58 protein-coding genes (1 of these 58 cut by a window edge) are annotated in these 55,228 nt (G+C 60.2%); 20 read left to right on the forward strand and 38 right to left on the reverse strand.

Going from position 1 to position 55,228, the window contains the following annotated elements:
• Positions 1-68 precede the first annotated feature (68 nt).
• Positions 69-1,916, reverse strand: a complete 1,848-nt coding sequence (locus tag V7660_RS14205; RefSeq protein WP_335603715.1) for a hypothetical protein — start codon at positions 1,914-1,916, stop codon at positions 69-71.
• A gap of 172 nt (positions 1,917-2,088) precedes the next feature.
• On the opposite strand from V7660_RS14205, the gene uvrB reads away from it, so the two are divergent.
• The gene (uvrB, locus tag V7660_RS14210; protein ID WP_442910051.1) at positions 2,089-4,284 is read left to right on the forward strand and encodes an excinuclease ABC subunit UvrB; all 2,196 of its coding nucleotides are present in this window, start codon (positions 2,089-2,091) and stop codon (positions 4,282-4,284) included.
• Between the two features lie 29 nt (positions 4,285-4,313).
• Here the strand turns inward: uvrB and V7660_RS14215 are convergent, their stop codons facing one another.
• The 3 genes from V7660_RS14215 to V7660_RS14225 form a co-directional block, all read right to left on the reverse strand.
• Positions 4,314-6,107: an NACHT domain-containing protein gene (locus tag V7660_RS14215; protein ID WP_335603716.1), complete on the reverse strand. Its 1,794-nt coding sequence runs from the start codon at positions 6,105-6,107 to the stop codon at positions 4,314-4,316.
• Positions 6,108-6,247: 140 nt separating this feature from the next.
• Positions 6,248-7,141 (reverse strand): hypothetical protein, encoded by an 894-nt coding sequence (locus tag V7660_RS14220; RefSeq protein ID WP_335603717.1) that lies wholly within the window; start codon positions 7,139-7,141, stop codon positions 6,248-6,250.
• 210 nt (positions 7,142-7,351) lie between these two features.
• Positions 7,352-8,683: a Na+/H+ antiporter NhaC family protein gene (locus tag V7660_RS14225; protein ID WP_335603718.1), complete on the reverse strand. Its 1,332-nt coding sequence runs from the start codon at positions 8,681-8,683 to the stop codon at positions 7,352-7,354.
• Between the two features lie 854 nt (positions 8,684-9,537).
• Between V7660_RS14225 and V7660_RS14230 the strand changes: the two genes are divergently transcribed.
• Entirely contained in the window at positions 9,538-10,530 is a 993-nt protein-coding gene (locus V7660_RS14230) for an endonuclease/exonuclease/phosphatase family protein (RefSeq protein WP_335603719.1), read from the forward strand.
• A 59-nt stretch (positions 10,531-10,589) separates the two neighbouring features.
• Complete coding sequence (locus tag V7660_RS14235; RefSeq protein WP_335603720.1) at positions 10,590-12,746, forward strand: caspase family protein; 2,157 nt, start codon at positions 10,590-10,592, stop codon at positions 12,744-12,746.
• Between the two features lie 74 nt (positions 12,747-12,820).
• Here V7660_RS14235 and V7660_RS14240 read toward each other — a convergent pair whose 3' ends face one another.
• On the reverse strand, positions 12,821-13,435 hold the full coding sequence (locus V7660_RS14240) for a hypothetical protein (RefSeq protein WP_335603721.1): 615 nt from the start codon (positions 13,433-13,435) through the stop codon (positions 12,821-12,823).
• A 90-nt stretch (positions 13,436-13,525) separates the two neighbouring features.
• Positions 13,526-14,362 carry an ABC transporter permease gene (locus V7660_RS14245; protein WP_335603722.1) on the reverse strand — a complete coding sequence of 279 codons (837 nt, stop codon included), beginning with the start codon at positions 14,360-14,362 and terminating at the stop codon, positions 13,526-13,528.
• 275 nt (positions 14,363-14,637) lie between these two features.
• Between V7660_RS14245 and V7660_RS14250 the strand changes: the two genes are divergently transcribed.
• Together V7660_RS14250 and V7660_RS14255 are read left to right on the forward strand one after the other, a co-directional pair.
• Positions 14,638-15,162: a GcrA family cell cycle regulator gene (locus V7660_RS14250; RefSeq protein ID WP_335603723.1), complete on the forward strand. Its 525-nt coding sequence runs from the start codon at positions 14,638-14,640 to the stop codon at positions 15,160-15,162.
• 116 nt (positions 15,163-15,278) lie between these two features.
• A complete protein-coding gene (locus tag V7660_RS14255) occupies positions 15,279-16,619 on the forward strand; it encodes an ATP-dependent DNA helicase (protein ID WP_335603724.1) in 1,341 nt (446 codons plus the stop codon).
• A gap of 15 nt (positions 16,620-16,634) precedes the next feature.
• On the opposite strand, the gene V7660_RS14260 is transcribed toward V7660_RS14255, so the two are convergent.
• Entirely contained in the window at positions 16,635-17,294 is a 660-nt protein-coding gene (locus V7660_RS14260; protein WP_335603725.1) for an RDD family protein, read from the reverse strand.
• A gap of 184 nt (positions 17,295-17,478) precedes the next feature.
• Between V7660_RS14260 and V7660_RS14265 the strand changes: the two genes are divergently transcribed.
• Positions 17,479-17,616 carry a hypothetical protein gene (locus tag V7660_RS14265; RefSeq protein ID WP_335603726.1) on the forward strand — a complete coding sequence of 46 codons (138 nt, stop codon included), beginning with the start codon at positions 17,479-17,481 and terminating at the stop codon, positions 17,614-17,616.
• Here the strand turns inward: V7660_RS14265 and V7660_RS14270 are convergent.
• The 5 genes from V7660_RS14270 to V7660_RS14290 all read right to left on the reverse strand — a co-directional run bounded on the left by V7660_RS14270 (position 17,613) and on the right by V7660_RS14290 (position 21,194).
• Complete coding sequence (locus V7660_RS14270) at positions 17,613-17,843, reverse strand: hypothetical protein (RefSeq protein ID WP_034817122.1); 231 nt, start codon at positions 17,841-17,843, stop codon at positions 17,613-17,615. The two genes, V7660_RS14265 and V7660_RS14270, sit on opposite strands and share 4 nt — an antisense overlap.
• An 86-nt stretch (positions 17,844-17,929) precedes the next feature.
• Positions 17,930-18,121, reverse strand: coding sequence for a hypothetical protein (locus V7660_RS14275; RefSeq protein ID WP_335603727.1), 192 nt, complete (start codon positions 18,119-18,121; stop codon positions 17,930-17,932).
• Positions 18,122-18,283: 162 nt separating this feature from the next.
• Complete coding sequence (gene dut / locus V7660_RS14280; protein ID WP_335603728.1) at positions 18,284-18,739, reverse strand: dUTP diphosphatase; 456 nt, start codon at positions 18,737-18,739, stop codon at positions 18,284-18,286.
• Positions 18,740-18,795: 56 nt separating this feature from the next.
• Positions 18,796-20,247 carry a hypothetical protein gene (locus V7660_RS14285; protein ID WP_335603729.1) on the reverse strand — a complete coding sequence of 484 codons (1,452 nt, stop codon included), beginning with the start codon at positions 20,245-20,247 and terminating at the stop codon, positions 18,796-18,798.
• Between the two features lie 68 nt (positions 20,248-20,315).
• Positions 20,316-21,194, reverse strand: a complete 879-nt coding sequence (locus V7660_RS14290; RefSeq protein WP_335603730.1) for a branched-chain amino acid aminotransferase — start codon at positions 21,192-21,194, stop codon at positions 20,316-20,318.
• Between the two features lie 163 nt (positions 21,195-21,357).
• Here V7660_RS14290 and V7660_RS14295 point away from each other — a divergent pair, with 163 nt between their 5' ends.
• From V7660_RS14295 to V7660_RS14310, 4 genes are read left to right on the forward strand one after another with little or no spacing between them, the layout of a single operon-like run.
• On the forward strand, positions 21,358-21,717 hold the full coding sequence (locus V7660_RS14295) for a MarR family winged helix-turn-helix transcriptional regulator (RefSeq protein ID WP_335603731.1): 360 nt from the start codon (positions 21,358-21,360) through the stop codon (positions 21,715-21,717).
• Entirely contained in the window at positions 21,714-22,397 is a 684-nt protein-coding gene (locus tag V7660_RS14300; RefSeq protein ID WP_335603732.1) for a response regulator transcription factor, read from the forward strand. Before V7660_RS14295 ends, V7660_RS14300 begins: the two co-directional genes overlap by 4 nt.
• Before the next feature lie 4 nt (positions 22,398-22,401).
• Positions 22,402-23,697, forward strand: a complete 1,296-nt coding sequence (locus V7660_RS14305) for an ATP-binding protein (RefSeq protein ID WP_335603733.1) — start codon at positions 22,402-22,404, stop codon at positions 23,695-23,697.
• A gap of 30 nt (positions 23,698-23,727) precedes the next feature.
• Entirely contained in the window at positions 23,728-25,275 is a 1,548-nt protein-coding gene (locus V7660_RS14310; protein ID WP_335603734.1) for a GNAT family N-acetyltransferase, read from the forward strand.
• Here V7660_RS14310 and V7660_RS14315 read toward each other — a convergent pair.
• Positions 25,272-25,961 carry an SOS response-associated peptidase gene (locus V7660_RS14315; protein ID WP_335603735.1) on the reverse strand — a complete coding sequence of 230 codons (690 nt, stop codon included), beginning with the start codon at positions 25,959-25,961 and terminating at the stop codon, positions 25,272-25,274. The genes V7660_RS14310 and V7660_RS14315 overlap by 4 nt on opposite strands.
• A 43-nt stretch (positions 25,962-26,004) precedes the next feature.
• Positions 26,005-26,907 carry a GNAT family N-acetyltransferase gene (locus V7660_RS14320; protein WP_335603736.1) on the reverse strand — a complete coding sequence of 301 codons (903 nt, stop codon included), beginning with the start codon at positions 26,905-26,907 and terminating at the stop codon, positions 26,005-26,007.
• 241 nt (positions 26,908-27,148) lie between these two features.
• Between V7660_RS14320 and V7660_RS14325 the strand changes: the two genes are divergently transcribed.
• The 3 genes from V7660_RS14325 to zapE all read left to right on the forward strand — a co-directional run bounded on the left by V7660_RS14325 (position 27,149) and on the right by zapE (position 29,425).
• Positions 27,149-27,583, forward strand: a complete 435-nt coding sequence (locus V7660_RS14325; protein ID WP_335603737.1) for a response regulator — start codon at positions 27,149-27,151, stop codon at positions 27,581-27,583.
• 103 nt (positions 27,584-27,686) lie between these two features.
• Entirely contained in the window at positions 27,687-28,292 is a 606-nt protein-coding gene (locus V7660_RS14330) for a rhomboid family intramembrane serine protease (RefSeq protein ID WP_335603738.1), read from the forward strand.
• Between the two features lie 5 nt (positions 28,293-28,297).
• Positions 28,298-29,425, forward strand: a complete 1,128-nt coding sequence (gene zapE, locus V7660_RS14335; protein WP_335603739.1) for a cell division protein ZapE — start codon at positions 28,298-28,300, stop codon at positions 29,423-29,425.
• A gap of 114 nt (positions 29,426-29,539) precedes the next feature.
• Here the strand turns inward: zapE and V7660_RS14340 are convergent, their stop codons facing one another.
• The 5 genes from V7660_RS14340 to gntA form a co-directional block, all read right to left on the reverse strand.
• The gene (locus V7660_RS14340; protein ID WP_335603740.1) at positions 29,540-29,920 is read right to left on the reverse strand and encodes a hypothetical protein; all 381 of its coding nucleotides are present in this window, start codon (positions 29,918-29,920) and stop codon (positions 29,540-29,542) included.
• 124 nt (positions 29,921-30,044) lie between these two features.
• Positions 30,045-31,766, reverse strand: coding sequence for an EAL domain-containing protein (locus V7660_RS14345; protein WP_335603741.1), 1,722 nt, complete (start codon positions 31,764-31,766; stop codon positions 30,045-30,047).
• Positions 31,767-31,934: 168 nt separating this feature from the next.
• Positions 31,935-32,477, reverse strand: a complete 543-nt coding sequence (locus V7660_RS14350; protein WP_335603742.1) for a DUF421 domain-containing protein — start codon at positions 32,475-32,477, stop codon at positions 31,935-31,937.
• The gene (locus V7660_RS14355; protein WP_335603743.1) at positions 32,477-33,070 is read right to left on the reverse strand and encodes an urea carboxylase-associated family protein; all 594 of its coding nucleotides are present in this window, start codon (positions 33,068-33,070) and stop codon (positions 32,477-32,479) included. The genes V7660_RS14350 and V7660_RS14355 overlap by 1 nt, the downstream gene beginning before the upstream one ends.
• A complete protein-coding gene (gntA, locus tag V7660_RS14360) occupies positions 33,067-33,741 on the reverse strand; it encodes a guanitoxin biosynthesis heme-dependent pre-guanitoxin N-hydroxylase GntA (RefSeq protein WP_335603744.1) in 675 nt (224 codons plus the stop codon). The genes V7660_RS14355 and gntA overlap by 4 nt, the downstream gene beginning before the upstream one ends.
• 319 nt (positions 33,742-34,060) lie before the next feature.
• Here gntA and rpoH point away from each other — a divergent pair, with 319 nt between their 5' ends.
• Positions 34,061-34,969 (forward strand): RNA polymerase sigma factor RpoH, encoded by a 909-nt coding sequence (rpoH, locus tag V7660_RS14365; RefSeq protein ID WP_335603745.1) that lies wholly within the window; start codon positions 34,061-34,063, stop codon positions 34,967-34,969.
• Positions 34,970-34,993: 24 nt separating this feature from the next.
• Here rpoH and V7660_RS14370 read toward each other — a convergent pair whose 3' ends face one another.
• Positions 34,994-35,572, reverse strand: a complete 579-nt coding sequence (locus V7660_RS14370) for a hypothetical protein (RefSeq protein ID WP_335603746.1) — start codon at positions 35,570-35,572, stop codon at positions 34,994-34,996.
• A 266-nt stretch (positions 35,573-35,838) separates the two neighbouring features.
• Here V7660_RS14370 and V7660_RS14375 point away from each other — a divergent pair, with 266 nt between their 5' ends.
• The gene (locus tag V7660_RS14375) at positions 35,839-36,648 is read left to right on the forward strand and encodes a TrmH family RNA methyltransferase (RefSeq protein WP_335603747.1); all 810 of its coding nucleotides are present in this window, start codon (positions 35,839-35,841) and stop codon (positions 36,646-36,648) included.
• Here the strand turns inward: V7660_RS14375 and V7660_RS14380 are convergent.
• Genes V7660_RS14380 through cysG form a run of 6 tightly spaced genes read right to left on the reverse strand, consistent with a single transcriptional unit; the run spans position 36,645 to position 41,864 of the window.
• Positions 36,645-37,388 (reverse strand): phosphoadenylyl-sulfate reductase, encoded by a 744-nt coding sequence (locus tag V7660_RS14380; RefSeq protein WP_335603748.1) that lies wholly within the window; start codon positions 37,386-37,388, stop codon positions 36,645-36,647. The genes V7660_RS14375 and V7660_RS14380 overlap by 4 nt on opposite strands.
• 5 nt (positions 37,389-37,393) lie before the next feature.
• Positions 37,394-37,882: a DUF934 domain-containing protein gene (locus tag V7660_RS14385; RefSeq protein ID WP_335603749.1), complete on the reverse strand. Its 489-nt coding sequence runs from the start codon at positions 37,880-37,882 to the stop codon at positions 37,394-37,396.
• On the reverse strand, positions 37,869-39,527 hold the full coding sequence (locus V7660_RS14390; RefSeq protein WP_335603750.1) for a nitrite/sulfite reductase: 1,659 nt from the start codon (positions 39,525-39,527) through the stop codon (positions 37,869-37,871). Before V7660_RS14390 ends, V7660_RS14385 begins: the two co-directional genes overlap by 14 nt.
• Positions 39,527-40,156, reverse strand: a complete 630-nt coding sequence (locus V7660_RS14395; RefSeq protein WP_335603751.1) for a glutathione S-transferase family protein — start codon at positions 40,154-40,156, stop codon at positions 39,527-39,529. Before V7660_RS14395 ends, V7660_RS14390 begins: the two co-directional genes overlap by 1 nt.
• Complete coding sequence (locus V7660_RS14400) at positions 40,156-40,461, reverse strand: DUF2849 domain-containing protein (protein WP_335603752.1); 306 nt, start codon at positions 40,459-40,461, stop codon at positions 40,156-40,158. The genes V7660_RS14395 and V7660_RS14400 overlap by 1 nt, the downstream gene beginning before the upstream one ends.
• A complete protein-coding gene (cysG, locus tag V7660_RS14405) occupies positions 40,458-41,864 on the reverse strand; it encodes a siroheme synthase CysG (RefSeq protein ID WP_335603753.1) in 1,407 nt (468 codons plus the stop codon). Before cysG ends, V7660_RS14400 begins: the two co-directional genes overlap by 4 nt.
• 108 nt (positions 41,865-41,972) lie before the next feature.
• On the opposite strand from cysG, the gene gcvA reads away from it, so the two are divergent.
• Entirely contained in the window at positions 41,973-42,905 is a 933-nt protein-coding gene (gene gcvA, locus V7660_RS14410) for a transcriptional regulator GcvA (protein ID WP_335603754.1), read from the forward strand.
• 23 nt (positions 42,906-42,928) lie between these two features.
• Here the strand turns inward: gcvA and V7660_RS14415 are convergent, their stop codons facing one another.
• The 4 genes from V7660_RS14415 to V7660_RS14430 form a co-directional block, all read right to left on the reverse strand.
• Positions 42,929-43,396 carry a YcgN family cysteine cluster protein gene (locus tag V7660_RS14415; protein ID WP_335603755.1) on the reverse strand — a complete coding sequence of 156 codons (468 nt, stop codon included), beginning with the start codon at positions 43,394-43,396 and terminating at the stop codon, positions 42,929-42,931.
• The gene (locus tag V7660_RS14420; protein ID WP_335603756.1) at positions 43,375-43,656 is read right to left on the reverse strand and encodes a GNAT family N-acetyltransferase; all 282 of its coding nucleotides are present in this window, start codon (positions 43,654-43,656) and stop codon (positions 43,375-43,377) included. Before V7660_RS14420 ends, V7660_RS14415 begins: the two co-directional genes overlap by 22 nt.
• A complete protein-coding gene (locus V7660_RS14425) occupies positions 43,653-43,940 on the reverse strand; it encodes a GNAT family N-acetyltransferase (RefSeq protein ID WP_335603757.1) in 288 nt (95 codons plus the stop codon). Before V7660_RS14425 ends, V7660_RS14420 begins: the two co-directional genes overlap by 4 nt.
• 105 nt (positions 43,941-44,045) lie before the next feature.
• Positions 44,046-44,216: a CsbD family protein gene (locus V7660_RS14430; protein ID WP_335603758.1), complete on the reverse strand. Its 171-nt coding sequence runs from the start codon at positions 44,214-44,216 to the stop codon at positions 44,046-44,048.
• Between the two features lie 154 nt (positions 44,217-44,370).
• Between V7660_RS14430 and mnmC the strand changes: the two genes are divergently transcribed.
• On the forward strand, positions 44,371-46,221 hold the full coding sequence (gene mnmC, locus V7660_RS14435) for an FAD-dependent 5-carboxymethylaminomethyl-2-thiouridine(34) oxidoreductase MnmC (protein ID WP_335603759.1): 1,851 nt from the start codon (positions 44,371-44,373) through the stop codon (positions 46,219-46,221).
• Here the strand turns inward: mnmC and V7660_RS14440 are convergent.
• The 5 genes from V7660_RS14440 to V7660_RS14460 all read right to left on the reverse strand — a co-directional run bounded on the left by V7660_RS14440 (position 46,201) and on the right by V7660_RS14460 (position 48,137).
• Positions 46,201-46,410 carry a hypothetical protein gene (locus tag V7660_RS14440; RefSeq protein ID WP_290926705.1) on the reverse strand — a complete coding sequence of 70 codons (210 nt, stop codon included), beginning with the start codon at positions 46,408-46,410 and terminating at the stop codon, positions 46,201-46,203. The genes mnmC and V7660_RS14440 overlap by 21 nt on opposite strands.
• Positions 46,411-46,455: 45 nt before the next feature.
• Positions 46,456-46,902: an envelope stress response membrane protein PspC gene (pspC, locus tag V7660_RS14445; protein ID WP_335603760.1), complete on the reverse strand. Its 447-nt coding sequence runs from the start codon at positions 46,900-46,902 to the stop codon at positions 46,456-46,458.
• Positions 46,903-46,914: 12 nt separating this feature from the next.
• Positions 46,915-47,169, reverse strand: coding sequence for an envelope stress response membrane protein PspB (gene pspB / locus V7660_RS14450; RefSeq protein ID WP_290926699.1), 255 nt, complete (start codon positions 47,167-47,169; stop codon positions 46,915-46,917).
• 113 nt (positions 47,170-47,282) lie between these two features.
• A complete protein-coding gene (pspA, locus tag V7660_RS14455; RefSeq protein ID WP_335603761.1) occupies positions 47,283-47,975 on the reverse strand; it encodes a phage shock protein PspA in 693 nt (230 codons plus the stop codon).
• A 30-nt stretch (positions 47,976-48,005) separates the two neighbouring features.
• Positions 48,006-48,137, reverse strand: coding sequence for a hypothetical protein (locus tag V7660_RS14460; protein ID WP_255342029.1), 132 nt, complete (start codon positions 48,135-48,137; stop codon positions 48,006-48,008).
• A 211-nt stretch (positions 48,138-48,348) separates the two neighbouring features.
• Here V7660_RS14460 and pspF point away from each other — a divergent pair, with 211 nt between their 5' ends.
• A complete protein-coding gene (gene pspF / locus V7660_RS14465; protein ID WP_335603762.1) occupies positions 48,349-49,437 on the forward strand; it encodes a phage shock protein operon transcriptional activator in 1,089 nt (362 codons plus the stop codon).
• Positions 49,438-49,446: 9 nt separating this feature from the next.
• Here the strand turns inward: pspF and V7660_RS14470 are convergent, their stop codons facing one another.
• Together V7660_RS14470 and V7660_RS14475 are read right to left on the reverse strand one after the other, a co-directional pair.
• Entirely contained in the window at positions 49,447-49,797 is a 351-nt protein-coding gene (locus V7660_RS14470) for a response regulator (protein ID WP_335603763.1), read from the reverse strand.
• 7 nt (positions 49,798-49,804) lie between these two features.
• Complete coding sequence (locus V7660_RS14475; RefSeq protein WP_335603764.1) at positions 49,805-51,589, reverse strand: PAS domain-containing sensor histidine kinase; 1,785 nt, start codon at positions 51,587-51,589, stop codon at positions 49,805-49,807.
• Between the two features lie 317 nt (positions 51,590-51,906).
• Here V7660_RS14475 and hpf point away from each other — a divergent pair, with 317 nt between their 5' ends.
• Positions 51,907-52,500, forward strand: coding sequence for a ribosome hibernation-promoting factor, HPF/YfiA family (gene hpf / locus V7660_RS14480; protein ID WP_335603765.1), 594 nt, complete (start codon positions 51,907-51,909; stop codon positions 52,498-52,500).
• 23 nt (positions 52,501-52,523) lie between these two features.
• Positions 52,524-52,994, forward strand: coding sequence for a PTS sugar transporter subunit IIA (locus V7660_RS14485; protein WP_335603766.1), 471 nt, complete (start codon positions 52,524-52,526; stop codon positions 52,992-52,994).
• Positions 52,995-53,074: 80 nt separating this feature from the next.
• On the opposite strand, the gene V7660_RS14490 is transcribed toward V7660_RS14485, so the two are convergent.
• A protein-coding gene (locus V7660_RS14490) for a M3 family metallopeptidase (protein ID WP_335603767.1) crosses the window boundary here: on the reverse strand, positions 53,075-55,228 show its 3' portion. The gene runs 45 nt beyond the window's last position; only the last 2,154 of its 2,199 coding nucleotides appear in the window; its start codon lies beyond the right edge, outside the window — the gene reads right to left on this strand; it ends in the stop codon at positions 53,075-53,077.

Below are 55,228 nucleotides of genomic sequence, written 5' to 3' on the forward strand. Positions count from 1 at the left end.
TGTGGCTCTCCGTAGCTTCGCAACCACAGAGAATCACAAGCCGCTGAAATCACACAACTCTTTTTGGATCAGGCTCTTAGTTTACGCGCTCTCATTTGCGCTGCGACAGTATTTCGAACGACCTTGGCGCGATCATAATGGAAAGCGTGAGAAAGCGGCGTTAAGTTTTGTGGATTTGCTTGAGCATTTCTCGCTAGAGACTGCACTACGAGGACGCGAATATTCGCGAGACTATCGGCGTCTTTTCCAACCAACACTTCAGAAAGCTCTCTCTCGCGCTGAGGGCTAACGTCAACTTTTGAGACGATCATCTGAACTAATCTCTTTCTCTCAGCCTCCACACCGCTTTTCCAATTCAGTTGGCGTCGCGCAATTGCGAGATAGTCTAGATCGTACTGTCTCAACTCATCTATTTCATCCAAAATCGCACGAATTTCGGCTGGGTCGATCCTTTTCGACGCAGTTACTTGAGGAAGCAACTCGGCGGGCGGTGTTATATCGAGCCCTGAACGCCTTATAATCTCAGCAACAGCGACTTGAAGTCGGGACCCTTTTTTCGTTTTCACCTTAAGGCGAATAAGGCGACTCGGACTGTAGTGGGTGTACTGCTTTATTTCTTCTCTAAAGCGCCATTCACCATTTTTCCTAAAAGACAGCCGAGCGAGTTCACGAGCCTCAATTCTTGGGTCGAGTGCATCCACACCTGCCCGTCTTTTCAAGAAATCCCGGCGATTCTTGGAAAGCGACACCGAGATTGCCAACGCCTGCAGGATCGCACCAATGAATACGAGATCAATAATTGCGCGCGCCACCAGCAGCACGTGCATTGATAGCGGGGCGCTCGTATGGATTCTTGTTTCCGCCTCTGCGCTATAAATGTCAGCCCAATCAAGGAACGGTAGCGCTTTCAGCAACTCGACTCCAAAAAAACCTACCCAAGCATCCAGTCTGTCTATGGCTCCCGTCTCGACTTGAAAAACCGGATACCCAAAGTCAAAGAGCTGGAATTGACGCATTGCTATAGGAAGTATCAGCACCAACAAAAGTAGTCCCGAAATAGCCTCATCGCGGAGGTCATCATGAAGCCCAATACGAAGCAAGTCGGGCTTCATATCTGGATCTTGAATCAGGCGGTTCCTGTCCGTTTCAATCCAAGACCAGCGGCGAGCTACGGATATTACCGCGATGAAGGCCCACATTGCCCCAATCAAACCCAATGGGGCGGTCGCATGCCAAGCAAAGATACAGCCAACCACAATATGGGTAAAAAACACTGCATACCGAACAATATCTCCTCTCAACGTCGCCCCGACTGCAGGCGCCACAACGAAGACTAACCAGCTGTCGATTGCGCTAAAAAAATAGCCGAAGGGCACAAGAGGCGCAGCAGCTCGCTCCATCAATCTGCGTACGCCGCGGACACCGCCCAGCTCAAGTACGCGAGAAAATAAAAATACCCACGCAAACACAGTCGCGAATGCAACAACAACGGCAATTCCCATCCACTCTGGAATCACAATCGCCCCATTCAGTTTCTGCCCCGCATAAGCTGAAACGAAGACAAAGCCCGCCAATAAAAATATGACCGCAGCACCCACTCCGCCCACATGATTGTGAGGCAACCTTTCATTGCTCTTGGATGGCATGCGGGCGTTCCGGATGGCAGATGATCGATAGCAAGCAAAACACGCAATCAGACAAGGAACCGCAACAGCAATTGCCAATACAAAAGCAAATCGCCGAGCGCCTGGATCGGTGATCGCCAACTGCAGGAACAGGACTGTCCCTAAAGTGCCAACGATTCCCAATAAACACACAACAGAGCGTTCTAAATCCCTGTTGCCGAACTCCAGATGCATTCCCTGATCGGTTAGTTGCTCAACAACAACTCCGTTTTCCGAGAATGTGTAATTCATCGCCTCGTCCCCTCAATATGAGAGGCTAACCATTAGTTAACTTTGAAGGCAACCTAGATTCCCAACCCTCGGTGGACAGGTGTGTTTGGCGATATTTGGAATGGCCTGCCGACACATCGAACACAACAGGAACACCCTAGACACTCGCCGCTTTCGTCCCATATCGTTCAGCATGGCTCCTCCCCCTCCTTCCAAAGGCGTTTCCGAAGCGCCCAGCGTCTTTTCACTCGACGGTTTCGCCCGCGATGCCGCCGGCGCCCTGCCGTCCGACAACTGGACGCCCCACCGGCCTGACCGCGACTGGGTCAAGCTGGAAGGTGGCAAGCGGTTCAAGGTGCATTCCGAATATGAGCCTGCGGGCGACCAGCGCACGGCGATCCCCGAACTAGTCGAGGGCATCCAGGCCGGCGAGCGCGACCAGGTCCTGCTCGGCGCGACTGGCACCGGCAAGACCTTCACCATGGCCAAGATCATCGAGGCGACCCAGCGCCCGGCCCTGATCCTCGCGCCGAACAAGACCCTCGCCGCACAACTCTATGGCGAGTTCAAATCCTTCTTCCCCGAGAACTCGGTGGAGTATTTCGTGTCCTATTACGATTACTACCAGCCCGAAGCCTATGTCCCCCGTTCGGACCTCTATATCGAGAAGGAATCCTCCATCAACGAGGCCATCGACCGGATGCGCCACTCGGCCACCCGCGCCATTCTGGAGCGCGACGACGTCATCATCGTCGCCTCGGTCTCGTGCATCTACGGCATCGGCTCGGTCGAGACCTACACTTCGATGACCTTCCGGCTCGAAGAGGGCCAGCGCATCGACCCGCGCAGCGTCGCCGAACAGCTCGTCGCCAACCAGTATACCCGCAATGACATGGCCTTCACCCGCGGCACCTTCCGCGTGAAGGGCGATGTGATCGACATCTTCCCGGTCCACTTCGAGGACCGCGCCTGGAAGCTCTCCTTCTTCGGCGACGAGCTGGAAAGCATCACCGAATTCGACCCGCTCACCGGCCGCACCATGCAGAAGCTGCCCGCCATCAAGATCTATGCGAACAGCCACTATGTCACCCCGCGCCCGACGCTCAACCAGGCCATCGGCAAGATCAAGGCGGAGATGAAGGCCACGGTCGCCCATTTCGAGGCCAACGGGAAACTGCTCGAAGCCCAGCGCATCCAGCAGCGCACACAATACGACCTCGAAATGCTCGCCGCCACCGGCTCCTGCAACGGCATCGAGAACTATTCCCGCTACCTGACCGGCCGCAAGCCCGGCGACCCGCCGCCGACCATGTTCGAATACCTGCCCGACAATGCCCTCGTCTTCACCGATGAGAGCCACCAGACCGTGCCCCAGATCGGCGCCATGTACAAAGGCGACTTCAGCCGCAAATCGACGCTCGCCGAATTCGGCTTCCGCCTCCCCTCCTGCCTGGACAACCGCCCCCTCAAATTCGAGGAATGGGACGCCATGCGCCCCCAGACCGTGCACGTCTCCGCGACGCCCGGCAGCTGGGAACTCGACCGCACCGGCGGCGTGTTCACCGAACAGGTGATCCGCCCGACCGGCCTGATCGACCCGCCGGTCGAGGTGCGCCCCGTCTCGAAGGATGGCGCCAACCAGGTCGATGATGTCATGGCCGAGGTCAAGGCCGTCGCCGAAAAGGGCTATCGCAGCCTGATCACGACCCTGACCAAGAAGATGGCGGAAGACCTGACCGACTTCCTCAACGAAAATGGCGTGCGCGTGCGCTACATGCATTCCGACATCGACACGATCGAGCGGATCGAGATCATCCGCGATCTGCGCCTTGGCGTGTTCGATGTTCTGGTCGGCATCAACCTGCTGCGCGAGGGGCTCGACATTCCCGAATGCGGCTTTGTCGGCATCCTCGATGCGGACAAGGAGGGCTTCCTCCGTTCAGAGACGAGCCTGGTCCAGACCATTGGCCGCGCCGCCCGCAACGCCGACGCCCGCGTCGTGCTCTATGCCGACCGGATCACCGGCTCGATGCAGCGCGCCATGGATGAGACCAGCCGCCGCCGCGAGAAACAGGTCGCCTACAATGAGGAACACGGCATCACGCCGACCACGATCAAGCGTGCCGTGGCGGACATTCTCGGCGAACTCGGCGAGAAGAAGGACGGCGTCCCGAAAGCCCGCGGCCGCGGCAAGGACAAGACCAAGTCACGCGGCGTCGCCGAAACAAAAGCCTTGCCACTTGCTGGCGAAACCGGGCACAACTTCAAAGCCGTCCTCGCGGATTTGGAAAAACAAATGCGCGAAGCCGCCGCGAACTTGGAGTTCGAAGAAGCTGCGCGTCTCAGGGACGAGGTGAAGCGGTTGCGGGAGGAAGAGTTGGGGCTCTAGTGGAACTCAGGCGAGCATCCGCGTTTAGACTAATAAAGTCCCTCTAGAAACCGATCACGGCTCTCAATTTCCCCTATCATGTGGCGTCGCTCCTTTTCCAAAGCTATTCGTACGGGCCCGAAATCGTCTATGCTTTTCTCTAAGTTATCGCGATGTTCTCGCTTATGTTTTTCGTCAGAAGAAGAACGGACGAAACCAGTTATCCAAGAAATACTTCTGATGAGGTGATCTGTTCTCTCTCTCCCTGGCACCAGCAGGTTCACAATCGTGAGAAAGTCGTCCGTTCCGGGTGCTTCATCGCCAAATGTTAGCACACGTTGCGTGCTCTCATGTTTTGTCGAATCAACTACAGTCTGGTTCTCGATGCCTCCACAAACTCTAAAGGCAAGCTCCCTATTCCTATCACTCGCCCTCTTGGAATCAAAAGAAAGCAGCCTGTTAAAGGTTGGAAGCAACAAATTTCTTTCGCAATAGTCACGGTCTAATCCATACAGCAGACGAAATATTTCTCTCTCATGGTGCTTATTCTGAATGGACTGAATGAGTCTCCGCCCCTTCTCGGATGGCAACTTGCTGATAAATTTTGCAACGAAGTATTCTTGAAAGGATCTATGGACAAAAACGAACATGTTCCCGTCCTGCACGATGATGCAAATATTTTTTGTTAGGTCATCTATGAAGTCATCTACAGAGCAATCGATTTTTTTCATAGTTATAGCTTTCCGAACATTTAGCCGCAGAGAATTGGCGTCAAATGACACATGCCCATCCATAAGCGAGACTACACAGAAAGCCGAAAAAACCTCCTCAAACTGATCAACATCCAATCCGGACTTTCTCTCCCGCTTATATTCTTTATACGCATCATGTTTCTCAAAAAGCGCTACAAAGGCTTTTTGATAGAAGAGGTGCCGACGGGTTGGAATGTCGTATGCGTTCTCAAAGGTTACTAGCATCATACTGGCCAAAAGCGGGTTAGACAAAAATTCCTTGTGCGACGCCCAAAGTTCCTTTTTAATTTTTCCGATAAAATCGCTCTTTGCTTTGGGCGAAAAATTTATTTTCTGTATAAGGTCTACACATTGTCCCCGCGTGAGAGGGGCTACTGTAAGTTCGGTAAATTCCTCCCAAGCCACAAATCGATCTTCTGGGCGACTTGAAACCACAACAGGACAACTCTTGTACTTGGTGGACAGTTCTTGAATTTGCCTAGATATTGATGATTTCTTAGAGTCCAGAACTTCGTCAAACCCGTCAAGTACGAGACAAAACTTTCCAGACTTCAGAGCGAGTTCAAACTGGTCTCGCTCGAACTTTGCGTTCATTGTTTTCACCGATAGATACATGTAGTCCCAGAGACTATCATGAGACAATTCGTTCAAATTTCGGAGTTCAACGAATATCGGCACATATGTCTTTCGATACTTAATCAGCGAAGCGACAATAAACTTCATAATCATAGACTTGCCTGCCCCCGCTGTAGCAGTTAGCAAGAATCGACTGTCCGAACTCAACTTATCCGTAAACTCATCAGCTGACTGCGCTTCATGGCGATCTTGAAGAAATCGATGACCCGTTGAACGGCATAAATCAGCAGATACAAACCGATCGAAAAGGCTGACCGGTTCTGTTCGCTCTACTAGCGTTTTAATCTGTGATGTTTTCTCGAATGTTCGCTCAATGTAGTCGGTAAAGCAGGAATTCAATGCGACCTCGAACCGCTTTCTCTGATCGTTGGTGAAATCTGATATTCCCTTCCCGACGTTTCGTGTAACTTCAGACACCAACGCCGCAGCTAGTTGCGCATATTCACTATCAGCCACAGAATATCTCCTCAGAAATTCAAACAACGAATCTAAATGATCTAGCTGAGATCATAAGATCATGAGTCATTCAAATTCAACGATAAATTGCGAGCAAAGCACCACTCCCTGATGTCGTAGTTAGCGAAGCGTAACCTGCCCTACGGCTCCCCATGATACCCATACCCGTTGGCGTGGCACCATTGGATGAGGGTCGGGAGGGCGGCCTGTTCCTGTTTGAGGAAGCCGCCGACCTTTTCGGCGAGGGTGTGATGGCCCTGCAGGGTCAGTGTGGTGATCGCCTCGCGCAGCAGCGGGTGGAAATTGCGGAACCAGCCCTGCGCCGCCAGCAGGATCATGTGTTCGGTCAGCTCCTGGTCGCTGCCCTTATCGTTGGGGTCGAACCCTCGGACCACTTCCCGCGCAATGGCCAGCCGTTTCTGGAAGGTGGCCGAGACGACCCAGGGCAGATGGTCTGGCGGCGTATCCCCCTCCTCCCAACAGGCACAGACCTGTAGCGCGGCGCGGTAGAGGTGGGCATTGGTTTCCGCCTGTCGCATCTGCTGGGTGGCGGCCTCGGTCGCGGCGCGCACCGGGGCGGCAAAACTCTGCAGGCTGGTCAGGCGGCGGGCCGCGCGCATGTCCTGCTCCGCCTCCGGAATATATCCCGCCTCCAGCAGCGCGCCGACCCGGGCGCGCGCCAGCGTGATTTCCTCATCGGTCTGGCTGCGCGGCGTGAACGGCTCATCCGCCTCTTCGTCGTCTTCCTCGTCGCGCAAGATGGTGCGCCGCGCGGCCAGTTCCGCCTGCTGGCGAATATGGTCGGCGTCTTCCTGCGCCTTGGCGGCGGCGGCCTGACGGGCGGCAATGTCCTTGTGGCGAAAGCCGTCTTCGCGCGCCCATTTGGTCAGCGTGGACCAGGGCAGGTCCAGCCGCCGGGCGATTTCCCGCATCGGCTCGCCCGCCTCTGCGGCCTCGCGGGCCAGATGGCGCAGGGCGGTCAGGCTCGCCGTCGTGCGACGTTGGCGTTTGGCGGGGCTGGGCGCATCACTCATGCCGGGAAGAGTGCCACGGGCGCACCCCCATCGGATTGCGCCGGGGGCCAGGCCCGTCGCGGCGGGCGATCCCGCCTCCAGAGGCAGGGGATAGCGGCGCGCCCCTCCCCCATTGCCCGGACATGGCCCAAAGTTCTGGACCAGTTCGGTACCAATTATGGACAGTTTATGGGCTCTTTATGGGCCAGATTCGGGGCCGAACTGCGCGCCTTATCCCCCGGTTACCGCGCCCGCTATCAGATAAAGGATCACCGCAATCGCCCCGGTCACCAGCGCGTAGGGCATCTGGGTGCGGACATGGTCGATATGGTCACAGCCCGCCGCCAGAGAGGCGATGATCGTCGTGTCGGAAATCGGCGAGCAATGGTCGCCAAACACGCCCCCGCCCAGCACCGCCGCCAGCACCAGCGACGGCGGCAGGCTCAGCGCGGCGGCCAGCGGCATGGCGATGGGGATCATGATGCCATACGTGCCCCAGCTCGTGCCGGTCATGAAGGCGGTCACACCCGCCACCACGAACAGCACCGCTGGCACGATGATGGGTGAGACAAACTGCGCCGCGACGCCTGACAGGAAGGCGCCCGTGCCGAGCACGCGCAGGCTGTCCCCCAACGCAATCGACAGGAACAGGATCGTCACCACGGGCACCATTTCGGCAATGCCCGCAAAGCCCCTTTCCTGCAGTCCGCCCTTGGGAAACGCCTTGCCCAGCGCCAGCAGCACGGCCGCGACCAGCATGGCCAGGCAGATCGCCCACAGGATCGACTGGCTGCCGCTGCCGGCCAAGATGTTGCCGCCGCCCGTCCAGGCCATGAAGGCCAGCGCGCCGACGATCATCACGGCCAGCGGCAGCCACATGTAGATCGCGCGCGTCGGCTGGACGGGTTCCTCGTCCTCGGCCAGCACGCTGCGGCCCTGTCCGGCGGTCTTCATCGGGCCGAAGACGCGGCCTGTGAACACGGTGAAATAGACGCCGACCAGCGTCAGCAGGGCATAGAAATTCCACGGGATCGTGCCCGCCACGACGCCAATCGGGCTCTCGAAGCCGAACGGCTCGACCAGGCCCAGCGCATAGGCGCCCCAACCATTCAGCAGGATCAGCGTGCTGACCGGCGCCGACGTGGAGTCGATGATATAGGCCAGCCGCTCCCGGCTCAGCCCATGCGCGTCGAACAGGCGCTGGCCCAATACCCCGCTGCTGAGCAAGCTGACATTCGTCTCCACAAAAATAACCGTCCCCGCCAAAGCTGGCGCCAGCGCCGCGCGGCGCGGGGTGGAGGCGAGGCCGCGCTTCATCAGGCCGCTGACCAGGGCTTCGACGCCGCCAGAGTCGCGCATCCACGCGATCAGCGCGCCGATGAGCAGGCAGAAGAGCAGGACGCGGGTATTGCCCGTGCTGTCGAACACGCCGACGGCCCGGTCGATGGCCCCGAGCGCGCCCATGCCGGGATTGAAGCCGGCAATCAGCGTCTCCGAGGCCAGCAGGGCCAGACCCAGCGCGGCATAGACATTGCGCGTCACCAGCGCGACGAGGATCGCCAATACCGGCGGCAGTACAGTCAGGATTTCCAGGGCCCAGCCTCCTTGTGTGCAAGCCCCTCACCTAAGCGCATTCGCCCCGAAATGCCCAGCGCCCTGCGCGCTTTGACGCGCGCAAACCGGGGTGTGACGAGGAAATGCGCAAAATCCGGCCGCCATCACAAAACTGTGAAATTCTCCCCAGAAGGGACTCGACTCATGTCCGGTTTTAGGGAATCATTTCGGTTAGCCAACGAAATCCGGGCGGGAGCAAACCCGCTTAAGGAGCGGTGGCAAGTACATCGCCCTCGCAGGAAGGGCCAGGTCAGAAGCAAGGCTGTGAGAGCAGCCGCGCAAAGGGCCAGGCAGGACCTCGAGACAAAGCAGGCGATGTCTTCGACAGGGGAGCTAGACCCCGGAGCGAAGGGCTGTGAGGCGTGACCGGAGCGCGATCCGAAACACGTCACCAAAGGAAAATCCCTCGGGATTTCTGGCGGTTAGGTCAGGACAGCGCGCAACTCGCCCGTGCGATTGCATGTCTGAAACTGATCCGGGAGACGGCCTTGGGCGCATGCCCGCTCGCAAGAATGTGGCGGCGACTAGACCGGATCCTGACAAAGGGCAAAAAGAAAAGGCCCGCTTTCGCGAGCCCGATCCAAGCCCGGTGTCAATCGAGGACCGACAACGAGTGCATGCACAGTGTCTCGGTAGTCTGATTCGAAACACCAGAGAAGGTGTGATCGTCCGCGATCACACCTTCTTTTTGTGAGCGCCCTCCAGATTTCGCGTCTCAGGCGAGCCAGCACGCAGCCGCGCCCGCAACTTCCCCTGCCCTTCATGCGTAGCTTTCCCGGACCCGACCCAATACCCAACCGCCCATGAAAGGCCCCCTCCCCATGCTCGCCATGATCGAACCCGTCTTCGGCCTGATTGGCGCATGGGGCCTGTTTGCCGCCATTGCGCCGAAACTCCGCACCGAAATCTGGTGGATGCGGGTGTGGGTCTATGGCCGGCTGCAGACCTGCCTTATCCTGACGGCCGCCGCAGCAATCTATATGGCGCTCTATCCGGTTGGCGAGCTCGGCAATGCCAGCCTGCTCATGGCCTACGCCGTTGCCTTCCTGATCTGCGCGGCAGACATCCTGCCCTACCTGCCCGGCCGGAAACGCGAATTGCGGCGTGCCAAGGCGGGCGCACCCGGCACGCCGCTGTCCGTCCTGCTGCTCAACGTGCTGCAGGAAAACGAGGATCATACCGCCGTGCTCGCCCGCATACGCGACAGCAATGCCGACATTCTCTTCCTGTCTGAAACCAATGCCCGCTGGCGGGAAGCCCTCTCAGATATCGAAGACGAGTATCCCCACACCTATCTTCTGGACAAGGAGGACCATAATGGCCTCCTTTTCTATTCGCGCTATCCGGTGAGGGAGGTGCAGGAACGCTATTTCTGTCAGGAACATGTCCCGTCCCTCACCATAGATGTGGAGATGGATGGCCGCGAGGTGCGCCTCTATTGCATCCATCCGCGGCCGCCCCGTCCCCGCGACGCCACGCAACATCTGGATGATGAACTGATGATTGTCGCCGACGAACTCCGCGAACAGGACCGCCCTTCCCTCGTGATAGGCGATTTCAACGAAGTCGGCTGGTCATGGATGGTTCGGGAGTTCAAGCAGCATGCGGGCCTCTGCGACCCGAAACGCGGGCGCGGCCTCTACAATTCCTACGGCGCGAAGAATCCCTTCCTCGCCTGGCCGCTCGATCATGCCTTCGTCACCGGCGAGTTTGATCTCGTCACCATCCGACGCCTGCGCCCGTGCGGCTCGGACCATTATCCCATGCTCTATGGATTCCAGCTTCGTCCGGCTTGATTGGCACGGCCCTGATTACTGTGTAATCTCTGGTTAACCATCAAGCCGAGGGGACGGAGATGCGGCCAGTAAAACTCACCATAAGCATGCTCCTCCTGGCGGCGGCCCTGACGGGCTGCGAGACGCGGGAGCCCGCCCGACGCGCCCCCTCCTCGGTCGAAGTCGTCATCCCCGACCCAGAACCCCAAGCGCAGCAGGAAATGCCCGCCGCGGCGCCCGACCGTTCTGAGCCGAAGCCGACCCGGCCCGGAACCCCGCCGCCACCTCCGCCACCTCCGCCACCTCCGCCACCTCCGCCACCTCCGCCACCTCCGCCACCGGCGATGGTCGAGGACGAACCTGACGGGTCAATAGGATTTGGCGGCCAAGCGAATACCGGATCCGAATGGGGCTATTCCGAAGAGGAATATGCCTACGAGCATGAAGCCACCGCATCGGCTGACGACATCGAAGACATGCGCGAATTCTATGCCGATGACCCTGCCATGCTGGAGCTGCTTGCGGCGCTGGAAGAAGGAAACTTCTCCGGACTCGAAGCGACGGCTGCGGGCCCGGGCTATTCCGAAACCTGCCAGGCAGAGATTTCTGCGCCTCGCACATTACTGGTCACATGTGCAAACCTGGATGCCGAGACCTACTCACAAGCGACCCACCGTATCGACGGCGATCTCGTTGCCACACTTGATGCCCTCGCCATTGAACTTGCCGGGGAGGGCTATGAAGTCGGCTATGTCGACAAGCCACTCTGCTTCTGGAGCGAGACAGTCGAAATCGAAGGCGCTCACCTCATCCGCCATTGTCCCGACTGGGACTATCGCTATTCCCAACTTGCCGCCGAAGCCGCCTCCGATTTCGACAGCGGCCGCATCGCGCACCATGCGCCGGAACAGATGGTGCTGGGCCAGCCTTATTTCCTCGAAGTGGCGATCCAACCCCTCCAACGCGACACAAGTGAGGCTGAAGTTGACGAGTCCCTGCGCGGCATCATGGGCACTGGCCTCGCGCCCGGCAGTGCGGAAAGCGCCATGTCGCTTACCTTTGACACGGTCCGCGCCAGTCAGGTGATGACCGCTACCGCCAAGGGGGATGGCTATGACCTGGTCGCGACAACGCCGTCCGAACAGCCTGTCCTGCCGGGCTCACCGACCCTCTGGCAATGGCAGGTCACGCCGCGCCAGGCCGGAACGCCGAGCCTGACCTTCACCGTGTCGGAAACGGTTGAAGTGAATGGCGAGCGTTTTGAGCGCGCCGTGAAAACCATTCCGATGGCGATCCGGGTCACGCCGCTGGAAGATTTGCTCGCAGATCCGGGGCCTGCTGCAAACGATACGGTGAGCGCCAATCGCGCCCCGACACCCGAGAGCGACATGGCGTCCACATTTGCCAGCACAAACACGCTGATGACGGCCACGGACACGGCATCCATGTCTTCGGTGATGAGCCCAGCCAACATGGCCAACGCCGCAACCGGCCTCTTGCCCGACACCGAGATCGCCGGTTGTGTCTGGATCACCGGCCCGAACCCGGATCGTCAGGCGATGGTGCTCAGCAACCTCGCCTATTCGCCGCCCGTCAGCCGCCTGTCCGTCACACATGAGGATGGCAACCGGATCACGGCTGCCCTGACCGACGTCGGCTTCTCGGTCCTGCACTGCGAGGATCTTGGCCAGCGCCAGACCGTGCGCGCCCTCAGCCTGCTCGGCCGCATGGCCAAGGCCCGCAAGGATGCCGGCGCCTATCCGGTGACCTTCTTCTACTATTCCGGTCATGGCGTGAATGTGGACGGCACCAATTTCATCCTGCCAACCGATATTCCCGGCGCCTCGCCGGAGACCATCCGGGATTTTGGCGTCAGCTTCGAACAGATCTTCAACCGCGTCTCATCCACCGTCGCCCCGACTTCCTTCATTGTGTTCGATGCCTGCCGGACCGTGATGGACGATCAGAGCCGAGGCCTGATGCGGGCCTACAGCCCCGTCGGCTGGGCGTCCGGCGTGTTCCAGGCCTTCGCCACCGAGCCTGGCAAGACGGCAGCTGATGATGGCGTCTATTCCGAAGAACTCTCCAGCCTGATCAGAACGCTCGAGGATCCGGCCAATGTCGTGTTCAAGCGCGTGCAGGATGCAGTCGCCGCACGCACGGGCCAGAAACAGCGCCCTGTTTACACGGACGGCACGACGGGCGGCGATTTCTATTTCGTGCAGGCAGGCGACTGAGACATGTCCTGAAACAAAAAGAAACCGCCGAAACAGGGTTTCAGCGGCTCAAGTCTGATGGGTGACTCTTCAGGTTACGGGCTGACCGGGACCGGCTCTTTCGGCGCTTCCTGGCGCGGCGGCTGTGGCGGCACCTCATTCTCGATCAGGGTGTCTTCCGGCATGGGCGCCGATCCGGACACGGCACAGCAGCGGACCTGCATTTCCAGCACGCGGCTGTTGAAGCGGCACTGCTCGTCATTGATCTCGCGCAGGATGGACATGCCCCCTGCCCGATAAGTGTAGCGGGTCTGGGTGCAGCTGGTCAGCGCATAGCCCGGCCGGCAGGAGCCCGTATCGGAATTCTGGATGGTGCGGGTCTCGCACTGGACTTCCTTGCCATTGGCTTCCTCAGCCAGCGCCATGGCCGCATCGGCCTGGGCTCTCGCCGCGTCGGCACTGGCTTGTGCCCGCGCAGCCGCTTCAGTTGCGTTATTGGCCATGGATCGCGCCTGCGACAGGCGCATGTCAGTATCGGCCAGCGCCGTCGTGTTGCCGTCGATTTCCATTTTCAGCTTGCAGACCGCCTCATCGGCCTTGTCCGGATTGGCGCAATATTCCGCGACCGTCTGCTCGGCCGGTATCATCTGACACCCCGCCAGGATTGCCGTCGCCGCAAGTGCGGCTGCGAGGAATTTCCCACTACCCATAGTCTTCTCCAATTCTGCCCCAGCCGGGATTTCCGGCATTCAAAGGGGACGGGACTGGAGCGTCAATGCTGCTCCCGCCTGAGGGGAGTCTTAGGCTTTCAGCTTGTAGCCCGACCGAAACATGAGCCAGACGGAGAATATGCCCGCAACAGACAGACATCCCGTTACCCAAACCCCGACAATGACGGAGCTGTTGGCAACGCCGAGGAAACCATAGCGAAACCCGTCAATCATGTAGAAGAAGGGGTCCAGGCGGGCCATTGTGTAGAAGGGCTCGGACATCACCTTGATGTCGTAGAATGTGCCGGACAGGAATGTGAGCGGTACGATCACGAAATTGGTCACCGCCGACAAATGATCAAACTTGTCGGCCCAGATTCCGCCGATTGCGCCAAGCGCGCCGAGCGCGATGGCCGACGTGACGCTGAACCACAGGATCGGCCAGAGATGCACAATGGTCAGATCGGCCAGTCCGCTCAACTGGATCCCGATTGCGGAAATGAAGGCCACCATCAGGCCCCGCACGACCGAGCCGCCAATGAATCCCACGGTCAGCTCCATGGGGGACAGGGGCGGCATGAGGAAGTCGACATAGGTGGAATTGAACTTGGCCTGAACCAGGCTGGAACTCGTATTCTGAAAGGCGTTCTGCAGGATTGCCATCACGATCAGGCCGGGGGCCAGGAACTCGATATAATTCAGCCCCTCGAAATCCCCCATCAGACGCCCGCGGTCCCCAAATGCCAGTTTAAAGACCGTCATGAAGAGAAGCGTCGTGACAACCGGGGCGAATACGGTTTGCATCCATACTTTGAGGAAGCGCCCGATTTCGCGCTTGAACAGGGTCCAGAGCCCCAAACCGTTCACTTTGCCATATTGGCGGACGAGGCGGTGGGCGGAGGTCTGATCAGCGGCTGTATCGGTCATCCGCTGTATCTAGGGGGCCTTGCCCGAGTCTGCGAGGGGCAAGACTCGGAAAAATCACGGAAATTTCGGTGCCTGAATTTTGTCCACAAGCTGACGCAGTTAACCACAATATGTAGAAAGCCTGTGGAAAGACTGCGCAGCATGTTGTGTTTCGTTTCGCTGCTGATACGATATCTAGGTGCTGAGCGGATGACGTGTACCAAGTCATCTCAATATATAGGGGCTGATGGATCGTAAGTGTTAACGATCTTGAACCGAGCTGGGAGACATCAACCATGTCCTGGACCGAAGAACGGGTAAGCGTGCTGAAGAAACTCTGGGCGGAAGGCCATTCGGCTTCCCAGATTGCCAAACAGCTGGGGGGAGTCACCCGCAATGCTGTGATCGGGAAAGTCCATCGCCTCGGCCTGTCCGGCCGTGCGACACCGTCCCGCCCGGTAAAACGCCCGCCACGCCTCGCCCGGCCGAAGCCGCGCGTGTTGCCGGATGGCAGCGTCAAGGTGGCAACACCGGCCACGCCGGAAACGGTCGAGCCGCGCCCCGTGGAACGCACCGAAGTGATGGCGCCTCTGCCGCCGCTGCAACAGGCCGATGGCGAGCCCGCCTCGATCCTCACGCTGCGGGACTCCATGTGCAAATGGCCAATCGGTGATCCTGCGGATCCGAAATTCGCCTTTTGCGGTCGCAAGTCCGATTGCGGGCCATACTGTTCCGAACATGCGAAAGTGGCCTTCCAGCCGGCTCGCAAGCGGGACAGCCGCAAAGGCGCTTATGATTATGTCCGCCGTATCGCTGGCTAAGCCCGGCACGCACCTTTATGGCTGACAGAAAGCCCCCGAAGTCCTTCTTCGGGGGCTTTTCCATTCCCGGCAGGGCCGCCCTCGCCTTCCCTGCAAAACGCCGTTAAGCCAGACACGTGACCACCGAAACCACCCCCGACACCATCTATGCCACGCCCGCAAATTGGGTGGCCACCGGCACCGGCGCGCAGGGCAATTTGTTCCTCACCGGCCGCGCAGGCACCGGCAAGACCACGATGTTGCGCAAATTCCTCGCAGGCGCTGGCGAGAAGGCCATCGTGCTCGCGCCCACAGGTGTGGCGGCGATGAATGCCGGCGGGCAGACGATCCATTCCTTCTTCAAATTCCCGCCGCGCCTGATCGAGCCGACGGACATCAAGCGCCTGCGCTCGACACGTCTTGTGAAGGCGATTGATACGATGATCATCGACGAGATCTCGATGGTCCGCTCCGACATGCTGGATGCCATCGACAAGAGCCTGAAATTGAACCGCGCGTCCAAGCGCCCCTTTGGCGGCGTACGCATGATCCTCTCGGGCGACCTGCACCAGCTGCCCCCGGTCGTGTCAGGCCAGGAAGCACCGATCCTGCGCGAGCGCTTTGGCGGAAGCTATTTCTTCAACGCACCTGCCTTCAAGGATGCCGAATTTTCCCTGCTGGCCCTCAAGCACGTGTTCCGTCAGGCCGAGCCGCGCTTCCTCGCCTTGCTGGGCGCGCTGCGCACGGGGCGGGTCACGCCGAATGACGAAGCCGTATTGCGCGGACTGGTCAGCACAAGATCAGCGGTCGAGGCCTCAGAGACCCATGTCGTACTGACGCCGAACAATGCCAATGCCTACCGCATCAACCAGGCACGGCTCGAAGGCCTGAACACACGGTCCCAGAAATTCGAGGCCGATGTGCAGGGCCAGTTCGATGAAAAAGCCTATCCGACTGAAGCCGACCTTGAGCTGAAGGAAGGTGCGCGGGTCATGCTGATCAAGAATGATCCCGAAGGGCGTTGGGTGAATGGCACGCTCGCCACTGTCGCAGGCTTCTCCGGCACGCGCGTGATGGTGGAGATCGAGGATCATGTCTACGAGATCGAGCCGACGGCCTGGGAAAAATACCGCTACGAGCTGGACCCGGAAACCAAGAAGGTGAAGCGCGAAGTCGTCGGCACATTCAAGCAGATGCCGTTGCGCCTCGCCTATGCCGTGACGATCCACAAGGCGCAGGGCCTGACTCTCGACAAGGTCTTCATTGATTTCGACTCAGGCATGTTCGCCCACGGACAAGCCTATGTCGCCTTCTCACGGGCCCGCTCTCTGGAGGGGTTATCAATCAGCCGCGAATTGCGCCCACGAGACCTGGTGCTGGATCGCGAAGCCTTTGCCTTTGGCAAGCTCGACACAATCGAAGATACGGATGCCTATTTGCTCGCCCGCTTTGCGACAGGCGAGGACCAGCTGCTTTGAGCCCAACCTGACGGCTCAGGCAAAAACTTCGGAATAACTGGACGTGGCTGCCGGCACTTTCGAACAGACCATGGTTCCCGACATCAGATCGTGCAGGCAGCGCCGGTCTTTCCTGAACATCCCCATCGCATAACCAGCGTAGAATGGCAGCAGATTGACCACCAACCGGCCAATACTGTTGCGAAGCAGGGCCTGCCAGATTTTCGGTTTGTCGCCAGTAGGCGTCACGAGCACCGCACCAATCATCAGCTTACCGAAAGTTGCTTGCAGCCTGGAAGCTTCCATGATCGTGCCGTAGGCGGTGGAAAGGAAGATGAACAGGATACTGTAGCCAAACAGGTCTACGGCGGCGCGAGTTTCTTCGGCGCTTCCAGCCGGGGCCTCGATATATGTTCCGGCTGCCGAAAGGATACCAGACCCGAACGGGATCAGCAGGATCATCCAGCACAAAAACTCATCAACCAGTCTGGACAGAATGCGGCGCCAGAAAATTGGCTCTCCCGCGACAATGGAGGCTTTGTATGCCTGGTGGGACGCCGAGGACTCCGTTTTCAGGAAATCCGGCATGTCTGCCCCAGCTGTCGGGCGCGGCGCAGCAGGCCGGTAGCTGGTGGTGTGCTTCTTGCCGAAAGTCGCCGTATTCCCCGGCGCTGGACGCTTGCCAAAACCCGTCATCCCATACCCTCACGCTTTTGGTGAGGTCTATCAGATCGGGGTTTACACCCCCTTCCCGCAAATGGTGAAATTTGCCGGGCACACGGATGAAGTTCTCTAACGAGACGTTAACGAAACAATCATAAAGCTGACGCATTGTTCTTGTGAGATGAGCGTACAGAAACGATTCGGAAGGCAGATTGCCATGCAAGCCATCAACGAACGCCGCCAGCGCAGAGCCAATCTGAGACTGGGTGTGGGCAGCTCTCCCACGAAGAAAACCCAGGCCCAACTCGCCGCTCAGCGCCGCAAGATGCGCATCCCTGGCGGCGGCGGAAACTAGGCCAGCTTACGGATTTCGTCGGATAGCTGACGCTCCTGATCGGTCACGATCTTTTCCAACACCCGCACACGTTCCTTCAACCGGTCGACCTCACCGAGGACCCGCTGGATGTCTTCGTCCGCACCCTTGTCGGATTTGGCGTTGGCTTTCAGTTTCAGATAGTTGTTCACCACACCTGCGCCGACCGAGATCAGCACAATGAGGACGACCATGACGATCGGGTCCATTCGGTAACTCCCCTTTGTATCGTTTTTCGATATATACAATTCAGACAAATCTTACAAGAAAATTTGCCACCTGTCGTGGTCCGGACCTATTGGAGGCCGTCGATCTCGCGGCGCAAGCGGCGGTCGCGGTCAAGAATGATGGCTTCCAGCGTGCGCACACGCTCGGCCAGATTGGCGATCCGGTCGGCATCTGGCGACGCTTCAGGCGGGGGGGATTTCCCGGACCGCGCGAGTGAGACGATCACCAGAACGAAAACAAGGAAGACTAGGAAAGACAAGTTGAGGCTCCTTTTCTGACAAGACGTTGGTACGAAAGTCAGTCGTTTGGAGCTCCCCGTCTGTTAGATGGATCCGCAATTCGGCGAATGCACCGCTCTCCTGAACTTATCGATATTCAATATGTAAGGAGGGGCGAACACATGTTCAAGAAGAAACCCGGATTATCTTCCCGTTGAGCCGAATCCGCCTGCGCCGCGGTCCGTCTCGTCCAGCGCATCCACTTCTTCCCATGCCAGTTGCGTGACCGGCGCAAGGACCAGCTGGGCAATGCGTTCGCCGCGCTGGATGGTGAAGGCATCCTGCCCCAAATTGATCAGGATCACCTTGATCTCGCCGCGATAGTCGCTGTCGATCGTGCCCGGTGTGTTGAGGCAGGTCAGGCCATGCTTGGCGGCAAGGCCGGAGCGCGGCCGGACCTGGATTTCATAGCCCTGCGGAATGGCCACCGACAGCCCGGTCGGGATCATCGCCCGCTCACCGGCCTGCAGCAGGATCGGATCTTCCTGCGAGACCGCCGCGCGGACATCCATGCCGGCTGAGCCGATGGTTTCATAGGCTGGCAGGTCGAGCCCCTCAAAATGGGGCAGCGGGCGGACGGAGACAGTAACCTTGGTCATGTCCTGAGCCGTTGGCGGAGTCGCATATTCGAGTCAAGCAGATAGGGCGGTGGGCGCTAGTCCTCGTCCTGATGCGCCTCGAAGACCTCGTCTTCCCACTCCATCGTGTCGCCGCGCATCAACTGGTCATGCTTGCGCTCGGATTCAGAGCGCCGCTTCATGAAAACCGTATTGTCGATCCCGTCCAATGTGGTTTTCGGAACGCCGTCATTGCGTTTCAGGAAGCTCTCAAACGCGGAATCATCCGGCAGGGTTGAGCGCAGCTGGCCGTCATAGGCGCCGTCGAGCCGGTTCTGCTCGTCCCGGTCGAGGCCGGCATTGGCGGCGTCCTGATAGGCCTGTTTCGTGGCATCAAGATCGCAATTGGCCTTGAGGCGCTGTTCTTCGGTCAGCTTGTGGCAGAGCAGCGCGCCAAGCGCGCCAGCCCCTCCCCCGGCCGTTGCCGGCGGCAGGGAAAACTCGATGCCCGGCACGCGCACGGGGGGCGGACGTCCGAAAGGTTGGGGTCTGGCAAAGGGCTGCGCCGTGGTCGCAGGCTGTTGCACGGGCGGCGCAAGGGTCTGCAACGGCGCGTCAGACGAGTCCGGCAGGATGATCGCTTCGTCCGGGTCAGGTTCCGGCTCCACGACATCGGGGAGATCGACCTCGGGCACCTGTTCAGGCTGCGGCTCCAGTTCGAGCGGAATTTCTTCAGCAGGCTCCGTTACAGGATCGGGCTCTACTACCGGGTCGGGGATGAGTGGCTGCGTTTCCTCAACTGGCTCGATTTCGGGTTCAATGTCCTCGATAAGATCTTCCGGAATCGCTTCAGGCTCTTCTTCGGGAATTATTTCAGCCAGATCCTCAACCGGTGCGTCCGGAGCCGTTTCTGGCACCTCCTCGGGCAGCGCTTCGGTCTCAAGGTCCGGTTCGGCGTTTTCAAGGGGGGCTTCCAGCGTGTCCGGCAGTTCTTCTGGCAGCTCCTCCGGGTCTTCCATGGCCGGTTCTTCGGGGATGTCTTCGACGGGCAGGCCCGGCTGAGGGTCCGGCAGCACCTCTTCCTCCACGGCAAGTGGCAGAGGCTCGGGCGCAGGAATGGGATCGTCGACGACGAGGTCCACGGGCGCTTCAGGCGGCGGCAGGGCCTCTTCCATGACCAGTTCCGTTTCCGGGACAGGCTCAGGGTCCGGCTGGGGCAACGGTTCCGGATCTGGTTCGGGTAGAGGTTCGGGCTCGATGTCCGGCAGCGGCTCCGGCGGCAATTCCGGAACGGGCTCTGGCTCTGGCTCTGGCTCTGGCTCTGGCTCTGGCTCTGGCTCTGGCTCTGGCTCTGGCTCTGGCTCTGGCTCTGGCGGGAGGATCGGTGGAAGCTCGACGATGTCCACCTCCAAAACCAGCGGCTGAGGAGGTGGGGGCAGTTTATGTCCGAAGGCGATGGCAAAGAGAAACAGGATCAGGCCGTTGAGGCCCAATGATCCCACCACAAAGGGAAGGCGCTCGCGCGCGAACTCTTTCCAGGCTCCACCCATGGGCCAAAGCCCTAGCAGCCAGCCTGAGACGGCCTCAGTTACTTTTCGTACAGCTTGCGCCGTGCCGCCTATAGCGCCAGCTCCAGCCGACCATTGACCAGTGCGGTATAGTCATTGACCAAGGCTTCGGAGATCTGGCCCGGCTTGTATCGGTGCTCACCGATTTCGGCGACCGGCGTGATTTCCGCCGCGCTGCCTGTGATGAAGCATTCCGAGAAGGTCGACAGTTCGTCCGGGAAGATCGCCCGTTCGATCACTTCGATACCGCGTTCCTTCGCCAGCTTGATCGCCGTCTGGCGGGTCAGGCCATTGAGGAAGCAATCCGGGGTCGGCGTATGCAGGGCGCCATCGCGCACGAAGAAGATGTTCGCGCCAGTCGCCTCGGCCACCTGGCCGCGATAATCGAGCATCAGGGCATCAGCATAGCCATCGCGCTCTGCGGCATGCTTGGACAGGGTGCAGATCATGTAGAGGCCAGCGGCCTTGGCATGGCAGGGCGCGGTGTCCGGCGCCGGACGGCGCCACTTGGCATGTGTCAGGCGGATGCCCTTCATCTTGTCGGCAAAATAGTCGCCCCAATGCCAGACCGCCACCGCGAGATGGATCGTGTTGTTCTGGGCCGAGACGCCCATCATTTCAGAGCCGCGCCAGGCCAGCGCGCGCACATAAGCGCTTTCGAGCCCCGACTTTGCCAGAGCTTCGGTCTTGGCCTGCTCGACCTGATCGACAGAAAACGGGATTTTGAAGCCCATGATCTCGGCAGAATTGTGCAACCGCTTGGAATGATCCAGCGAGCGGAAAATCTTGCCGCCATATGCCCGCTCGCCCTCGAAGACGGAGGAGGCATAGTGAAGTGCATGCGTCAGGACGTGGACCTTGCTGTCCCGCCACGGCACGAATTCCCCATCCATCCAGATATAACCGTCGCGGTCGTCATAAGCAGACATAATTGTTCAGCGCTCCTCGCTTGCACTAATAGCATTTTCGCGTTCATTTCAGAACATGGCCCCTGACGTCAACCTGAATAGACCTTTCGATCCGCGCCTTTTCCTTATGGATCAGGAGCTTGATAGAGGTGTCGGACTCCTGCTGGCAGGCAGCGCAGAACTGATGAGAGCCGCAGAAGAGGCCCGGCACAAGGCAGGGCTGAGCAGGCCAGAGCTGCAAATTCTCATGGCTATCCGCTATACGCCCGGCCAGACGGTAGGCGATCTGCGCGATTCCCTGAGCATGACCGTGCCCACGTTCGCCCGCATCATTGGCGAACTGGACAAGCGCGGCCTGATCGAACGCGAGCGCGAACAGGCGAGCGACAAGCGCCGCCGCGCCCTCACCCTGTCGGATGCCGGCACAACGCTGACCACCCAGATCACCATTGTCCTGAGGGAGCGGCTGCGTCTCGCCTATCGCGCGGCGGGGCCGGATGCGGTTGAAGGGGCACGGAAAGTGATGGATGCGCTCGTCAAATGACCCAGGATGCCGCTCATATTCTCGTGGTCGATGATGACGACCGCATTCGCGACCTGTTGAAACGCTATCTGACGCGTGAGGGCTATCGCGTGACCTCCGCATCGGGGGCCGAAAGCGCCCGCAAGCTGATGGAAGCGATGGAGTTCGATCTCGCCATTCTCGACATCATGATGCCGGGCGAAGACGGCCTGTCCCTGCTGAAATCCATGCGGGAGGGCCGCAACCGGGAAAGCCCGGTCATGCTGCTGACGGCGAAGGGCGAAACCTCCAGCCGGATTGAAGGCCTGAAGCATGGCGCTGACGACTATCTCGCCAAGCCGTTCGAGCCGGAAGAACTCTCCCTGCGCTGCGCTGCGATCCTGCGCCGGTCGCACAAGGCCGAGCCGCCCGAAGAGGTCGAAATGTCGGGCCTCGTCTTCAACGCCCAGCGCGGCGAGCTGAAGGAAGGCGACACGCGCATTCGGCTGACGGAAGCCGAACTGCAATTGCTGACCATCCTGGCATCCAATCCGGGCGAACCGGTGAGCCGCGAGGAGTTGGCCTCTCTGACCTCGGCGGGGATGGAACGCTCGGTCGATGTGCAGGTCACGCGCCTGCGCCGCAAGATCGAGCCCAATCCGAAGGAGCCGATCCACATCCAGACCGTGCGGGGCGTCGGCTACCGCCTGATGCCGGACTGACGCGATGCTACGCCTGAGAGATATCACACCGCGCGGGCTCTATGCTCGCAGCATGCTGATGGTGATCGCGCCTGTCGTGCTGATCCTGTCGCTGATGTCCTGGTATTATTACGACAGCCATATCGCGGAAGTGAACCGCAAGCTGGGCCAGTCCATCGCGCGCGATGCGAGCCTTGTTCAGGCCTATTGTGATCGCCGCCAGGATTCGCTTCTCGACCGCCGGACCATTGATGAGCGCCTGGACATGACCTTCACCTGTGACAGCGACGCGGCGAACATCGACCGGAGCAGCCATGTGAATGTCTTCTCCTATAGCGGCACGCTGGACGATGAATTGGAAACGCGTCTGGGTGTGCCGGTGGAGACGGCCCTGGACCCGCGGGATTCGATGCTGCACCTTCGCTTCCCGTCTGGCCCGCGCACGGTGGAGATCATTGTCGAGCGCAAGCGGGTGCTGACCGTCAATTCCCACTTCTTCATTGTCTGGGTGATCCTGTTCTCCCTGTTCATGGTGATGCTGGCCATCGGCTTTCTGAACCAGCAGGTGCAGTCCATCCTGCGCCTCTCCAAGGCGGCGCGCGCCTTTGGCCGGGGCCGGGATGTGCCGGACTTCCGTCCATCCGGGGCCAATGAAGTGCGCGAGGCCGCCCGGGCCGTCATCGACATGAAGAACCGGCTGACCGCGTTTGCCGAACAGCGCACCGCCATGCTGGCCGGGGTCAGCCATGATCTGCGCACCCCCCTCACCCGCCTGAAGCTGGCGCTGGCCATGATGGAGGAGACCGACGACATCAAGGCAGCGCGCGCCGACCTCGACGACATGTCGATGATGCTGGACGAATATCTGACATTTGCGCGCGGTGAAGAGGGCGACGATCCGAGTGATTTCGACCTTGCGGAACTGGTGCGCGATGCAGCCGCCGGGTTCGGCCCGCATGTGACCGTGGCAGGCCCTGACCGGATCATGGTCAATGGCCGCCGCCTCGCAATCAAGCGGGCTGTGACAAATTTGGTCTCCAATGCGATAAAATTCGCCACCGACACACAAATCACTCTTGTGGACGGTCCGCATGCGGCCGATATACACGTCGATGACAACGGACCGGGCATCGCCGCCGACCTGCGAGAGGATGCCTTCAGGCCCTTCATGCGGCTGGACGAGGCCCGCACCCAGAATACGCCGGGCACCGGGCTCGGTCTGACCCTCGCCCGGGATACGGCGCGCGCGCACGGCGGAGACCTCCGCCTGAGCGACAGCCCTCTCGGCGGCTTGCGGGCCAGCCTGCGCCTGCCCCACTGACCCCTATCCCTCCAGAGGCATTTCTTCGCCATGAGCAATAGCAAAGCAAAACTGATCATCCGCAACGCCACGCCGGATGACATTCCCGGCCTTCAGGCCCTGTCAGCGCGCGTTTACGGCGAAGGTGAGGAATACTCCCGCGACCACCTCATGGCGCAGATCAACCGGTTTCCGGACGGGCAGTTCATTGCCGAATATGAAGGCCAGATTGTCGGCCACTGCGCGACCTTCATGATTGCCTCAGAACATGCGTTCGGGCCGCACACCTGGATGCAGATCACAGGCGGTGGCTATGCCGCCCGTCACGATCCGGAAGGTGACGTACTGTATGGGATGGATGTCGCGGTCGATCCGGCCTTCCGCCGGCTGCGCATTGGCCAGCGTTTCTACAAGGCACGGCGCGAGCTGTGCCAGTGGCTGGAACTGAAGGGCATCGTATTTGCTGGCCGCATGCCGGCCTATGCCCGCCGCGCCAAACAGTATCCGAACCCGGAAGACTATGTGAAAGCCGTGCGCGAATCCAAGCTGCGCGACCCGGTCATCACGTTCCAGCTCAATCAGGGCTATGTGCCGCTTGGCGTGCTGCGCCACTATCTGCCGGAAGACACGGACTCGATGGGACATGCCACGCACATGTTCTGGGAAAACCCGCTGGCACAGGAAAAGATCCAGACCAATACGAGCTTTGGCGACACCTCCCTGCCCGAGCGCGTAAGGATTGCCACGGTCCAGTTCCAGATGCGCCGCATCACCTCGATCGACGAGTTCGAGGGACAGGTGGAATATTGGGTCGACATCGCGTCCGACTACCAGTCTGACTTTGTGGTCTTTCCGGAAATGCTGACGCTGCAATTGCTGTCGCTGTCCGAACGCCCGCTCGGCCCGGTTGATGCGATCTCTCAGATCTCTGACTATACGCCCCGCTTTGTCGAATTCATGGAGAAGCTGGCGGTCTCCTACAATATCAACATCATTGGCGGCACGCATCCGAGCCAGATGGCGAATGGCGAAATCCTCAATGTCTGCCACGTCTTCCTGCGCGATGGCTCAGTGCACACCCAACAGAAGCTGCACCCGACCCCGTCCGAGCGCCATTGGTGGAACATTCAGGGCGGTCGCGGCAACTCCGTGATCCAGACCGATTGCGGACCGATTGGCGTGATGATCTGCTATGACAGCGAGTTCCCGGAAATTGCCCGACACCTGGTCGATCAGGGCGCGCTGATGCTGTTCGTGCCCTTCTGCACCGACGAGCGGCGCGGCTATTTGCGCGTACGGTATTGCTGTCAGGCGCGGGCGGTCGAGAACCAGTGCTATGTCGCCATGTCCGGCGTGGTGGGCAACCTCCCCAATGTCGAGAACATGGACATTCACTATGCGGAGAGCTGCATCCTGACGCCGTCTGATTTTCCCTTCTCGCGGGATGGCGTGGCCGCAGACACGGCGCCGAATACCGAAACCATCGCCCTGGCCGATCTGTCGATCTCGGACCTGCTGACCGCCCGCCAGTCCGGCGCGGTTCAGAACCTCAAAGACCGCCGGCTGGATCTCTACCAGGTGGCCTGGAAGAAGAACTAGGCTTTCCGGATCAGTCCAGCCCCCTGATGGCGGACATTCCCGACTGCCGGACTGACCGGCCATGCGTGCATTTCGGCTGCCGGATAGGGCGCGTAGAGATCTGACACTTTGCGATTGTCCGCGTTCAGCCAGCGAAGATGATCAGACGCCTTGAGGATGACCGGCATCCGGCTGGACAGGTCCGAGATCATCCGGTTCGGCCGGGTGGACAGAATGGTAAACGTGTCGATCTCGGAGCCGTCGATCATGGCCCGGTTCCAGAGGCCGGCAAAGCAGAACCAGGGCCGTTCCCTCAGGCCAATCGCGTTGGGCTTGCGATGGCCCTGCGGACCCGTCCACTCATAATAGCCGCTGACCGGGACCAGACAGCGATGATGACGGAACGGCCCCCGGAACGTGTTGGAGAATTCAAGGTCCTCGCACCTTGCCGTGAAGGTGGAGAATTTCTTCTCGCTCAGCGGCTTGTTCCACCAGCTGGGGATCAGCCCCCAATAGGCCGGGGCGAGCTGGACCGTGCCGGGCGGCACGTATTCGCCTTCCGGGGCCATGCGGATGATCGGCACGAACTGGCTCGGCGCAATGTTGTAGGCAGGCTCCGGCGGCTCGATGCCCGGCGGGGGCACAAGGCCGGTCGCCTCGCGGTAGTCGTCCCACGAAATATCCTGTCTGAAAAAGCGGCCCGGCATGGCGTTCCCTTAACCGGCGTCGCCCGCCCTGCCCAGCCCCGCATCAGGGTTTGAAGACGGCGGCGCTGTCCTGCAGAAGATCGTAGGCGACATGGTGTTTCAGTTTTTCAGTCAGATCACCCGCATCGCCTTGCAGCCGGTCCGGAGGAATCATCTGGCCGAACGTCATGCGCACTTCCGCGCCGCGCTTGTTGAGCAACTCGTGGAACAGGGTGATGTCACGCAGTTCCGGGTTCAGCTCGCTGAAGAAATAGAACAGCCGGGAATTCCACGCATCGAGATTGAGCGGCAGGATCGGCGCTTCCTGTTTACGGGCGAGGCCGACCACGGTGGAGAACCAGTCCTTCTCGATCAGCCGGCCGTCTTCCTTCCGTGCCAGCCGGCCGGACGGAAAGATGACGACGCATTTCTCTTCGGCGAAGGCCTGCCCTGCCCGCTTCAGGGTTTCCCTTGTCTTGGCGGGGGTGCGCTTCTCGGCGACCCATTCGACCGGGATGATGACATCCTGAAACTGCGGATTGACCCGGATCGCATCGGCATTGGCAAAGAAGACAACATCCTCGCGGACCTGCTTCAGCGAATCCCAGACCGCCACGCCATCGGCCAAGCCGGTCGGATGGTTCGCCGCGATGATGACCCTGCCGGATTGGGGAAGACGGTCAATGCCCTCCACATCGAGCGAGAAGTCCAGCTGGCGGGAGAGATGGTCGAAGGATTCCCGCCCGGTCAGCTGCATGATCGTGTCGGCCATTTCCCGGGCGCGGCGATAGCCAAGCGTCTTGTAGAGGACCGGACGGACAAGCGGCCAGGACCAGCTGTCCCGAAGTTTCGGACAACGCTCTTCGATCAGCGTATCGACGATATGCTGGTCAATATTTTTTTCTGCATCAAGAAATGCAGACCCCTGCAAGGCAGGCGGTTTTGCGATCAGGCTCTCGTCACTCATAACGTGCCGGCCACTCCCTTCTCCCCTTGTATACATAGGGGTTCGGGAGAATCCCTCAAAGCGGGAAGTACAGGGCAATGGTCGCCGGTACCGAATATTCAAACGCTGCATTGTGTTGAAATATAAACACTTCGGAAAGTTTCGCTTTACCAAGACGTAAGAGCCACGTGCCATTGTGAACGCCACAGGGGGGTTGGCTTAAGGCTTTCCTTCGCGGGCAAATTAATCGGGATAAGTGTAGATGAAAGTTCTCTGGGTTGAAGATCACGAGCCGGTACGGGACATGCTGGCGATTGCTGCAGACAAGGCAGCGCGTTCGCGCGTGCAAGTCGACCTTGTCATGGCGCCGACCCTGATGCTGGCCGAGTCCCGCCTGCGCCTCGAACGCTTCGACCTTGTTGTCCTGGACCTCGGCCTGCCGGATTCCTTCGACCCTGACATGACCATCGCGCGGGTTGCCAATATGGGCAAATACCGGATCGCCGTTGTCTCTTCCATGGATGTGCGTGACCAGGCCGTTGAGTCCGCCCTGCGCTGCGGTGCCAACATCCATCCCCAGGCCATCTTCAAGGCGACCCTGCCGTTCAATCGCTTCATCCAGCGCCCCGATGCGTTTGAAGACTTCCTGATGGACCTGATGCCAGCCGCAGAAACCAAGGCCGTCCGCGCGGCCTAACCCATCCGGGCGCTTGCGAAGCGCCCCTTCCCCTTGCTAAGCCGCCTTGGATACGTCCGGGCGGCTTTTTGCTGGGCGGCATAGCAACAAGGCGGTGACCCCGATGATGGAATTCCCCGTGACGATCAGCCTGATCGCGGCCAATGTCCTCGTCAGCCTGATCGGCCTGTCGAACCGCGACTTCTTCGAGGACAACAATTTCTGGATCGCCCCGATCCGGGACGGTCGCCAATGGTGGCGTTTCGTGACCTCCGCCTTCCTGCACGTGAATGCGACCCATTTGTTCATCAACATGTTCGTCCTGTGGGAATTTGGCCGGGTGTTGGAACGTATTCTCGGTGCAACGACTTTCCTGATCATCTATATTGGCTCACTGCTGGCAGGGAACATCTGGGAATATGTCGACAAGAAGAACCAGCCGGATTATCGCGCGGTCGGCGCGTCCGGCGCGACCTCGGGCGTGGTGCTCTCCTTCAGCGTGCTATTGCCGTTCGCCATGCTGGGCCTGTTCTTCATCATTCCCATGTGGGCGATCGTGGCTGCCGCATTGTTCATTTCCGTCAGCTATTTTCTCTCTCGCAGGCCTAACACGATGATCGCGCATGGGGCCCATCTTGGCGGAGCGCTGGCTGGCGCGGCGCTGACCTTTCTGCTCGTGCCCGGTTCGTGGAGCCGACTGCTGGCCCAGATCGCCGAGCGGCTGGGTTGAGAAAAATGCCCAACGTGCTTGAGAAATATGAAGCCCGCATCGAGAGCGGCCAGCTGACGCCGGACCCGGTTCAGGCAACCGCCGCTGCGGCGCTGAACGATCTGGAACACCGACTGGCCAATCGCAAGACCGGGGGCTGGTTCTCGAAAGCTGAAACCGTGACCGGCCTCTACATGTGGGGCGGCGTTGGCCGGGGCAAATCCATGCTGATGGATCTGTTCTTCGAAAGTGCGCCGGTTGAAGCCCGCCGCCGGGTCCATTTCCATGAATTCATGGCCGAAGTGCATGACCGTCTGGATGCCTGGCGCAAGCTATCTCAGGACGACCGCAGACGTTCGGAATGGCGCGTCAAGGGAGCGGGCGACGACCCGATCGCGCCAGTGGCGAAACAGATCGCCTCCGAGGCGAGCCTGCTCTGCTTCGATGAATTCCAGGTCACCCAGATCGCCGATGCGATGGTTCTGGCTCGCCTGTTCGAGGCGTTGTTCGACATGAGGGTCACGGTGGTGGCCACGTCCAACCGCCACCCCAATGATCTCTACAAGGATGGCATCAACCGCCCCCTCTTCCTCCCCTTTATCGAGCATCTGAAGGCGCACTGCGAGATTCTGGAACTCGCCTCGGAGCGGGATTACCGGCTCGACCGCCTGATCGAAGCGCCGGTCTGGTATGCGCCGCTGAACGCGGGGTCCGAGGCCGCGCTGGACCGGGCCTGGGACCGGCTGACCCTTGGCGCCGAACCGCAGCATTGTGTGCTGACCGTCAAGGGCCGCAAGCTGGAAGTGCATCGTGAAGCCGCCGGAGTGGCGCGCTTCACCTTCGAGGAATTGTGCGCCCGGCCGCTCGGGTCTCGCGACTATCTGGCGATTGCCGCAAATTTCAACACGGTGATCCTGTCAGGCATTCCGACGCTCGGCCCGGAAAACCGGAATGAGGCGGCCCGCTTCGTGGCACTGATCGATGCGCTGTATGAGGCGAAGATCAAGCTGGTCGCCAGCGCGGCGGCCGAGCCGGAAAGCCTCTACCCCGAAGGCGATGGCAGTTTCGAGTTCGAGCGCACCGCCAGCCGTCTCCATGAAATGCGGTCCACGGATTATCTGGCCGAGGCCCGCGTCGAACTGGAAACCGAGTAGCGGTCATGTCGTTTGTCCTGTGAGGCACGTCATGGACCCCCGCATAGACATGCAGGTGCGACGCCCCTGAAGGCGCTTGGAAGGTAAAACCAGGTTTTTAGGTGCGCCGGGCGGTCAGGTATCGGGCAGAGGCAAGGGCATATCGGTCCCCTGGCCCTGCAGGCCGCCGGCGCAGGGCCAGTCGGCCCGGAGCACGTACCCGGCAAGGCGGGCAATCTCCAGCCCCATGCCGGACGGTGACACACAGCCCATCGCCACCTGAAATGCCTTTGACGGCGTGAACGCCAACGGATCTGGCCGCGCGGTCTCCGGCGCATCTCCGACGGCGGCGATCCAGACATTGCCGCGGGCATCACACATTGTCAGAAACGGCGTGCCGCGCCCCTTGAGGCGGCGCACATAGAGGCGCAGCAGGACCAGCTGCAACCATATCCAGAACCGGAACGGCTGGAGGTGCGGCTTGAGCGGTGGCGGGGGCGCAAACAGGCTGTCCATGCACGAGAGTATACGCCTCGCCTACAGAGGGGACGGATAAGGTCTGACCAAGGCCAGGCGTGACTACAGGACGGGGACGTTTTCTTGCAGGATACGCGCGCCGCTACTCCCCTATGCGGCGGTCTCAGCCTGCGCGCACATTGAGATCGGGCGCGGTCATTTCCTTGCAGAGCACAGCCCGGCCGATCAGATAGCCCTGGATCAGGTCGCAATTGCGCGCGGCGAGCTGTTCCAGCTGCCAGCTGGTTTCCACGCCTTCGGCGCAGCTGATCAGATTCATTTCCCGGCACATCTTCAGGCTGCCCGTCAGCACTTTGGGCAGGACGCCGGAATCACTCTTCTTGCCCAGCAGGCTCTTGTCGAGCTTGACCTTGTTGAAGGGCAATTCTTCCAAAAGAGAGAGCGAAGAATAGCCAGTGCCGAAATCATCGAGGGCCAGCGAGACCCCTGCCCCGACAATCTTGCCGAGCACCTGCTTGCTCGTGTCGATATTCCGGAACAGGACGTTCTCGGTGATTTCGAGTTCGATCCGTTCGGGCGGGATGCCATGACGCCGGAGCGCGTTGAGGAAATTGTCGGCAAATTCATGAGACGTCAGCTGCGACGGGGAGACGTTGAAAGACAGGAAGCTGGTGCCGTCAGGCAGCCAGCGCAGCGCCTGATTGAGCATGGACCAGAAAAAGCTGTCGATCAGGCCGAGACGTTCAACCGCCGGCATGAACTGTTTCGGCGAGGGCTGGCGGCTGAACCCGCTATCAGGCCAGCGCGCAAGCACCTCATAGCCCGCTATCATGTGCGTGCGCAGGTCCAGGATTGGCTGGACGGCGGGCTGGAAGCGATTGTCCTTCACGGCCCCGATAATGGTCTTGTCGAACTCTTCGGCGCCCATGTCCGACATATCCTGCCGACGGTCGAACGCAGCAATCCCTCCGCCTTCAGACTTTATTCGGATCATCGCCTTGTCGGCGGCATACATCAGACTGGCCTCATCGGCCGCATCGTTCGGGAAGGCCGCAAGGCCGATGGAGGCACCCACCGAGACAAGGCCAAGCTCTGTCTCTATGGGGGACAAGAGCGCGCTCTGGGCGTGGGCCGCCATGTCCAGCGCGGGCGCTCCGGCGCCGCCAAGGACAAATGCAAATTCGTCTCCGCCCAGCCTGCAGGCAAACTGGCAGCCCTCCATCTCCGAGAGCCGGCTCGCCAGCACTTTCAGCACGCGGTCCCCAATGGCATGTCCATAGCGGTCATTCAGGGGCTTGAACCGATCCAGATCCACCAGCGCGCACATGAAGGGTGCCCCCTGCTCGACCAGGGACTGCACTTCCCGGACAAAGGCGCGGCGATTGAGGATCTGCGTCAGCGGATCGGTGTCGGCCAGTTGCCGGATCTTGCGCTCGGCGCGCTCGCGCTCCTCAATTTCGGCCTGGAGGTCCGTCAGCATGCTGGCATGAATTTCGGTCAGGGCATGGAAGACGCCGAGCGCATTCAGGCAGCCCGCATAGACGCCGTCCTCATGGACCAGGATCAGGCCATTGGTCAGCAACTCGGACTTGTCCCGAATGCTGCCGAACACCGTCGCCGCATCCTCGGACAGGGCCATGACGAGCGGGTTGCGGTCCATGATCCCGGCCACCCCCTTCTTCTGGTTCAGGGCATATCCGAACGGGTTGGAGATCAGCCGCTGGAACGCCTGTAGCGAGACGAAGCCGACCGGCTTGCCGGTCCGGTCGACGATCGGACACAAGGTGGCTTCCGGATTGTTGACAAAGAATGCCGACACCGCATCAAAACTGTCGCTCACATAGAGCGGCGAAAAATGCATCCAGGACGTGGAGCGAAATCTCATAATAAACCCATCTGCCCCACCCAAAGGCACTCAGGGGTCTGCCTATCAGGACAGTCTGAAAACTTGGTAACCAGCAATATCCACAACAGCGGACAAGCCATTGAATTATGTGAATTTATTATGACATTTGATGCTATAGAGACGCCTGAGCCTGACCCAAATCGAGTGTCAGGACTGGTCCGGGACGCCCCGCACGGAACGGGCGAGATGCTCGGGTGACACGCTGGCATTTTCGCGCGCAATCACGCTGAACGACGCGTCGGTTTCCAGCACAACCGCTTCGGCCGCCTCTACATGCGTGAGACCGTTTTCGCGGAGCGCGGCAAGCACTTCCGATTTGGTCAGGCGTTCGTCGCGAATATTCTTTTCGAGATATTCTCCCCGGTAGACGAGCAAGCGCGGGCTGGATTTGACCAGTCCCTCAAGCCCGCCCATGCGGGCGATAATGAAGGTCAGCGCCCATTGAATGCCCAGCAGGATCAGGATCGCGAACAGGGCCTCGAACGCCGTGACACTATTCGACGTAATCCCGGCCCCGGCGATGGAGCCGAGCGCCACCGTCACCACCCAGTCAAAATTATTCATCTGAGACGTCGACCGTTTGCCGGCGAGGCGGATGAACGCAATGATCGTGATATAGATAACGGGCGCCGCCAGGGCGATCCGGACCAGATCCTTCCACCCGTCATAATAGATGGCTGAAATATCCATCAGACCGCCCCCTGCGCGATCTCGTAATCAATCGGCTTGTAAGCAAAATTGTTCGATTCTCCGGCCGAGCAACTGGTCATGCCGATCAGCAGATCCATGCAGGCCTCGAAGGTGATCGATTGTCCGGGCTTGCTGAGCGGCGGCAGCACCTTGATCTCGCCGGTCTCGGGATCGGTCGCCACATGCATGAAGATGTTGAACGCGATGGGGATATCATCCGGCCCGATATCATAGTCGGCGAGCGCAGCTTCCAGGTTTTCCTGACAGCCGCCTTTCGGGTATGCCTCATTATACAGTTTGCGGAATGTATCCTTCGAGCACGGCGTCAGGGTGAAATCATGACGACCCACTTCGTCCTCGACAATCTTCAGCATGTCATTGCTGCGGTTCGAATAGAGGATGTCTCCCTTGGTCAGGAACATGCGCCCGGCATAATCGAGGGAGCGACCGGACGAAATGACTTCCTTCCGGTCGTCCAGATTATACGCGACCATATCGCTGACCTGTTCGCCCTCGGGATCCGTTACAGTCAGGCGCTCGCCCTTGCGAAGGATGAAGGCGGCGCCGGATTTTGGCGGAATTCGATGGCTCATTTCAGCGGCTCCTGTGGGGTGAACGGACATTTCCAGTCGGGCCCGACCTCGCGGCCGGAATATTGGGCGGCTTCAGAGCCGCGACCGAAATCGGCCAGCATCGGATTGACCGATCCGGCCAGCGCCTTGTCGCGCTCGCGGATGATCTTTTTCATCTTCTCGAACCTACCATCTTCCCGCAGGCGCTCAAACTGCTCATGCGAATTGAACACGAGCGCGGGGAACTCAAACCGGCGGGCCGGACGGGACGCATCGGGGTGCAGGCCGATGACGAAGAACGCTTCGCCCAGCAGGCCCATGGAGAAATGCGCCGATTCCGGGTCGCGCTCGGCGCTCTCGGCCCATCCCCTGCCCTCGACCACGTCGAGATTGTGGAGGGATTGGAGCCTGTTCCAGAGCGCGCGCTCGAATTCGGTTTCCGACATCTGGGTCGGCCCGGTGAAGATCGCCACGAAGGACTGGACGACCGGCGAGTCAAAATCGAGCTGGTCGATGAACTCTTCGAGCGCCCGTCTGAGATTGATGTCGCCAGCGGCGGAGTCGATATCCCCGAACTCGGCAATCATCAGCTGGTCGCGGACCATTGCGGATTTTGCCCCGATACAGGGGAAGGTGTCGGATTGCACGAACTGCTTGAAGGCATCCGTGCGACTGAGAGTAGTGCTGCCCATTTCAGTATTTCCTGTTATGATACGGGCAATCAACCGCTTGACATTCAAACCGGTTCCGCAACTGCTGACAGGAATGTGCGGCGCATATGCGCCCCCTTTGATGGCAAGGGACAAGCTGACTGCGGCAAGTGAATTCAGCCGCTCAAAACCCCTTCAAAAGCAGGGCTGGCGTGCTTATTTATGTTAATCCGCGATGACATTAATGCGGATACTACGGGGCGACGCCGCCGCATAGCGGGGCTAAACGTCAGGAAGAACATCTGATTGCCGGAACGATCGCCGCAAAGCGGGGTTGGTCTGCAAAGGAGGAGATTGGATTATGGCGAACAAAACCGCCAGTGCGAGCGTGGCTCTCAGCCCGGAACAGGGCCTGAGCCGCTACCTCACCGAAATTCGCAAATTCCCAATGCTCGAGAAGAACGAGGAGTTCATGCTCGCGCGGAAATGGCGTGAACAGGAAGACACCCAGGCCGCTGAGAAGATGGTGACATCCCACCTGCGTCTCGTGGCCAAGATTGCCATGGGGTATCGCGGCTATGGCCTGCCTATGGCCGAAGTAATCTCCGAGGGCAATGTCGGCCTGATGCAGGCCGTCAAGAAATTCGACCCGGACAAGGGCTTCCGCCTTGCCACCTACGCCATGTGGTGGATCCGGGCCGCGATCCAGGAATACATCCTGCGCAGCTGGAGCCTCGTCAAACTGGGCACCACGGCCGCGCAGAAGAAGCTGTTCTTCAATCTGCGCCGCCTGAAGGGCGAGATGAAAGCGCTGGACGAAGGCGACCTTCGCCCCGAACAGGCCCAGCTGATTGCTGAAAAGCTCAATGTCACGGAAGCCGAAGTCTATTCCATGAACGGACGCATGTCCGGCTCAGATGCGTCCCTGAACGTGCCGATGGGCACCGATGGCGACATGGAGTGGCAGGACTGGCTGGCCGATGATGACCAGGGCCAAGCCGAGGAGTTTGCCGACAAGCAGGAATTCAATGCGCGGATGGAATTGCTGACCTCCGCCATGGAAGATCTGAACGAACGGGAACGCCATATCCTGACGGAACGGCGCCTGTCGGAAGAACCGAAGACGCTGGAAGAACTCTCCGAGGTCTACAATGTTTCGCGTGAACGGATTCGTCAGATTGAAGTGCGGGCCTTCGAAAAGCTCCAGAAGGCCATGAAACGCATGGCGAAGGATCAAGGCCTGCCAAGCACGGGCGCCACCGCCGCCTGAGGCCTGGCCCTGCTTTTCAAGGCCTCAGCGTTCCGACAATTTCGGATAGGCCGCGTCATCCTGATCAGACGGCTCATGAAACAATGGGTCGTCTGTCAGGTGCCCTACCCCTGCCGACTTCAAATTCCACTTCCTGCGATTGGATGACCAGATTGCGACGAGGCAAGCCTTCTCGCTTTGGTCGACACGGCCATTTGCTGATGTCCCTTTGGGCCGAAAAATGGACTCGCATACAATATCCGACCGTGTGGCCTGCACGGACTGGACAGAGCAGGTCAGCGCCTTGGGTTGTGGACCAACCACCGACCGGGTCCGGGCCCGCTGGCAGAGCGGAGCAGATAATCCTGTGCGCCCGCCCCCATTCATCAGGACATGAACCCGCTCCATGTCTTCCGAAGACAGGGCATCCAGCAGGGCAGGCACCGTACTCGCGTCATTGTATGCCGTCAGTTCGTCATTCAATTTGAGCTGCAGACCGGAAACCTGCTCGAGAGCCGCCTGGCGATACATCTGCCGTCCCGCGGAAATGGCCAGGAGGCTTGCCGCCACCAATATCAGCATGAGCACCAATCTATGATGCCACAGCACGACCATTGTCTTCATTATCAAACTCATGCGCCCCCCGGCCAGCCAACAAATTCTGAATCGCCCTCTCAATATCTATTTATGATAGTGTTCACAATAGCAAAAGATTGAATTTTTCTCTCATTAGGAGAATTCATTTGCAATTTACGCGCGGCAGGCGATCCGGGAAGGCCTCCGATGAGGAGACGTGATGAGTCCTCACGCGACCAGATGTGTCTTTGACTTGTCCACTCGCCTTGCCTACAGCCCCTCTTCCTGCCTCGCGCCAAGACAAGACAAAGACGATGCCCCTGATCCCGGTTTCCCATGCAGATGATCCCCGTCTGGACGCCTATGTCTCCCTCCGCGAGAAGGATCTCACATCAGGTCATGGCGCGCGCTTTATCATCGAGGGAAAGGTGACACTGGAGACAGCGCTGCGGCGCGGGCGGTTCGCTCTGGAAAGCGTGTTCCTGGCCGAAAGCCGGGTGGAGCCTCTAGCGGACCTGTTAGCTGAAGTGCCAGAGGAGATTCCGGTTTATGTGGCGCCACAGGCTGTGATGGACGCTGTCGCTGGCTTCCCGATGCATCGCGGCGTGCTGGCGTGCGGGCTTAAGGGGGAGATTACCGCGCCGGAGGCCTTCCTGGCGGCGCAGGGCGCTGCCTCCACCCTGCTCCTGATGTCGGACCTGTCCAATCACGACAATGTCGGCGCGTGCTTTCGCAGCGCCGCGGCCTTTGGCGCAGATGCCGTGCTGATGAATGCACAATGTTGCGACCCGCTCTATCGCAAGGCCATTCGCGTCTCCTCCGGCAGCAGCCTGTGGCTGCCCTATGCCCATGGCGGGACGGGCCTGGACATGGTGAACGCGGCCAAGGCAGCGGGCTATGAAGTCTGGGCGATGACGCCGCGCGCAGACGCCGTGCCGATCATGCAAATGGATATGCCGGAGCGAGTCGCCATCCTGCTCGGGGCCGAAGGACCGGGGCTGCCGGACGAGCTGATCGCGGCATGCCGTCCCGTGCGCATCCCAATGTCGGAAGGCTTTGACAGTGTGAATGTGGCGACCGCCGGAGCGATCGCCATGGCTCACATATTTGGGGCAAAGGCCTAGAAGACGCGCGGACGTTCTGTCTTTTCGACGTGGAGACCGCATTCGGACTTCGCCTGCCCGGCCCAGCGACCCGCGCGCGGATCGTCCGGATTGTCTGAGGGCTTTGTGCATGGCCAGCAGCCGATGGAGGGATAGCCCTGAGCGACCAGAGGATGGCGCGGCAGATTGCGCTGCTTGATCAGCAGTTCCACATCATCAGGTGTCCAATTGGCCAGCGGGTTCACCTTGTAGCGACCATTGGCGAATTCGAAGACCGGCAGGCTCATCCGGGCGCCGCCATGAAAGCGTTTGCGGCCGGTGATCCAGGCATCAAAGCCTTCCAGAGCGGGCTCCAGCGGGCGCACCTTGCGAAGGGCGCAGCAGGCGTCCGGATCAGTCTTCCAGAGATTGTTCTTCGGGTCGAGCACCTTGCGCTCGGTCTCGCTTGGCGCAATTTCGCGCACGCCGGTCAGGCCGAGCTTCTCGATCAGCTCGTCCTTGTAGTCCAGCGTCTGCGGGAAGTGCATGCCGGTTTCGAGGAAGACGATGGGCAGGTCCGGTTTCACGTCCGCGATCAGGGACAGCATGGCGACGCTTTCCGCACCGAAGCTGGATACATAGGTCAGACTGCTGACCCATTCGCGGACCATGGCGACGCGCAGCACCGTCTGGGCGGACGCATCGCGCAGCTCGCCATTCAGGCGGGCCAGACGGAGGTCCGGGGCTTCGGTCTTGCGGGCCAGGCTGTCGCCATAAGGCATAAGGATCAGCTTTCGTGTCTCTTGCGATAAACCGGCACCCGGCCAGCCGCAGCGGGCTGGTAGACATCGGAATATTCTTCCAGTGCGTTCACTACTTCATGTAGGTCAGCACGGGCGGTCTCGTAAGCGTCAAAGCCTGAACGGTTCATATAGAATATCTGATCCCGCAGAACGTGGCCCACGGCGCGCAGTTCGCCGGAATAGCCGAAACGACGGCGCAGGAGCTGGGCCTGGGAGTAGCCGCGCCCGTCGGTATATTTAGGGAAACTGATCTCGATCAATTGCAACCGGTCGAGATATTCCTCCAGTTCGTGCGGGTCGTCGCCCGGCTCCAGCCGCACACCAATATCGGTATTGCGGGCCAGCAGGATCTCCCGCTCGCTGCGGAAGCGCCCCAGTGAAACTGTAATACATCCACCAGGAGACAGCTCGCCTTCATCCGGAACAAAGGCCCAGATATTGTCGATCTCCGTGCCGTTCTTAACCAGCGGCATAAAGCGCCTCCTTGAAAGGATCGTGGCCGAGGCGGGCCAGTGTCTCGATGAACAGTTCGCTCTTGTCGGCGCGCAGCTCGCGATAGGTATCCACGACGCGTTTGAGGGCGCCGGGCACGTCGTCCGCCTTCAGGCCAGGACCGGCAATATCGCCAATCGCGGCTTTCTCATCGGCGCGGCCCCCGAAGGTGATCTGATAGAATTCCTCACCCTTCTTGTCGACGCCAAGGATGCCGATATGACCCACATGATGGTGGCCGCAGGCATTGATGCAGCCGGAAATATTGATGTGCAGGCGGCCAATGTCTTCCTGATAGTCGGGATCGGCGAAGACCTGTTGCACCGCCTGCCCGACCGGGATGGACCGGGCATTGGCGAGGTTGCAATAGTCCAGACCCGGACAGACGATCATGTCCGTGATCAGGCTTTCATTCGCGGTATGGAGGCCGGCGGCTTTCAGTTCGCGATAGACATCCGGCAAATCATCCAGTGCGACATGCGGCAGGACGAGGTTCTGGGCATGGCTGACGCGAATGTCGTCATACGCATAGGTTTCGGCCAGATGTGCGACGGTCATCATCTGCGCATCTGTGGCATCGCCAGCGAGACCGCCAATCGGCTTCAGGCTGACCGTGACGGATGTGTAGCCCGGCTGCTTGTGCGGATGGAGATTGATGCGGGCCCACCGCGCGAATTCGGTGTCTTCGACCTTCAGCGCTTCGAACGCTGCGGATGTATCCGGCTTTGCGGCCAGTTCCGGCGGCGCGAAATAGGCATGGATACGGTCGATCTCGGCCTGCGGCAGGTCGATCTTTTCGTTCTCGCGCTGGGCGGCATATTCCGCGTCGACGAGGCGGCGGAATTCAGCCTCGCCCAGTTCGCTGACGAGGATCTTGATGCGGGCCTTGTACTTGTTGTCCCGGCGGCCGAAGCGGTTGTAGACGCGCATGATGGCTTCGAGATAATCGAGCAGCTCCGCTTCCGGCACGAATTCATTGACCTGTGTGGCAAGGTGCGGCGTGCGCCCCTGCCCGCCGCCGACATGGACTTCAAACCCGACCACATCGCCGCGCTTGCGGATGTGCAGGCCGATATCATGCACCCGGATCGCGGCGCGGTCATGCTCGGCCGCCGTGACGGCGATCTTGAACTTGCGCGGCAGGAAAGCGAATTCGGGGTGGAACGTGCTCCACTGGCGGATGATTTCGCACCAGGGGCGCGGGTCCATCAGCTCGTCTTTCGTCGCGCCGGCATAATGGTCTGACGTGACGTTGCGGATACAGTTGCCGGAGGTCTGGATGGCGTGCATCTCGACCTCGGCCAGCTTGGCCAGCACGTCCGGAATGTCCTTCAGGGCAACCCAGTTGAACTGGATGTTCTGGCGCGTGGTGAAGTGGCCATAGTTCCGGTCATAGTCGCGCGCGACGATGGCCAACTGGCGCAGCTGGCGGCCATTCAGCTGGCCATAGGGAATGGCCACGCGCAGCATGTAGGCGTGTAGCTGGAGGTAGACTCCATTCTGCAGGCGGAGCGGCTTGAACTCGTCTTCCAGCAATTCGCCTGACAGGCGGCGGTCCACCTGTCCCCGGAATTGCGCGACCCGCTCGGAAACGATCCGAGCATCAAACTCATCATATCTGTACATTACGCAGCCTCTTTTGCGTGCGGTATATTGAGGGCCGCTTCGGTGCGGCTGACCCATCTCTCCACGGAGGGAAATTCCGACAGGTCAAAGCCGCCCTCATGGGCGACCCGTGTGTAAGCAACCAGTGCGATGTCGGCGAGTGTCATCGTGTCGCCAACGATCCAGTCCGTATAGGTCAGCTGCAGCTCCATCACGCCCAGTGCGCGGCGGCCCTTGGCCATCAGCTGCGGATCGATCTGGTCGTCCGGCGTGTTGAGATAGTGCTTCTGGAAACGCCGCACAGCGATGGCCGTCTCGTGGGAATATTGTTCCCAGAACAGCCAGCTCATCATCTGCGCCCGGCGGAATGTATCCGACGGCACAAGGTCGCTGCCCCCCTCTTCGGCGAGGTACAGCATGATGGCGTTCGACTGCGGCAGCGCCCGGCCATCCGGCCAACGTGCGAGCGGCACCTGGCCCGCCGGGTTCAGCGACAGGAAATCTTCGGTCTGGGTCCCGCCCTGCAGGATATCGACCTCGACCCAGTCATAGGGAATGCCGAGCAGGTCAGCGGTCCATTTCGGCTTCATGCAATTGCCGGAAATGGAGTCGCCATAGAGCGTGAGACGGGTGATCTCGCGATGGGGCATCAGGCGCCCTCTCCATAGGAAACGGTCGGCCCCCTGGCGCGGATCGTCTCGCGCAGGGTCTCACGGCCCGTGATTTCGCCGGTCTCGGTGACTTCCATGAAATACGGATCGGTGACAGTCCCCTCCTGCGCCATCGCCTCGGCAAGGCGCGCTTCGGCCTCGTCGCCGGTGAAGGCGGCGATTTGCGAGACATCCTGGGTCCAGCTGCCACTGGCAGTCATCCAGACATTCTGGCCGGTGGCGGTTTCCCATGCGGTGACGGCTTTCGGCGTATCCGGTTTCAGTTTCGGGCGAACGGATGTCATGCAAAAGTCTCCTGGCCGACGTGGCCCGACAGGCCGATAGCGCCACTAGCGAAAGGGAGGCCGGCCACCTTACCGATAATCAGCAATGCCGGCCCCTGAATGTCGTTATCTGTGATGAGGTCCGGCAGTTCTGCAAGGATGCCGAAGACCTGGATTTCATTGGGGCGGGTGCCATTCTCGATCACCGCAACCGGCGTGTCAGGTGCGCGACCCGCTTCAATCAGCTTGTCGGTAATGGCTGTCGCCGTGCCAACGCCCATGAAGACGGTGACGGTCTGGTTCGGCTTGGCCAGCGACTCCCAATCGAGATCAGGCACGCCGCCCGCCTTGGCGTGGCCGGTGACAAAGGTCAGACTCTGGGCATGATCGCGATGGGTCAGCGGGACACCCGCCTGCGCCGCGCATCCGAGCGCAGAGGAAATGCCCGGTACGACAAAGGCTTCGACGCCGGCCGCGAGCACGGCTTCCATCTCTTCGCCGCCGCGTCCGAAGATAAACGGGTCGCCGCCCTTCAGGCGCACAACACGCTGGCCGTCTCGGGCCGCGCGGATCAGCATTTCGTGGATTTCGTCCTGGGGCACCGAATGGTCACCCTTGCTCTTGCCGACCGAAACCCGGTCTGCATCCCGGCGGATCAGCGAGAGAATCTCATCGCTGACAAGCCGGTCATAAAACACGATGTCGGCTTCCTGCAGCAGGCGCAGGGCCTTCAGGGTCAGCAATTCCGGGTCGCCCGGACCCGCGCCGACCAGATGGACCACGCCCTGTGTGCGGCGCCCGGCCAGCGCATCGCGCATGGCCTGTTCGGCCGCCTCGATCTCTCCGGCATAAGCAAGCTCGGCGGCCTTACCATTCAGCACCTGCTCCCAGAACTGGCGGCGGTCAGAGGCATCCGGAAGTTTGGCCTTCACGTCGTCGCGCATCCGTCCGGCCAGGGCAGCAAGGTCTCCGATGCGAGCAGGGATCAGCGCTTCCAGTTTTGCACGGACCGATTTGGCGAGCACGGGCGCGGACCCGCCGGAAGCAACGGCCGCCACGATATCGCCCCGGTCCATGATGGACGGGACGGTGAAATCGCAGAGATCCGGCCGGTCAACCACATTGAGCGGCACGCCATACTGGCGCGCCCAGGTGATGGCGCGTTCGGTATTATCATCAATTCGGCACGCCACGATGGCGAACCGGGCCACATCCAGCGCGGCGCCGGCCTCGGCCTGTGGCGCGATGGTGATGCGGCCGGCAAATTCCTGAGCGAACCCGGAATCGATGTCTTTCCCGATGATCACGGTAATATGTGCCGGGGTCTTGGCGAGCAGGCGCACCTTGCGGCGTGCTTCCTCACCACCGCCGAACACGACGACGCGCGCGTCATCCATGTTGAAGAAAGCCGGGAACTGGCGCATGCGGGCGAACCCCTTTTTAGGCAAGCTGATCAATCAAGTGCCAAAATGGCTCTTGACGCGGCGGACGCAACCATGAACCCCTACAGCGATCCTTTAGAGAAACTATCCATGTCAGACCCATCCGACCGACTTCCCCCATTGAATGCGCTGAGAGCCTTTGAGGCCGCCGCGCGGCGGCTCTCGTTTACACAGGCTGCCGAAGAGCTGAATGTCACGCCCGGCGCGATTTCACAACAGATAAGGCAGCTGGAAGAATATGCCGGCACGCCCCTGTTCAAGCGAACGGGCCGTTCAGTTTTGCTGACAGATGCCGCTCAGGCGAGCCTGCCCCTCGTGCGGGACGCATTCGAGAGAATTTCTGAAGCCGGCCGCATCATGCAGGCCCCCGCCCGCAAGGGCCGGGTGATGGTCTCTTCGGCGCCTTCCTTCGCGGCGAAATGGCTGGCCCCCCGTCTTGACGGCTTCCATCGCGAGCATGGAGAGACCGAAGCCTGGATCTCAGCCGACATGGGTCTGACCGATTTCACGACGGCCGACGCAGATTTCGCCATCCGCTATGGCCGGGGCAATTATGACGGGCTGAAATCGGAAAAACTGATGGACGAGACCGTCCTGCCCGTCTGTTCCCCTGCCCTGCTGGAAGGACCGGACGCGATCCGCAAGCCTTCGGATTTGCGCCATCACACGCTGATCCATGATGAAAGCAATGAGAATGACCCGTCCTGCCCCGACTGGGCCAGCTGGCTGCGTGCGCGGAATGTGAAAGATGTCGAGGGCTCACGCGGCCCGCGCTTCAATCAGGCGATCCTGGTGATCGAGGCCGCCGCCGCCGGGCGCGGTGTGGCCCTGGCCAAACGTGCCATTGCCGCAGCTGACCTTGCCTCCGGCCGGCTTGTGGCCCCATTTGCTGACGGCTCGCATCTGATCGATTTCGGCTACTGGATTGTCTATCCGAAGGGCCGTCATTTGACACCGGATGTGCGCAATTTCATCAAATGGCTGAAGACCGAAGCGACCAACAGCGAAGTGGTTGGCGTGTAAGACCTGACGGGTCCAAGCCCGCCTTATGGCTCATTGCCTTCCCAGTCGACGATCCAGTCCTCGGTGTCTTCTTCGAAGACCGTGTCTTCGGAGACGGTACGCCCCCGGATGGAGTGGCCTTCTTCATGGATACGGTTGCGGTCGCCGCACACGAGATGGTGCCAGTCAGGCAAATCCTTGCCTTCATGGATCAGGCGATAGCCGCAGGTCTTCGGCATCCAACGGATTTCCTCCACCTTTTGCGGCGTCAGGATCACACAGTCTTCGACGGTTTTCTTGCGATTCTGGTAGTCGGCACACTGACAGGTCCCGCTGTCGAACAAGCGGCAATGCAGCCGCGTATAGGCAATCTCGCCGGTATCTTCGTCTTCCAGCTTGAGCAAGCAGCACTTGCCGCAGCCATCACAGAGGGATTCCCATTCCTGCGATGTCATCTGACCAAGCGACTTCGTTTTCCAGAAGGGCTGGGTCATCCCCTCAAGGCGGCCCATTCGGGTGACTTTTCGATCAGGGCGGTGGCGAACCAGCAGGAAGACGACACCGTCTCCCCTGCGGCCATGATATCTTCCATCACCGTCTTCACCAGTTTTTTCCCGAGACCGCGGCCCCCGAGTTCTCCCGGGACAATCGTATGGGTGATGTGGCGATGGCCGGTGCGCGGGCGCTCATAGGTCAAATACGCTTCCAGCCCATTCTCGAAATGGCTGTAGCGCATATGGTTTTCGTCATGGGTAATCCTGGTCGTGGTCATGCGAGGACATCCTGCCATTCGGGGTGTTTCTCGATCTGGGCCTTTGCGAAAGGACAGAGCGGAATGATCTTGATGCCATCCCGGCGAGCATCCTCGACCGCGCGCTTCACCATGGCCACGCCGACCCCGAGGCCGCCGAGTTCCTTGGGCACACCGGTATGATCAATAATGATCCGCTGCGTACCGGCCTTCGAATAGGTCATCTCGGCCTCATGACCCTTGACCCGCGTAACATAGCGCCCACCGGTTTCTCCGTCTTCGCGCTTGATCTCAATCTCGCTCATGAGCATCTGCCTTCTGCTGAGAAGTCCTATGTGGCGCGCGAGGCAACAGCGCGCAAGGAAAAGCCGCCCCTGATGGAGCGGCTTTCACAGTAGTGTGATGGGGCCTTACTTCTTGACGGCGTCCTTCACGTCACCCGCCGTTTTGCGGGCTTCGCCTTCGGCCTTGTCCATTTTGCCTTCGGCCTGCATCTTCTTGTTGTCCGTCATCTTGCCGACGGTGTCCTTGACTTCGCCTTCAGCTTTCTTGGCGCCGCCTTTAACATGTTCCTTGTCCATTGGGGTCTCCTTGGGGGTTGCTTGTGTCGGCCGCATGAGTGCGGTCCCTTAATCAACGCGTATCTTGCTGGAGCGATCCGATTAAATCCTCGTCAGAATGTGCGCGGCGCAGGGGGACTGTTCAAAGGCCCGTCACGCGGCTACCCCAACTCGCATGGCCCGCCTGCTGACGCATCCGACAATCGACTGGAAGGAAGATGGCACGCCCGTCGCGCGCGAGGCGGGGGATGTCTACTTCACGGCCGGAGATGGCCTAGCCGAAACCCGCGCCGTATTCCTGCAGGGCTGCGGCCTGCCGGAAGCGTGGGTTGGCCGGGACCAGTTCACCGTGGCCGAGACCGGGTTCGGAACCGGGCTGAATTTCCTCGCCCTGTGCGAGCTGTGGCAAGCGCGCCGCCCTGCCCCGGCGGCGTGGCTGCACTTTGTCAGCTTTGAAGGATTCCCCCTTACGCCAGCCGATGCGATGCAGGCGCTGGCCGCCTGGCCGGAATTGTCGGCGCTTGCCGAACGGTTGCTGGCGGACTGGCCGGAGCCGGTGCGCAGCGTGCATCATGTTGTCTGGGCCGATCTTGGCGTGACGCTAACGCTTCATCTCGGCGACATTCACGACACGCTGCCTGCAAGCCGCTTCATGGCAGATGCGTGGTTCCTCGACGGGTTCAGCCCGGCGAAGAATGAAGAGATGTGGGCGGCTGATCTTTATGGCCTGATCGCGGAACGTTCCCAGCCCGGCACGACCATTGGGACGTTCACGGTGGCAGGTGCCGTGCGGCGGGGGCTGGCGGAGGCCGGCTTCGACGTCGCCAAAGCGCCCGGTCATGGCCGCAAACGCCAGCGGCTCGAAGCAAGGCTCGCCCAACCTCCCGCCCCAAAGCCCGACATCTATGGCTTGCGCGCCTTGCCAGCACCGGCGCGGAAGATTGCTGTCCTCGGCGCCGGGATTGCCGGGGCGAGCGCCGCACACGCCCTGACAGAGCGCGGCGCGGAGGTCACCATCTTCGATCCGGTCGGTCCGGCAAGTGGCGCAAGTGGCAATCCGCTGGCGCTTTTGATGCCGCGCCTTGATGCGGGCGATACGGTACAGGCCCGCCTGCTGATCGACGCCTATCTCGCCGCCCGCCGCACCTATGCGGGGATGATTGGGGCGCACGAAACCAGCGTGCGACAGATGCCCAGGGACGAGGCCGAGCGAACCCGGTTCGCCAAACTGCTCGCCGACCCGCCTTTGCCCCTCGAAGACCTTGAAGCGATCTCCGGCGGCGGCCTGCTGCACAAACGAGCCCTGGTCCTTGAGCCCGCGCGCATAATTGCGAACTTGCTGGAAAGCGTACCGGTTCGGATCGGACCCGTAGACGTATCGCTGGAAACCGGGACGGTGAACGGTGAGGCGTTCGACGCCATCGTGCTCGCCACGGCGATGGAGACGAACCGGCAGCTGGACAGGATCAGTCTCGAAGGACGGCTCGGCCAGGTTGACAGTGTTACAGGCGCTGCGCCCGTCGAGGCCGACGCGATGGCCAGCGGGCATTACGCCCTCGCGCTGGGGGATCAGCGTTTGTGGGGCGCGACATTTGAAAAGATCGCAGACGACGTGCCGCCTCAGACGTCCGATGCGGCCCGCGAAACCAATGCCGAGGCATTGCGCGAACTGTCGCCCTGGTGGCGGCGGGATGCAGCCGCATTTCCGGTATCCTCCCGGGCTGCCATCCGGGCCACGACGGCCGACCGGCTACCGCTGATCGGCGCCGTACCGGATCATGATGCAGCCCTGGAAACTTTTGCCGGATTGCGAAAAGGGCGCCCTGCCGATGCGGACGCCCCCTTGCTGGCGGGCATATTCATGGTGAATGGATTTGGTGCGCGCGGCTTTACCTGGGGCCCGTGGGCCGGGCGGCTGTTGGCGGCGCAATGCCTGGGCGGGCCCTCCCCCGCCGAGGTGCCGGCGCTGGAGGCGGTCAGCCCCCTGCGCCTGATCCTTCGCGGCCTAAAGCGCGGCGATATCTGACTGGCCCAGCGAGCGGGCGATGCTGAGGCGAACGCCCCCATCCTCGTGCGGAGCAAAATTCATCTGAAGTCCGCCGAACTCCAGAACGGTTTGTCCGTGGAGGCTGGAGATGAAGAGTATCATCATCAGGATGAGAACAGAGACCCCTCCCAGCAGCCAGTTATTTGTCAGTAGCGTCCCCTTACGCATTTTTCCGGTCCTTCTTGTCGGATAGTTAGGGTGAATGGGCGCGGTCTAGTTGCCGCGCTCCAGGTCGCGGAATTCCTTGCGCAGGCGCCACTCGTCAGACGTGACCTTGCGTTCGATATCCCTGAGGCGTTCGTCGAGATCCATGAATGTGTATTTCAGATTCCCGAAGGTGGCGCGCGGGCGGTCGTTCACATTACGCCAGAAGACATCTTCTTCCGGAGAGATGAGACGACCGCCCAGAGGCGTACGGGGCGTGATCATCCAGACCACGATGTAGGCGATCACGGCGATCGGCCCGGCGATGAAGAAAAAGGCGAGCACGGCCAGCAGGCGAACCAGGATCGGTTCCCAGCCAAAGCGCTCGGCCAGGCCGCCACAGACGCCAGCAATGACCTTGTCATGGCGCGAGCGATAATAGCGCTTCGGATTGGGGGAGCCGTACTGGTCGCCTTCTGGGGCGGGATCACGGTAGGCACGGGATTGGCGGGACATATGTCTGGGTCCTTAGTCGTCAAAAGTGGGGCGGGAAGCGCGAGGCGGCTTGCGAGGGCTGTCTGCTTCGCTCTGCTCAAGGAGGGATTCCAAAGTCTCGATCCGGCGTTCCATCGCCTTGGCCGAGCGCCAGAGATCCTCCATCATGCGCTCATCATCCGGCATCAGGGTCTTCTGCTTCCGCCACAGGGTAATGTAATGGAAGATCATGCCCGGGAGGACGATGAACAGCGAAACGATCGCTATGATTGGAATAAACTCATCCATCAGGCGGCCTCGTCAGCGGAGTTGGCGCGATTGGCGCGCGCTTGGGCGATGAGGCCCGGAGCGCAGACCAGCGTCATGAAGCCGGCAAGGCAAGCGAGTGAAAAGAGCATCAATTAGTCCTCCGATTTCTTGCTGGAAGACTTCGCCGATGACTTGGCGCGCTTCGCTTTCAGGGCTTCGAGTTCTTTCTCGACGCTCTCGTCACGCTCCAGCGCGGCGAATTCGGCTTCGAGGGTCGGCTCGCGTCCCTTGATTGTATCTGCGTAGGCTTCCATTTCGTCGACCTTTCGCTCGATATTGTCATAGCGGGCCAGCGCATCATCGACCTTGCCGTCATAGACCTGGCTGCGGATGCGGATACGCTGTTCGGCGGCTTCGCGGCGCATCATCAGCGCACGATGCTTTGCCTTTGCCTCGTCCAGCTTGGCCTGGAGTTTTGCCAGATCGTCCTGACGCTTCGCGAAGGCTTCCTCGGCAGCGTCCATCGCGACCTTGCGGCGTTCGATTTCGCCGTCTGCCTTCTGCTTGGCGGTCAGTGCGCCCCGGGCAAGATCTTCACGGCCCTTGTCGATGGCGAGTTCGGCCTTGGCGGCCCACTCATCGCGGGTCGTGGTGAAATGGACGATTTCGCGTTCCATTTCCTTCTTGTCTGCCATGGCACGGGCCGCAGCAGTGCGAACCTCAACCAGCGTATCTTCCATTTCCTGGATGATGAGCCGGGCAATCTTTTCAGGATTTTCGGCGCTGTCGAGCATCGCGTTGATGTTGGAATTGATGATGTCACCGAGTCGGGAGAACAAGCCCATTTTGGTGTCCTTTCGTGAGTGGGGGGAGGATTAGAAGAACAAACCGCCGAAGAAGATGCCGACGACGAAGAACATCCAGCTTTCCGCCGGACGCGTCGCGAGCCACCGACCGAAACGGCCAGCGTCCGAGCGGGCTTCCGAAGTATTGTAGCGATCTTCCATTTTCAGTTTGTCCTTCTTGAATGTGTGAGCAACGCCCTGTCGCTCTGAGCCCTTCTATCATTTCAAGGACCGTGCCAGTTCAGAATTAATTTTATAATACGTTGTTTTATATTGATATTTTGTCACTTTGACAGAGTGCGGTTTTTGTTTTTTAGTATTTTTCGCCAAATGCATTGTAGATTTTATCGCCACTTTTTGTTATTTTGACTAAATGATTGACCAGAATACACAATTGCTGGGCCAAGCCCCCGCATGGCTCAGCGCGCAGGAGCATGTTTCCCGTGTCGCCCCGCTGGATCGCCCCATCCTTGTCATCGGGGAGCGGGGAACCGGCAAGGAACTGATCGGGGAACGCCTTCACTTCCTGTCCAAGCGCTGGGACGGACCGTTCGTGAAGGTCAATTGCGCGGCGCTGTCAGAGACTTTGCTGGATTCCGAATTGTTCGGGCATGAGCGCGGCGCGTTCACCGGCGCGACCGAAATGCGTCGGGGCCGGTTCGAACTGGCTGATGGGGGCACGATCTTTCTCGATGAAATCGCCACCGCGAGCGACCAGGTGCAGGAAAAACTGCTGCGCGTGGTGGAATATGGTGAGTTCCAGCGCGTCGGCGGCTCAAAGGTGTTGGCAACGGATGTCCGCATCGTGGCAGCCACGAACGCCGATCTGCCGGGCATGGTTGAGGCGGGCGAGTTCCGCGCCGACCTTCTGGACCGGCTCGCCTTTGACGTCATCACCCTGCCCCCGCTCCGCGCGCGGCCCGGCGATGCCAGCCTGCTGGCCGATCATTTTGCCCGGCGCATGGCCATCGAGATGGCGCAGGACTTCCCGGGCTTTGCGCCATCGACCATTGCGGCCATCGAAGCACATGACTGGCCGGGGAATGTCCGCGAACTTCGCAATTTTGCACAACGCCTGGCGCATCGGGCCATGCTGATCGCCCCGGACGAGCCGGTCCTGTTCGATCCCTCGGCGCTCGACCCCTTCGATTCTCCCTGGCGCCCCTCAGGGTCCGGCAAGACCGGACAACCTGACACCCCTCGGGCCGATCCGATACGCATTCGCGACAATCCCGAGATCGCCGCGGATTTCAGCGCGCAGGTCGCCGCCTTCGAGATGCAATTGATCGATGAAGCGCTCAGCCTGTCACAGGGCCATCAGGGGCGGGCGGCAGATTTGCTCGGCCTGTCCTATCATCAATTCCGGGGCCTTTTGAAAAAGCATGATTACGGCCGCAATGCCGGCAAGGCCGCCGACCCGGAGGCCGGCACACCCATCAAGGGCCCGATGAGAGCCATGTAGGCGACCGCCCTATTTGGACGCGGTCAGGCTTTTCAATGTATCTATCAGGCGTGGAAAATGTACCGGCTTGGTGTGGACCGCACTCCCGGCCAGGCTGCCCTTCAGTTCGGCCTGGTCATTGCCCGTCACGAACACGAAGGGGATGCCGAGATCCTTCAAGCGGGACGCTGTAGGAAATGACGTGACCCCGCCGAGGTCCATGTCGAGCACCGCCGCATGGACAGCCCCCGGCTGGATCAAGGCATCTGCGTCCTCATTGCTCGACGCCGGACCCACCACTTCCAGCCCGGCATCTTCAAGCTGCGCCTTCACATCGTATGCAATCAGGAAATCGTCTTCCACCAACAGTATTTTCGGCATGCTCCCCCTACCTTCTTACTGGAAAGCGAAACTGGGCTTTTAATCCTTTCGGGTCAAAGGTTAAGTTCGCTTTCCCCCCAAGAGAGTGCGACAGGCTCTGTTCGATGAGCACGCTGCCAAAGCCTTTCCGGGTCGGCGGTGTGACGGGTGGACCGCCACTTTCGATCCAGTCGACGATCACGTCCGGCTCTTCATCATGTTCTTCAACACACCAATTGATGCTGAGCCGGCCGGAATCATTGGAAAAGGCGCCATACTTCGATGCGTTTGTCGCCAATTCGTGCAGGATCAGCCCAAAAGCGTGGGATCCCTGCGGGCCGAGCACGAGCGGCGGGCCGGTCATTTCAAGCCGTTCTTCCTCTGCCGGGGCATAGCCCATCACCTGATCCCGGATGAGCCGGGAAATATCGGCAGAATCCCTTGTCGTCGAGACGAGAAGGTCGTGGCTGGCCGCGATCGCGCGCAGGCGCCCGGTAAAGGATTGGCGGAAGCTCTCCAGCGTAGAGGCTTCCCGCAAGGTGTGCGCCGCGATCGCCTGGATCGTCGCCAGCGAGTTTTTCACGCGGTGGTTCAGCTCACCGAGCAGCATTTCGCGGTGAGCTTCGGCGCGCTTTCGCTCGGATATGTCGACCGCAGACATGACAATGTCCGTCACCTGTTCGGCTTCATCGAAAATCGGCGCCAATTGCACATCCACCGGGATCAATCGGCCCCGGGAATCCCGGATTTCCGCATCAAAGCGCATGCGCCGTCCAGCCTTTGCCTGGCTGAACGCCGAAATCAACCGGTCCTGCATGGCCGGTGTGTGGGACCAGGCCGGATGCTCCCACATCGGCTGACCGATCAAATCCTCACTCGCAGCCCCGGTGAGCCGCAAGGACGCCTCGTTGATCTCAAGCAATGTTCCGGACGGCGTGGTCAGGCCGATCATCGACACGACCCCATCCAGAATGGTGCGCAGGCGTTGCTGGTTCGCCTGCAATTGAAGCTCTGCCTGCTTGCGCGCGGTGACATCCTGAAAGGAAACGGCAAATCCGTCTCCGACCCGGGCCACCGTGAAGTGAAACCATCGCGGCTCCCGGTCTTGCGGATAATATATTTCCCGTTGCCAGGGCTGCCCGGTCTCGACGGTCTTGCAAAACACATCGAACAGGCCCCGCGTGAAGGCTTCGGGCATTTCCTGCGACAAGCGCTTGCCGACCAGCGCTTTTGCCGTGCGCGCGGTCAGCTGTTCGGCCGCCGGGTTCACGAATTCCCAGATGAAATCCTCGATCTCGCCTGACATGGTGCGCAGGCTGCGCAGGATCATGAACCCGTCGGGATTGGTTTCCTGAACCGCGCGGAACCGGGTCTCGCTGTCGGCAAGGGCCCGGCTGATCCGTTTCTTTTCCGTGATGTCCTGGAGGATGGAGATGAAATAGGCGACCTCGCCGCCCAGCTTCCGGACACAGCTGACCGACAGCGTGACCCAGACGATGCGTCCGGACTTGTGATAGTAGCGCTTCTCGATCCGGTAGGTATCCCGCTTGCCTTCAAGGACTTCATTCAGGAGCCCGACATCCAGGTTCAGATCATCGGGATGTGTGATGTCCTGAAAACTGATCTTGAGCAATTCTTCGCGCGGATACCCGACGATCTCAGACACGCGGCGATTGACGTTCAGCCACTGGCCTTGCGGTCCGATATGAGCAATGCCGACGCTGGCATGTTCAAACGTGTTACGGAACATTGCCTCACGCTCGGCCAGAGTGACCGGCGTGTCCTGCGGTTCCTCGGGCTCGGCAGTCGACATGCGTGGAGGTAATCCTTGGTGAATGGATATTAATCCAGAAGACTACGCGAAAGTGTAAAACAGGTTACTCGAACTGAGCACCGCTTACCACTTTGTAGTCAGGGGATTTTTATCCGGCATCTTCGAATGGCATGTAGAACGCATCGTATTGCTGTCTCGCCAGAATGAGAGTTTTCGGGGAATTTTTCTGCGCAGGCTCCCGCCAGGTCTTGAGGGGCCCTCCCTCCCGTCCCAAGTCCTGAAGGTGAGGAAATCGATTCGCCTCGGCCGCATTTCTGCGCCATACTTGAATCCTGAAAAAACAAAGGAGACCGCCCGTGCAGATACAGATTACTGGCAAGCATATGGATCTCGGCGAGGCTCTGCGGAGCCGTATCGAAGACGGACTGGAGGCGGCAGTCAGTAAGTATTTCAACCGAACTGGCGATGCCCGCGTTTTCGTCTCCCAGCAGGGCCCCTTCGTTGAAGTCGACTGCAATGTGCACCTGCCGTCCGGCATCATTCTCCAGTCGACCGGCAAAGCGGGAGACCCCTACGCCGCCCTCGAAAACAGCCTCGACAAGATGGAAAAAAGGGTACGCCGCTACAAGCGCCGCCTGAAGGATCATCATTCCGGAACATCGGCGCCAATGCCGAGCGAACTGGCACCGGAATCCGTGTTTCGCGTCAACGGACACGACACGCCCGATGAAGAGCCCATGGAAGAGACAGATGACACGCCCCTCACCGTAGCGGAGACCTCGCACACAATTCGGACGATGAGTGTATCTGAAGCCGTGATGCAGCTCGAACTGCAGGAAGTGCCGGCACTCATGTTCAGAAATGCTGGCCATGAGGGGCTGAATATGGTCTACCGCCGACCAGACGGGCACATTGGATGGGTGGATCCAGCGAACGCCCCGAGGAACTAGGCCGGAAGACGGAAAGCAACTTCATGGCGACTGATTTGACGTCCCTGCTCGAAGGCGGGGTAATCATCCCTTCTTTGGAGGCGAAAAGCCGCAAACAGGCAATTCACGCGCTCGCCGAGGCCCTGGCCGACGCGACGGGGATTGGTCTGCGCGAGATCGAGGACGCGGTCATGGAACGCGAGCGCCTCGGATCGACCGGTGTTGGCGAAGGCGTTGCCATTCCGCATGCCCGGCTGGACGGCATTGAAGCGCCCGTTGGCGGCTATCTCAGACTGGTCCACGGCGTCGATTTCGAAGCCATCGATGACCGGCCCTGCGATCTTGTCTTCATGTTGCTGGCCCCGAAATCCTCTGGTGCCGACCATTTGCGGGCACTCGCCCAGGTCAGCCGTACCTTCCGTCAGAGCGCCGTGCGCGATGCCCTGCGCGAAGCCGGCACGGTTGACGAGGTTAAGGCCATTGTCTGCCGCGAGGCCGCCGAACAATCGGCCTGAGACCGCGCTTCAACACCCTGAATTGAAAAAGCCCGCCGAAGATTTTCGGCGGGCTTTTCATTTGGAGGCTTTGTGTCCGATCAGCCTTCGCTGGGCTGCTGCTCGGAGAAACCGCGCAGCTTCAGCAGCGGCTCAATGGTCGGGTCTGAGCCACGGAAATTCCGGTAAAGCTCGTCTGCTTCGCGCAGGCCACCGGACTCGTAGACCCACTTCTTCAACTGGGCCGAAAGCTCAGGGTCATAAATGTCGCCCGTGTCGCGGAAGGCGGTGAAGCCGTCAGCGTCGAGGATTTCAGACCAGAGATAGGCGTAATAGCCGGCCGAATAGCCGCCGGCGAAGATGTGGCTGAAATACTGGCTGCGATAGCGCGGCTCGATCTCCGGGATCAGGCCATACTCTTCCAGCACCTTCTGCTCGAACTCACGGGCGTCCGTAATCTCTGCCGCCTCTTCGGAAGTCAGCATGTGCCAGCGCAGGTCGAGCAGCGAGGCGGCAATGAATTCCGTCGTCTTGAAGCCCTGGTTGAACGTTGCGGCGGCATTCATCTTGTCGATGAGTTCCAACGGGATCGGTTCGCTGGTTTCATAATGATTTGCATAAGTGGCCAGCACTTCCGGCGCGCCGGCCCAATGCTCCAGAATCTGAGCCGGGAATTCGGTATAGTCTCGCGGACCATCCACCCCGGAGAAGGTTGAATAACGGATCTGCGTGAGCAGGCCATGCAGGCCATGTCCGAATTCGTGGAACAGGGTCTCCACTTCGTCGAACCGCATCAGGGTCGGCTCGCCTTCGGGTGGCTTGATCAGGTTCAGATTGTTGGTGATGATCGGGCGGATATTGTTGCCGTTGACGTTGGACGTGTCGCGGAACGAGCTCATCCAGGCGCCGCCCCGTTTGGAATCGCGGGCATACATGTCGGCCATGAACAGGCCGAGATGCTCGCCCGTTTCTGCGTCCTTGACGTCATAGGCCGTGACGTCAGGATTCCAGCTCTCGACCTCGACCGGCTCCAGCGTGACGCCGAGCAGTTTCGAGGCCACGTCAGATGCGCCCGCGCGCACGGCGCCGAGTTCGAAATACGGCTTCAGCGCATTATCGTCGAAGGCATACAGTTCCTGCCGGACCTTTTCGGCATAGTGCCACCAGTCATAGCCGGCAATCTGGAACTCATCGCCAACCATGTCCTGCATGGCGGCGCGTTCTTCCTTCGCCCGCTCAATGCCTGGCTCCCACACACGCAGGAGGAATTCCTCGGCGCCTTTGGGTGTTTTCGCCATCCGCGTTTCCAACTGGTAATGCGCATGCGATTTGTAGCCCATCAGCTCGGCGCGTTTGGCGCGCAACTGGGCAATCTTGATCGCGAGCGGGCCATTGTCATACTCGCCTTCGGAGGCGCGCAGGCGATAGCCGTCAAACAGTTTTGCGCGCAGATCGCGGTTTTCGCTCTGCGTCATGAAGGTCTCGTAGACGGACCGGTCGACGGTCAGGACCCATTTGTCCTCCCCCTCGACTTTCAGGGCGCTCTTGAAGTCATCCGACAGGCCGGCCAACTCCGCTTCGTCCGTGATCTCGATCTTGAAGGCCTTGGTCGACAGCAGCAAATTGCGGCCGAATTTCGTGGTCAGGCCGGACAGTTCTTCATTGATCGCGGCGACTTCGGCCTTGGTCTCCGGCGACAGGGCCGCGCCATTGCGCAGGAATTCACGATGCGTCAGCTCCAGCAGACGGGCGTCCTGCTCGTCCAGGCCGAGGCGGTCGCGCTGGTCATAGACTGCCTGAACGCGTTTGAAGAGGTCTTCATTGAAGCTGATCGCATTGGTCTCGCGGGTCAGCATGGGCCAGATTTCAGCTTCCAGATCGCTCAGCGTGTCATTCGTGTCGGTATTGGTGATGTTGCTGAAGACATTCAGGACCTTGTTCAGAGAGGCCCCCGCCGTATCGAGCGCGACGACCGTATTCTCGAAGGTCGGTGCATCAGGATTGCTCACAATCGCATCAATATCAGCGCGAAGCTCGAGAATGGCTTTCTTGGTCGCTGGCATATAGTGCTCGTCGCGAATGTCTGCGAAGGGCGGCACGCCATAGGGCGTGTCCCACTCCTGCCGGAATGGATTGCCTTCGAGTTCAGCGTCCGTCACGACGATCTCCGGCAGGCCCTGCGCTTCGACAGGCGTTTCGGCCTCAGCCGACATCGCAGGGGCATCAGTCTTGGTGTCACAAGCCGACAGCGAAAG

Origin of the sequence: Hyphomonas sp. (assembly GCF_036964145.1) — a bacterium.
Classification (GTDB): domain Bacteria; phylum Pseudomonadota; class Alphaproteobacteria; order Caulobacterales; family Hyphomonadaceae; genus Hyphomonas.

Excerpts from the sequence above, each read along its gene's own strand:
- V7660_RS14205 (WP_335603715.1), bottom strand. The coding sequence starts at position 1,916 with ATGAATTACACATTCTCGGAAAACGGAGTTGTTGTTGAGCAACTAACC.
- uvrB (WP_442910051.1), top strand. The coding sequence starts at position 2,089 with ATGGCTCCTCCCCCTCCTTCCAAAGGCGTTTCCGAAGCGCCCAGCGTC.
- V7660_RS14220 (WP_335603717.1), bottom strand. The coding sequence starts at position 7,141 with ATGAGTGATGCGCCCAGCCCCGCCAAACGCCAACGTCGCACGACGGCG.
- V7660_RS14230 (WP_335603719.1), top strand. The coding sequence starts at position 9,538 with ATGAAAGGCCCCCTCCCCATGCTCGCCATGATCGAACCCGTCTTCGGC.
- V7660_RS14235 (WP_335603720.1), top strand. The coding sequence starts at position 10,590 with ATGCGGCCAGTAAAACTCACCATAAGCATGCTCCTCCTGGCGGCGGCC.
- V7660_RS14240 (WP_335603721.1), bottom strand. The coding sequence starts at position 13,435 with ATGGGTAGTGGGAAATTCCTCGCAGCCGCACTTGCGGCGACGGCAATC.
- V7660_RS14245 (WP_335603722.1), bottom strand. The coding sequence starts at position 14,362 with ATGACCGATACAGCCGCTGATCAGACCTCCGCCCACCGCCTCGTCCGC.
- V7660_RS14250 (WP_335603723.1), top strand. The coding sequence starts at position 14,638 with ATGTCCTGGACCGAAGAACGGGTAAGCGTGCTGAAGAAACTCTGGGCG.
- V7660_RS14260 (WP_335603725.1), bottom strand. The coding sequence starts at position 17,294 with ATGACGGGTTTTGGCAAGCGTCCAGCGCCGGGGAATACGGCGACTTTC.
- V7660_RS14265 (WP_335603726.1), top strand. The coding sequence starts at position 17,479 with ATGCAAGCCATCAACGAACGCCGCCAGCGCAGAGCCAATCTGAGACTG.
- V7660_RS14270 (WP_034817122.1), bottom strand. The coding sequence starts at position 17,843 with ATGGACCCGATCGTCATGGTCGTCCTCATTGTGCTGATCTCGGTCGGC.
- dut (WP_335603728.1), bottom strand. The coding sequence starts at position 18,739 with ATGACCAAGGTTACTGTCTCCGTCCGCCCGCTGCCCCATTTTGAGGGG.
- V7660_RS14285 (WP_335603729.1), bottom strand. The coding sequence starts at position 20,247 with ATGGGTGGAGCCTGGAAAGAGTTCGCGCGCGAGCGCCTTCCCTTTGTG.
- V7660_RS14290 (WP_335603730.1), bottom strand. The coding sequence starts at position 21,194 with ATGTCTGCTTATGACGACCGCGACGGTTATATCTGGATGGATGGGGAA.
- V7660_RS14295 (WP_335603731.1), top strand. The coding sequence starts at position 21,358 with ATGAGAGCCGCAGAAGAGGCCCGGCACAAGGCAGGGCTGAGCAGGCCA.
- V7660_RS14300 (WP_335603732.1), top strand. The coding sequence starts at position 21,714 with ATGACCCAGGATGCCGCTCATATTCTCGTGGTCGATGATGACGACCGC.
- V7660_RS14305 (WP_335603733.1), top strand. The coding sequence starts at position 22,402 with ATGCTACGCCTGAGAGATATCACACCGCGCGGGCTCTATGCTCGCAGC.
- V7660_RS14310 (WP_335603734.1), top strand. The coding sequence starts at position 23,728 with ATGAGCAATAGCAAAGCAAAACTGATCATCCGCAACGCCACGCCGGAT.
- V7660_RS14315 (WP_335603735.1), bottom strand. The coding sequence starts at position 25,961 with ATGCCGGGCCGCTTTTTCAGACAGGATATTTCGTGGGACGACTACCGC.
- V7660_RS14320 (WP_335603736.1), bottom strand. The coding sequence starts at position 26,907 with ATGAGTGACGAGAGCCTGATCGCAAAACCGCCTGCCTTGCAGGGGTCT.
- V7660_RS14325 (WP_335603737.1), top strand. The coding sequence starts at position 27,149 with ATGAAAGTTCTCTGGGTTGAAGATCACGAGCCGGTACGGGACATGCTG.
- V7660_RS14330 (WP_335603738.1), top strand. The coding sequence starts at position 27,687 with ATGATGGAATTCCCCGTGACGATCAGCCTGATCGCGGCCAATGTCCTC.
- zapE (WP_335603739.1), top strand. The coding sequence starts at position 28,298 with ATGCCCAACGTGCTTGAGAAATATGAAGCCCGCATCGAGAGCGGCCAG.
- V7660_RS14340 (WP_335603740.1), bottom strand. The coding sequence starts at position 29,920 with ATGGACAGCCTGTTTGCGCCCCCGCCACCGCTCAAGCCGCACCTCCAG.
- V7660_RS14345 (WP_335603741.1), bottom strand. The coding sequence starts at position 31,766 with ATGAGATTTCGCTCCACGTCCTGGATGCATTTTTCGCCGCTCTATGTG.
- V7660_RS14350 (WP_335603742.1), bottom strand. The coding sequence starts at position 32,477 with ATGGATATTTCAGCCATCTATTATGACGGGTGGAAGGATCTGGTCCGG.
- V7660_RS14355 (WP_335603743.1), bottom strand. The coding sequence starts at position 33,070 with ATGAGCCATCGAATTCCGCCAAAATCCGGCGCCGCCTTCATCCTTCGC.
- gntA (WP_335603744.1), bottom strand. The coding sequence starts at position 33,741 with ATGGGCAGCACTACTCTCAGTCGCACGGATGCCTTCAAGCAGTTCGTG.
- rpoH (WP_335603745.1), top strand. The coding sequence starts at position 34,061 with ATGGCGAACAAAACCGCCAGTGCGAGCGTGGCTCTCAGCCCGGAACAG.
- V7660_RS14370 (WP_335603746.1), bottom strand. The coding sequence starts at position 35,572 with ATGAAGACAATGGTCGTGCTGTGGCATCATAGATTGGTGCTCATGCTG.
- V7660_RS14375 (WP_335603747.1), top strand. The coding sequence starts at position 35,839 with ATGCCCCTGATCCCGGTTTCCCATGCAGATGATCCCCGTCTGGACGCC.
- V7660_RS14380 (WP_335603748.1), bottom strand. The coding sequence starts at position 37,388 with ATGCCTTATGGCGACAGCCTGGCCCGCAAGACCGAAGCCCCGGACCTC.
- V7660_RS14385 (WP_335603749.1), bottom strand. The coding sequence starts at position 37,882 with ATGCCGCTGGTTAAGAACGGCACGGAGATCGACAATATCTGGGCCTTT.
- V7660_RS14390 (WP_335603750.1), bottom strand. The coding sequence starts at position 39,527 with ATGTACAGATATGATGAGTTTGATGCTCGGATCGTTTCCGAGCGGGTC.
- V7660_RS14395 (WP_335603751.1), bottom strand. The coding sequence starts at position 40,156 with ATGCCCCATCGCGAGATCACCCGTCTCACGCTCTATGGCGACTCCATT.
- V7660_RS14400 (WP_335603752.1), bottom strand. The coding sequence starts at position 40,461 with ATGACATCCGTTCGCCCGAAACTGAAACCGGATACGCCGAAAGCCGTC.
- cysG (WP_335603753.1), bottom strand. The coding sequence starts at position 41,864 with ATGCGCCAGTTCCCGGCTTTCTTCAACATGGATGACGCGCGCGTCGTC.
- gcvA (WP_335603754.1), top strand. The coding sequence starts at position 41,973 with ATGTCAGACCCATCCGACCGACTTCCCCCATTGAATGCGCTGAGAGCC.
- V7660_RS14415 (WP_335603755.1), bottom strand. The coding sequence starts at position 43,396 with ATGGGCCGCCTTGAGGGGATGACCCAGCCCTTCTGGAAAACGAAGTCG.
- V7660_RS14420 (WP_335603756.1), bottom strand. The coding sequence starts at position 43,656 with ATGACCACGACCAGGATTACCCATGACGAAAACCATATGCGCTACAGC.
- V7660_RS14425 (WP_335603757.1), bottom strand. The coding sequence starts at position 43,940 with ATGAGCGAGATTGAGATCAAGCGCGAAGACGGAGAAACCGGTGGGCGC.
- V7660_RS14430 (WP_335603758.1), bottom strand. The coding sequence starts at position 44,216 with ATGGACAAGGAACATGTTAAAGGCGGCGCCAAGAAAGCTGAAGGCGAA.
- mnmC (WP_335603759.1), top strand. The coding sequence starts at position 44,371 with ATGGCCCGCCTGCTGACGCATCCGACAATCGACTGGAAGGAAGATGGC.
- V7660_RS14440 (WP_290926705.1), bottom strand. The coding sequence starts at position 46,410 with ATGCGTAAGGGGACGCTACTGACAAATAACTGGCTGCTGGGAGGGGTC.
- pspC (WP_335603760.1), bottom strand. The coding sequence starts at position 46,902 with ATGTCCCGCCAATCCCGTGCCTACCGTGATCCCGCCCCAGAAGGCGAC.
- pspB (WP_290926699.1), bottom strand. The coding sequence starts at position 47,169 with ATGGATGAGTTTATTCCAATCATAGCGATCGTTTCGCTGTTCATCGTC.
- pspA (WP_335603761.1), bottom strand. The coding sequence starts at position 47,975 with ATGGGCTTGTTCTCCCGACTCGGTGACATCATCAATTCCAACATCAAC.
- V7660_RS14460 (WP_255342029.1), bottom strand. The coding sequence starts at position 48,137 with ATGGAAGATCGCTACAATACTTCGGAAGCCCGCTCGGACGCTGGCCGT.
- pspF (WP_335603762.1), top strand. The coding sequence starts at position 48,349 with ATGATTGACCAGAATACACAATTGCTGGGCCAAGCCCCCGCATGGCTC.
- V7660_RS14470 (WP_335603763.1), bottom strand. The coding sequence starts at position 49,797 with ATGCCGAAAATACTGTTGGTGGAAGACGATTTCCTGATTGCATACGAT.
- V7660_RS14475 (WP_335603764.1), bottom strand. The coding sequence starts at position 51,589 with ATGTCGACTGCCGAGCCCGAGGAACCGCAGGACACGCCGGTCACTCTG.
- V7660_RS14485 (WP_335603766.1), top strand. The coding sequence starts at position 52,524 with ATGGCGACTGATTTGACGTCCCTGCTCGAAGGCGGGGTAATCATCCCT.